General features: G+C 39.1%; 42 protein-coding genes, 4 tRNA genes, 2 rRNA genes and 2 pseudogenes. 26 read left to right on the forward strand and 24 right to left on the reverse strand.

Annotation, left to right across the window (positions count from 1 at the left end):
• Positions 1 to 400, forward strand: a pseudogene (locus tag H7N69_RS06485) (glycosyltransferase family 10 domain-containing protein); the annotation flags it as partial.
• A gap of 18 nt (positions 401 to 418) precedes the next feature.
• On the opposite strand, the gene gdhA reads toward H7N69_RS06485, so the two are convergent.
• The 3 genes from gdhA to H7N69_RS06500 form a co-directional block, all read right to left on the reverse strand.
• On the reverse strand, positions 419 to 1,765 hold the full coding sequence (gene gdhA / locus H7N69_RS06490) for an NADP-specific glutamate dehydrogenase (protein ID WP_187885164.1): 1,347 nt from the start codon (positions 1,763 to 1,765) through the stop codon (positions 419 to 421).
• Between the two features lie 66 nt (positions 1,766 to 1,831).
• Positions 1,832 to 2,662, reverse strand: a complete 831-nt coding sequence (locus H7N69_RS06495; RefSeq protein WP_187885165.1) for a peptide chain release factor N(5)-glutamine methyltransferase — start codon at positions 2,660 to 2,662, stop codon at positions 1,832 to 1,834.
• Positions 2,659 to 3,882 carry a M48 family metallopeptidase gene (locus tag H7N69_RS06500; protein ID WP_187885166.1) on the reverse strand — a complete coding sequence of 408 codons (1,224 nt, stop codon included), beginning with the start codon at positions 3,880 to 3,882 and terminating at the stop codon, positions 2,659 to 2,661. The genes H7N69_RS06495 and H7N69_RS06500 overlap by 4 nt, the downstream gene beginning before the upstream one ends.
• A gap of 178 nt (positions 3,883 to 4,060) precedes the next feature.
• On the opposite strand from H7N69_RS06500, the gene H7N69_RS06505 reads away from it, so the two are divergent.
• Positions 4,061 to 4,585: a hypothetical protein gene (locus H7N69_RS06505; RefSeq protein ID WP_187885167.1), complete on the forward strand. Its 525-nt coding sequence runs from the start codon at positions 4,061 to 4,063 to the stop codon at positions 4,583 to 4,585.
• Positions 4,586 to 4,624: 39 nt separating this feature from the next.
• Here H7N69_RS06505 and H7N69_RS06510 read toward each other — a convergent pair whose 3' ends face one another.
• Complete coding sequence (locus H7N69_RS06510; protein ID WP_001172421.1) at positions 4,625 to 5,371, reverse strand: SPOR domain-containing protein; 747 nt, start codon at positions 5,369 to 5,371, stop codon at positions 4,625 to 4,627.
• A 198-nt stretch (positions 5,372 to 5,569) separates the two neighbouring features.
• On the opposite strand from H7N69_RS06510, the gene H7N69_RS06515 reads away from it, so the two are divergent.
• Genes H7N69_RS06515 through H7N69_RS06525 form a run of 3 tightly spaced genes read left to right on the forward strand, consistent with a single transcriptional unit; the run spans position 5,570 to position 7,890 of the window.
• The gene (locus H7N69_RS06515; protein WP_001191194.1) at positions 5,570 to 5,797 is read left to right on the forward strand and encodes a hypothetical protein; all 228 of its coding nucleotides are present in this window, start codon (positions 5,570 to 5,572) and stop codon (positions 5,795 to 5,797) included.
• 12 nt (positions 5,798 to 5,809) lie between these two features.
• Positions 5,810 to 6,046, forward strand: coding sequence for a hypothetical protein (locus tag H7N69_RS06520; protein ID WP_000051171.1), 237 nt, complete (start codon positions 5,810 to 5,812; stop codon positions 6,044 to 6,046).
• A complete protein-coding gene (locus tag H7N69_RS06525) occupies positions 6,031 to 7,890 on the forward strand; it encodes a primosomal protein N' (RefSeq protein ID WP_187885168.1) in 1,860 nt (619 codons plus the stop codon). Before H7N69_RS06520 ends, H7N69_RS06525 begins: the two co-directional genes overlap by 16 nt.
• Positions 7,891 to 7,923: 33 nt before the next feature.
• On the opposite strand, the gene cmoA is transcribed toward H7N69_RS06525, so the two are convergent.
• Complete coding sequence (gene cmoA / locus H7N69_RS06530) at positions 7,924 to 8,667, reverse strand: carboxy-S-adenosyl-L-methionine synthase CmoA (RefSeq protein WP_033584111.1); 744 nt, start codon at positions 8,665 to 8,667, stop codon at positions 7,924 to 7,926.
• Between the two features lie 51 nt (positions 8,668 to 8,718).
• On the reverse strand, positions 8,719 to 9,360 hold the full coding sequence (gene sodB, locus H7N69_RS06535) for a superoxide dismutase [Fe] (protein ID WP_000494629.1): 642 nt from the start codon (positions 9,358 to 9,360) through the stop codon (positions 8,719 to 8,721).
• 223 nt (positions 9,361 to 9,583) lie between these two features.
• Here sodB and tpx point away from each other — a divergent pair, with 223 nt between their 5' ends.
• Positions 9,584 to 10,084, forward strand: coding sequence for a thiol peroxidase (gene tpx / locus H7N69_RS06540; RefSeq protein WP_001174640.1), 501 nt, complete (start codon positions 9,584 to 9,586; stop codon positions 10,082 to 10,084).
• Positions 10,085 to 10,336: 252 nt separating this feature from the next.
• Here the strand turns inward: tpx and cheW are convergent, their stop codons facing one another.
• The 13 genes from cheW to pheS form a co-directional block, all read right to left on the reverse strand.
• Positions 10,337 to 10,834: a chemotaxis protein CheW gene (gene cheW, locus H7N69_RS06545; protein WP_000070766.1), complete on the reverse strand. Its 498-nt coding sequence runs from the start codon at positions 10,832 to 10,834 to the stop codon at positions 10,337 to 10,339.
• Entirely contained in the window at positions 10,831 to 13,284 is a 2,454-nt protein-coding gene (cheAY2, locus tag H7N69_RS06550; RefSeq protein WP_187885169.1) for a chemotaxis histidine kinase/response regulator CheAY2, read from the reverse strand. Before cheAY2 ends, cheW begins: the two co-directional genes overlap by 4 nt.
• A 57-nt stretch (positions 13,285 to 13,341) precedes the next feature.
• Positions 13,342 to 14,280 carry a chemotaxis protein CheV3 gene (gene cheV3 / locus H7N69_RS06555; RefSeq protein WP_187885170.1) on the reverse strand — a complete coding sequence of 313 codons (939 nt, stop codon included), beginning with the start codon at positions 14,278 to 14,280 and terminating at the stop codon, positions 13,342 to 13,344.
• A gap of 3 nt (positions 14,281 to 14,283) precedes the next feature.
• Positions 14,284 to 15,042 carry a UDP-2,3-diacylglucosamine diphosphatase gene (locus tag H7N69_RS06560; RefSeq protein ID WP_127958566.1) on the reverse strand — a complete coding sequence of 253 codons (759 nt, stop codon included), beginning with the start codon at positions 15,040 to 15,042 and terminating at the stop codon, positions 14,284 to 14,286.
• A 1-nt stretch (position 15,043) separates the two neighbouring features.
• Positions 15,044 to 15,712, reverse strand: coding sequence for a YggS family pyridoxal phosphate-dependent enzyme (locus H7N69_RS06565; RefSeq protein ID WP_187885171.1), 669 nt, complete (start codon positions 15,710 to 15,712; stop codon positions 15,044 to 15,046).
• Positions 15,713 to 15,734: 22 nt separating this feature from the next.
• Entirely contained in the window at positions 15,735 to 17,585 is a 1,851-nt protein-coding gene (locus H7N69_RS06570) for a menaquinone biosynthesis decarboxylase (protein ID WP_187885172.1), read from the reverse strand.
• 9 nt (positions 17,586 to 17,594) lie between these two features.
• Entirely contained in the window at positions 17,595 to 19,169 is a 1,575-nt protein-coding gene (gene serA / locus H7N69_RS06575; RefSeq protein ID WP_187885173.1) for a phosphoglycerate dehydrogenase, read from the reverse strand.
• A gap of 15 nt (positions 19,170 to 19,184) precedes the next feature.
• The gene (locus H7N69_RS06580) at positions 19,185 to 19,706 is read right to left on the reverse strand and encodes a hypothetical protein (protein WP_187885174.1); all 522 of its coding nucleotides are present in this window, start codon (positions 19,704 to 19,706) and stop codon (positions 19,185 to 19,187) included.
• Between the two features lie 28 nt (positions 19,707 to 19,734).
• Positions 19,735 to 21,405 (reverse strand): 30S ribosomal protein S1, encoded by a 1,671-nt coding sequence (locus H7N69_RS06585; protein WP_187885175.1) that lies wholly within the window; start codon positions 21,403 to 21,405, stop codon positions 19,735 to 19,737.
• A 120-nt stretch (positions 21,406 to 21,525) separates the two neighbouring features.
• Entirely contained in the window at positions 21,526 to 22,350 is an 825-nt protein-coding gene (locus H7N69_RS06590) for a 4-hydroxy-3-methylbut-2-enyl diphosphate reductase (protein ID WP_000403575.1), read from the reverse strand.
• Positions 22,340 to 23,629 carry a 3-phosphoshikimate 1-carboxyvinyltransferase gene (gene aroA / locus H7N69_RS06595; RefSeq protein WP_187885176.1) on the reverse strand — a complete coding sequence of 430 codons (1,290 nt, stop codon included), beginning with the start codon at positions 23,627 to 23,629 and terminating at the stop codon, positions 22,340 to 22,342. The genes H7N69_RS06590 and aroA overlap by 11 nt, the downstream gene beginning before the upstream one ends.
• A 14-nt stretch (positions 23,630 to 23,643) precedes the next feature.
• Positions 23,644 to 25,938, reverse strand: coding sequence for a phenylalanine--tRNA ligase subunit beta (gene pheT, locus H7N69_RS06600; protein ID WP_187885177.1), 2,295 nt, complete (start codon positions 25,936 to 25,938; stop codon positions 23,644 to 23,646).
• Positions 25,938 to 26,924 carry a phenylalanine--tRNA ligase subunit alpha gene (gene pheS, locus H7N69_RS06605; RefSeq protein WP_187856225.1) on the reverse strand — a complete coding sequence of 329 codons (987 nt, stop codon included), beginning with the start codon at positions 26,922 to 26,924 and terminating at the stop codon, positions 25,938 to 25,940. Before pheS ends, pheT begins: the two co-directional genes overlap by 1 nt.
• An 80-nt stretch (positions 26,925 to 27,004) precedes the next feature.
• Between pheS and H7N69_RS06610 the strand changes: the two genes are divergently transcribed.
• The 12 genes from H7N69_RS06610 to H7N69_RS06665 all read left to right on the forward strand — a co-directional run bounded on the left by H7N69_RS06610 (position 27,005) and on the right by H7N69_RS06665 (position 37,971).
• Entirely contained in the window at positions 27,005 to 27,319 is a 315-nt protein-coding gene (locus H7N69_RS06610; RefSeq protein WP_021307364.1) for a histidine triad nucleotide-binding protein, read from the forward strand.
• A gap of 18 nt (positions 27,320 to 27,337) precedes the next feature.
• Positions 27,338 to 28,660: an aminotransferase class V-fold PLP-dependent enzyme gene (locus tag H7N69_RS06615; protein ID WP_187885178.1), complete on the forward strand. Its 1,323-nt coding sequence runs from the start codon at positions 27,338 to 27,340 to the stop codon at positions 28,658 to 28,660.
• Positions 28,661 to 28,685: 25 nt separating this feature from the next.
• Positions 28,686 to 29,276 carry a DUF3972 domain-containing protein gene (locus tag H7N69_RS06620; RefSeq protein WP_187885179.1) on the forward strand — a complete coding sequence of 197 codons (591 nt, stop codon included), beginning with the start codon at positions 28,686 to 28,688 and terminating at the stop codon, positions 29,274 to 29,276.
• A gap of 102 nt (positions 29,277 to 29,378) precedes the next feature.
• Complete coding sequence (locus tag H7N69_RS06625) at positions 29,379 to 31,769, forward strand: molybdopterin guanine dinucleotide-containing S/N-oxide reductase (RefSeq protein WP_187885180.1); 2,391 nt, start codon at positions 29,379 to 29,381, stop codon at positions 31,767 to 31,769.
• A gap of 165 nt (positions 31,770 to 31,934) precedes the next feature.
• The gene (locus tag H7N69_RS06630) at positions 31,935 to 32,423 is read left to right on the forward strand and encodes a hypothetical protein (protein WP_001020235.1); all 489 of its coding nucleotides are present in this window, start codon (positions 31,935 to 31,937) and stop codon (positions 32,421 to 32,423) included.
• Between the two features lie 10 nt (positions 32,424 to 32,433).
• Positions 32,434 to 33,960, forward strand: coding sequence for a glutamine-hydrolyzing GMP synthase (gene guaA, locus H7N69_RS06635; protein ID WP_187885181.1), 1,527 nt, complete (start codon positions 32,434 to 32,436; stop codon positions 33,958 to 33,960).
• Positions 33,961 to 34,043: 83 nt separating this feature from the next.
• Positions 34,044 to 34,793, forward strand: a complete 750-nt coding sequence (hpaA2, locus tag H7N69_RS06640) for an HpaA2 protein (protein ID WP_064436731.1) — start codon at positions 34,044 to 34,046, stop codon at positions 34,791 to 34,793.
• A gap of 185 nt (positions 34,794 to 34,978) precedes the next feature.
• A tRNA-Pro gene (locus tag H7N69_RS06645) sits at positions 34,979 to 35,056 on the forward strand.
• Positions 35,057 to 35,122: 66 nt separating this feature from the next.
• Positions 35,123 to 35,199 (forward strand) — tRNA-His (locus H7N69_RS06650).
• 59 nt (positions 35,200 to 35,258) lie between these two features.
• Positions 35,259 to 35,335 (forward strand) — tRNA-Arg (locus H7N69_RS06655).
• A gap of 21 nt (positions 35,336 to 35,356) precedes the next feature.
• Positions 35,357 to 35,433: transfer RNA gene (locus H7N69_RS06660), tRNA-Arg, on the forward strand.
• 666 nt (positions 35,434 to 36,099) lie between these two features.
• Entirely contained in the window at positions 36,100 to 37,971 is a 1,872-nt protein-coding gene (locus H7N69_RS06665; protein ID WP_140463827.1) for a mechanosensitive ion channel family protein, read from the forward strand.
• A gap of 2 nt (positions 37,972 to 37,973) precedes the next feature.
• Here the strand turns inward: H7N69_RS06665 and cfaS are convergent, their stop codons facing one another.
• Positions 37,974 to 39,143 carry a cyclopropane fatty acid synthase gene (gene cfaS, locus H7N69_RS06670; protein WP_000623797.1) on the reverse strand — a complete coding sequence of 390 codons (1,170 nt, stop codon included), beginning with the start codon at positions 39,141 to 39,143 and terminating at the stop codon, positions 37,974 to 37,976.
• Between the two features lie 170 nt (positions 39,144 to 39,313).
• Here cfaS and metG point away from each other — a divergent pair, with 170 nt between their 5' ends.
• The 6 genes from metG to speA are packed head-to-tail and all read left to right on the forward strand — an operon-like array spanning position 39,314 to position 46,542.
• Positions 39,314 to 41,266 (forward strand): methionine--tRNA ligase, encoded by a 1,953-nt coding sequence (gene metG / locus H7N69_RS06675; RefSeq protein WP_078252657.1) that lies wholly within the window; start codon positions 39,314 to 39,316, stop codon positions 41,264 to 41,266.
• Positions 41,267 to 42,274, forward strand: coding sequence for a ferrochelatase (locus tag H7N69_RS06680; RefSeq protein ID WP_187885182.1), 1,008 nt, complete (start codon positions 41,267 to 41,269; stop codon positions 42,272 to 42,274). It begins immediately after the preceding gene.
• A 3-nt stretch (positions 42,275 to 42,277) separates the two neighbouring features.
• Complete coding sequence (gene cmoB, locus H7N69_RS06685; protein WP_187885183.1) at positions 42,278 to 43,063, forward strand: tRNA 5-methoxyuridine(34)/uridine 5-oxyacetic acid(34) synthase CmoB; 786 nt, start codon at positions 42,278 to 42,280, stop codon at positions 43,061 to 43,063.
• A 14-nt stretch (positions 43,064 to 43,077) separates the two neighbouring features.
• Complete coding sequence (locus H7N69_RS06690; RefSeq protein ID WP_001158293.1) at positions 43,078 to 43,506, forward strand: hotdog domain-containing protein; 429 nt, start codon at positions 43,078 to 43,080, stop codon at positions 43,504 to 43,506.
• Positions 43,507 to 43,510: 4 nt separating this feature from the next.
• Positions 43,511 to 44,680, forward strand: coding sequence for a glycosyltransferase family 4 protein (locus tag H7N69_RS06695; RefSeq protein ID WP_187885184.1), 1,170 nt, complete (start codon positions 43,511 to 43,513; stop codon positions 44,678 to 44,680).
• Positions 44,681 to 44,694: 14 nt separating this feature from the next.
• Positions 44,695 to 46,542 carry an arginine decarboxylase gene (gene speA, locus H7N69_RS06700; protein WP_187885185.1) on the forward strand — a complete coding sequence of 616 codons (1,848 nt, stop codon included), beginning with the start codon at positions 44,695 to 44,697 and terminating at the stop codon, positions 46,540 to 46,542.
• A 148-nt stretch (positions 46,543 to 46,690) separates the two neighbouring features.
• On the opposite strand, the gene H7N69_RS06705 is transcribed toward speA, so the two are convergent.
• The 4 genes and pseudogenes from H7N69_RS06705 to H7N69_RS06720 all read right to left on the reverse strand — a co-directional run bounded on the left by H7N69_RS06705 (position 46,691) and on the right by H7N69_RS06720 (position 50,458).
• Positions 46,691 to 47,578 carry a hypothetical protein gene (locus H7N69_RS06705; protein WP_187885186.1) on the reverse strand — a complete coding sequence of 296 codons (888 nt, stop codon included), beginning with the start codon at positions 47,576 to 47,578 and terminating at the stop codon, positions 46,691 to 46,693.
• 150 nt (positions 47,579 to 47,728) lie between these two features.
• The gene (locus H7N69_RS06710; protein WP_187885187.1) at positions 47,729 to 49,516 is read right to left on the reverse strand and encodes a DUF262 domain-containing protein; all 1,788 of its coding nucleotides are present in this window, start codon (positions 49,514 to 49,516) and stop codon (positions 47,729 to 47,731) included.
• Positions 49,516 to 50,004: pseudogene (locus H7N69_RS07940) on the reverse strand (hypothetical protein). Before H7N69_RS07940 ends, H7N69_RS06710 begins: the two are co-directional and overlap by 1 nt.
• A complete protein-coding gene (locus H7N69_RS06720) occupies positions 49,973 to 50,458 on the reverse strand; it encodes a hypothetical protein (RefSeq protein WP_187885189.1) in 486 nt (161 codons plus the stop codon). Before H7N69_RS06720 ends, H7N69_RS07940 begins: the two are co-directional and overlap by 32 nt.
• Positions 50,459 to 51,070: 612 nt before the next feature.
• Here H7N69_RS06720 and H7N69_RS06725 point away from each other — a divergent pair.
• A 23S ribosomal RNA gene (locus tag H7N69_RS06725) occupies positions 51,071 to 53,961 on the forward strand.
• 229 nt (positions 53,962 to 54,190) lie between these two features.
• Positions 54,191 to 54,308 (forward strand): 5S ribosomal RNA (rrf, locus tag H7N69_RS06730).
• Positions 54,309 to 54,422 lie beyond the last annotated feature (114 nt).

The raw sequence follows: 54,422 nt of genomic DNA on the forward strand, positions 1-54,422 counted from the left end.
TTTAGACATGCTCTATGAAAACCCTTTAAACACCCTTGATGGGAAAGCTTACTTTTACCAAAATTTGAGTTTTGAAAAGATTTTAGATTTTTTTAAAACGATTTTAGAAAACGATACGATTTATCATTGCGACAATACCCATTATTCTGCTCTTCATCGTGATTTGAATGAGCCGTTAGTGTCTGTTGATGGGTTGAGAAGAGAACATGATGATTTGAGGGTTAATTATGATAATTTGAGAAGAGAACATGATGATTTGAGGGTTAATTATGACCGGCTTTTACAAAACGCTTCACCTTTATTAGAACTCTCTCAAAACACCACTTTTAAAATCTATCGCAAAGCTTATCAAAAATCCTTACCTTTGTTGCGTGCCATAAGGAGATGGGTTAAAAAATAAGTTTGCAAAACCAATCCATCAAACCCCTTGCGCTATCATCGCCGACGCTACTTTTCTAAAACCAGCGATATTAGCCCCTAAAACAAAATTAGTAGGGTCTTTAAACTCTTTAGCGGTTTGAGAAACATTCTTATAAATCTCTTTCATAATGTGGTGTAATTTCGCATCCACCACTTCAAAACTCCAAGGGTGCATGCTCGCATTTTGCGCCATTTCCAAGCCACTCACGCTCACCCCCCCAGCATTAGCCGCCTTGCCTATGCCATAAGAAATCTTAGCCTGTAAAAACAATTCAATCGCTTCATTGCTTGAGGGCATGTTCGCCCCTTCAGCCACGCATTTGCACCCGTTAGAAAGCAAAGTTTTAGCGTCTAAAACGCTCAATTCATTCTCGGTCGCGCTAGGAAAAGCCGCAAAACAAGGCACATGCCATATAGCATTCCCCCCTTTGGGGTAATTTTCTATAGGCGTGTATTTCGCGCTTGGTTTTTGTAGGGCGTATTCTTTGATCCTCCCACGACGGATTTCTTTAATCTCTTTCAAAAGCTCTAAATCAATGCCGTCTTTATCATAAATCATGCCATTAGAATCGCTCGCCGTTACCGGTTTGGCTCCTATTTGAAGCAATTTTTCAATGGTATAAATAGCGACATTACCGCTCCCAGAAACGCTACAAACCTTACCCTCTAAAGAGCTGTTCCTTTCTTGCAGCATTTCTTCAGCAAAATACACGCACCCATAACCGGTAGCTTCTTTTCTGCACAAGCTCCCCCCATAAGTGAGCCCTTTACCGGTCAATACGCCTTCAAAACGATTGACTAATTTCTTGTATTGCCCAAACAGATAGCCGATCTCTCTTTCGCCCACTCCAATATCTCCGGCTGGCACATCAGTCGTGGCCCCAATATGGCGGTATAATTCATTCATGAACGCCTGGCAAAAACGCATGATCTCATGCTCGCTCTTTCCTTTAGGGTCAAAATCGCTCCCCCCCTTAGCGCCCCCCATAGCCAAAGTAGTGAGCGAATTTTTCAACACTTGCTCAAATCCTAAAAACTTGATCACGCTTTCATTCACGCTAGGGTGGAATCTCAAACCCCCCTTATAAGGGCCAATCGCTGAATTGAATTCAACCCTACACCCCCGATTGACTTGGATTTGGTTGTTATCATCTAGCCAACACACCCTAAAAAAAATCTCTCTTTCAGGCTCAATCAAACGCTCTAAAACGGCATGCTTTTCATAACTTTTATCGCTGTCTAAAAGGGGTTTTAAAGAAGTGATAGCTTCATAGACGGCTTGATGGAACTCTTTTTGATAGGGGTATTTTTTCTGTAAAGATTGGAGGATTTTTTCAATATACATAAGCGGCATCCTTTATAATTTTAAGTGTTTTTATTGTAACACTAAAAGGGTAATTAAATTTTAACTTTATCTTAAAAAACTTTTTAAAACGCCTATAAACCCTCTATCAAAGCCGCTCAAATCCTTGTAAAACTCTGCATCATAACCGCAAAATTCCAAGCATTCTTTCAAGCTTTTTAACTGATCATGCCCCATTTCACAAGCCAAAAAAGGGATTTTTAATGCAGCGGCTAAAAAAACGATTTCTTTTAAGATTTCATCGCCTTTAACCCCCCCAAAAAGGGCTTCATGCGGTTCTTTGAGAACGGATTTTTCCAAAGGATAACCTCTAGCGATATAGGGCGGGTTAGAGATAAGCATTTGTATCGTTGGCATGCGATCCCAAAGATGCGTTTTTTTTAAAAAAACACGCTCTTTTAAATTAAAGCGCTCAATATTTTTGGACGCCACTTCTAAAGCTTTTAATGAAATATCGCTCGCATGAATGGAAATTTTGGGGTTTTCTAAAGCCAAACTGACAGACACGCAAGCGCTCCCTATGCCTATTTCGCCTATTTCTTTTAAATGGTATTGAGAAATAATATCAAGGGCTTTTTTGACCAAAATCTCCGTTTCAGGCCGTGGGATTAAAACATGCTCATTCACAAAAAAAGAGTGCCCATAAAAATCACAGCTTTCCAATAAATACTCTATGGGGCAGTCATTCAAGCGTTTTTCTACCAGTTCAAAAAAGCGCACCTCTTCTTCGTGGCTTAATTCTAAATAGGCATGCGTGTGCAAAAAAACCCTTTCTTTTTGCAAGACAAAGCCTAATAAAATTTCAGACTCTAATCCCCCCCTAAAACCTTTTTGCGATAATTCTTTTTTGGCTTTATTTAGGGCTTGTGAAAGGGTCATTCAATTTCATAATCCAAAGCTTTCAAGCGCTCTAATAAGGGCGGGTGCGTGAAATGCAAGAAAACATAAAAAGGGTGCGAATGGGGGAACGCTTTATTCTCGCTCACAATAGACACTAACGCTTTGGCTAAAACCTCTTTAGAGCTTAAACTCGCTCCAAATTTGTCCGCATTGTATTCATTCTTTCGGCTAAAAAACCCGATCAAAGGCATAGCGTAAAAAGAAAATACCGGCAAAAACAAGAGTAAAATCGCAATCAAACTCGCTGGCGTTTGCGAGACATTAAAGCCTTCAAAAACGATCGGTGGCAAATGAGCGATCAAAGCAAAAACAAGAGCGAGCAAGCCTCCCATAATCCCTAAACTTTTCAGTAAGTCCTTATTTTTAAAATGCCCTAATTCATGCCCTAAAATGGCTAAAAGCCCTTCTGTCCCAACTTTAGAGATCAAAGTGTCAAACAACACCACCCGCTTGTTTTTACCCAAGCCTCCAAAATACGCATTCAAACGCCCGTCCCTCTTGCTAGCGTCCATCACAAAGATGCCTTCGGATTTAAAACCCACCTTATCCATCATGCTTTCAATTTGACTCTCCAAATCCCTATTATTCAAGGGGGTGAATTGGTTGAAAAGCTGGGCGATTTTATGGTAAAAAAGATTAGCCAAGATCATAAAAACAAACACGACAAAAAACGAGCTAATCTCCCAATGTTCCACATGTTCAATGATCATAATAAGAGTGTAGATCAACAACAATCCCACGCTTAAAGTGAGCAATAACCCTTTGAAAAAATCCTTAAAAAACAATGGCAAGCTCACCTTAGAAAAGCCAAATTCCTTATCCAAATGCATGGTGGTGTAGTAACTAATGGGTAAGGACAAAACGCTTTGAATCGCTAAAAACAACAAGGCAAACACCAAGTAACCTAGCGTTTCAGGAAGGTTTAAATAATGCGTCAAATCTTCTAAATGCGTCAAACCAAAAAAGACCCAACCAGCAAAGATCACCCCGTCTAAAATTTGAGAAATAATGGATAATTGCATTTTCCTAATGGCATAATTTCCCGCTTCTTCATAATCCTTTTGTGGGAGTAAAACAGGCTTCTCGCAGAGCTTTTGACGGATAAATTTCAATTGCAAAATATCGCCCACAATGTAAGGAGTCGTAAAAAAGAGCAAATAAAAAATACAAATTATCATATCTATCCATATGTCAAGCATATTCTAAACCCCTTTTTTAATCAATTTGCCAATAAAAGTGTAGGAATTATAACAATTTTTCAAAAATTTACCATAAAATTAAATAAATATGGTAGAAAAAGGGGGCTATTTTTGAGCGTTTTTAATCCAATCGTAAAAAGCTGTGTTATCCAACCCGCTATAAACAAAAAGGTTTGTCATGCCCTATTCTTTTAAAAAGCGTTTTTTAATCATTTATGCCCTTTCTACCTTGCTTTTAGTGGGGGTTTTGTTAGCGTTATTTTTCTTTTATGCGAAAAATAACCTTTTAGAAAACACCCAAATACGCATGCAATACACCGCTGATGCGATCGCTAAAAGCCTTTTAGAATTGGATAATGCCTCTTCTTTAGAGCCTTTAAAAATATTAGAAGAACGATTCAAAAACACCCCCTTTGTTTTGTTGGACGCAGACAACAATGTCAAGTTTTCTAATATTGGGGCGTTTGTGGCCTCTTTTAAAAATGACGCCTTGATCAAAACCCCTTATTTTGCGCTTAAAAAACAGGGCTTTTACCTCACAGACAGCGCCCCAACTAACCGCTTAGGGGTTTCTAAAATCATTATTGCAGAAGAAGAAATTCAAAAAAATTTTATCCCCTTTTATAAAATGATGGGCTATGTGTTTTTGGGCGCGAGTTTGTTTGTCGCGCTAATAGCTAGGTGGCTTTATCAAATCCAATAAAACTATAGATTTATTTTCAAATAAGGATAGTTAAAACGACTACTTCTCTACCAACGCAGGCTTATTTTTAAAGCTTTTAGCCGCATTTTCAAGCTGTTTTAGGGCTTCTTCTTTGGTTTTATAAGGACCAATCAAATAATGCGTGAGGGAGTCTTTTTCCTCCATTTGGTGAGGGAAAGTTTTGAGCGTTTGCAAAAAATCCTTACTGGGCGAATTTAAAAAAGCCCCAATTTGCAAGTAATACCCTTTAGGGATCTTTGCGTCTTTTAAGCTGGGTTTTACTAAGCTTTTTTTATTCTCGTTCTTGGGTGGCTCTTTTGTTAGGGGCTGGGATTGGTTAATAGCGGTCTTTTGCTTATGGGCTTTCTTGATTTTTCTTTTCACCTTTTTGCTTTCTATATAAAAATCATATAAATCATGGATTCTTTGTTTCACATAAGCTTCATAGCAATTCCTATAAATCGGGCTGTTTTCAATAGAAGCCTTAGGGCTTATTAGCATAACCAACGCCACGCATTCTTCATGGGCGACTCCTAGCCATTCCTCTTCGCTTTGTTCTAGGATTTCTTTAATTTTAGGGAACTCATACTGCGTGCTTTTTCCCATATTGTCTAACATTTTGATAAGGTCTTCATAGGCTTGATCGAGCCTTAATTGGATAGGGGGTAAATTTTTAGGCGTATTTTGAACGCTTTTAGGAGCTGCTTTTTTATCGTCTAAACCAACAGCGTTTCTTAAAAAGAGGAAAACCAACAACAGAGTTATTTTGAATATACTTTTTTGCATTTATCATTCCCTGCAAGCTCTCTATCTTGTTGTTTTATGGTAATCAAAAATACCAAATACCGCCATAAGAATTGCTTAAAAATAGGATTTGGTTGCTTGATTTTATGGTAAAAGTCATTACCTTAAGGGGATAGGGGTATTTTGCGATAATTTAATAGCTTTGATATAATAACTTTTAAAAACCATGAAAGGCTTATGATGCAATCTTTAAGTTTATTAAACCAGTTGGGCGCTAAAATTGATGAATTGATTGAAAAAATTCAAAAACAAGAAGAAGAGTTGAACGCTTTACGCCAAGCAAACACCACACTGAATGCGCAAAATGAAGAAAAAGACATTCAAATCGCTATTTTATACGATGAATTGAGCGCTAAAGATAAGGGCATTCAAGGTCTTTATGACAAAATCTCTGATTTATTGTCATAAACCATTAAAAACATGTCTTTAGAAAACGATAGCTTAGAAATCACTTATTTAGGCAAACGCTATAAAATCTCTCTCAACAACACCTTTAGCGATGAGATGAAACGCACCCTAAAGGAGCGTTTCCATAACCAAGAATTAAACGCATTAGAGCTTTTAAAGGACTATTTGCATGAAAGTTGTCAAAACGAGTATTTGCATAATGAACTCAAAAAGCTTTTAGAAAAAATCTCATCATGTTCTATCACTTGATCGCTCCTTTAAAAAATAAAACCCCCCCTTTAACTTACTTTTCTAAAGAGCGACACCAAAAAGGAGCGTTAGTCAATATCCCTTTAAGGAATAAAACGCTTTTGGGCGTCGTTCTTGAAGAAGTTTCAAAACCCTCTTTTGAATGCCTAGAGCTAGAAAAAACCCCTTATTTTTTACTCCCTTTTCAAATGGAGCTCGCTATTTTTATCGCTCAATATTACTCGGCTAATCTTTCTTCAGTCTTAAGCCTTTTTACTCCTTTTAAAGAATGCGATGGAATGGGGTTAGAAAAAATTGAGCCTGTTCTTAATAGATTAAGCCAAACGCAAACCAACGCCTTAAAAGAATTGCAAAAACATTCAGCAAGCTTGCTCTTTGGCGATACGGGTAGCGGGAAAACCGAGATCTATATGCATGCAATCGCTCAAACTTTAGAGCAAAAAAAAAGCGCTTTATTGTTAGTGCCAGAAATCGCCCTCACCCCTCAAATGCAGCAACGCCTTAAAAGGGTTTTTAAAGAGAATTTAGGCTTGTGGCATAGCAAACTCTCTCAAAATCAAAAAAAACAATTTTTAGAAAAGCTTTATTCGCAAGAAATCAAATTAGTGGTAGGCACACGAAGCGCGTTGTTTTTGCCCCTTAAGGAGTTGGGTTTAATCATTGTAGATGAAGAGCATGACTTTTCTTATAAGTCTCATCAAAGCCCTATGTATAACGCTAGGGATTTATGCTTGTATTTATCCCATAAATTCCCTATTCAAGTGGTTTTAGGCTCTGCTACGCCAAGTTTGAGTAGTTATAAACGCTTTAAAGATAAGGCTTTAGTGCGCTTAAAGGGGCGCTACACCCCCACGCAAAAAAACATTATTTTTGAAAAAACCGAGCGTTTTATCACGCCCAAACTCCTAGAAGCACTAAAACAAGTCCTAGACAAAAACGAGCAAGCCATTATTTTTGTGCCTACAAGGGCTAATTTCAAAACCTTGCTGTGCCAAAGTTGTTACAAAAGCGTTCAATGCCCTTTTTGCAGCGTGAATATGAGTTTGCATTTAAAAACCAACAAACTCATGTGCCATTATTGCCATTTTTCAAGCCCTATCCCTAAAATTTGCAACGCATGCCAAAGCGAAGTTTTAGTGGGCAAAAGGATAGGTACCATGCAAGTGTTGAACGAATTAGAAGGCCTTTTGAAAGGCGCTAAAATAGCGATTTTAGATAAAGATCATACCAGCACGCAAAAAAAACTCCACAATATTTTAAACGATTTCAACGCTCAAAAAACGAATATCTTAATCGGCACTCAAATGATAAGTAAGGGGCATGATTACGCTAAAGTGAGTTTAGCGGTTGTTTTAGGCATAGACAATATCATTAAATCCAATAGTTACAGGGCTTTAGAAGAAGGCGTGTCGTTACTTTATCAAATCGCTGGGAGGAGCGCTAGGCAAATTTCTGGCCAAGTGTTCATTCAAAGCACCGAAACCGATCTATTAAAAAATTTCTTAGAAGATTATGAAGATTTTTTACAATACGAATTGCAAGAAAGGTGCGAACTCTATCCGCCTTTTTCAAGGCTGTGTTTGTTAGAGTTTAAGCATAAAAACGAAGAAAAAGCCCAACAATTGAGCCTAAAAGCCTCTCAAACCCTTTCTTCATGTTTAGAAAAGGGTGTAACGCTCTCCAATTTCAAAGCCCCCATTGAAAAAATCGCCTCTTCTTACCGCTACCTGATTTTATTGCGTTCCAAAGACCCTTTAAGCCTAATCAAAAGCGTGCATGCGTTTTTAAAAACCGCCCCCAATATCCCTTGCAGCGTGAACATGGATCCTGTGGATATTTTTTAAAACATTTAAGTTTTATATATTGTTTTAAAAAACTTAAGTTTTTCTGGCAACTAACAGCGTGAAATTCACCCATTTAAACAGCGCTTCTACATGCTTAAACCCCACGCTTTCTAAAAGCGCGATATTTTCTTTTAGACTATAAGGCACAAGCACATTTTCTAACGCTTCCCTTTTGAAAGCGATTTCATTGTGGCTGTAGCCTTGATTTTGTTTATAAAGGTAGTATAGCTCTATCATTTGCTTGTCCAATATCCGATCCTCACTCATGATCTTTTCGCCCACCAATAAAACCCCATTCAACGCAAGGCTGTTATAAATCTTTTTGAGCAACACCTCTCTTTGCATGGGGCGGACAAATTGCAATACAAAAAGCAATGAAAACGCGCTCGCTTCTTTAAACTCAACCTCTAAAAAATCCATGCATTCAAAACGGGCATTGTTAAAATCTTTTAATTTTTCTTGCGCTTTTTTAAGCATGGGCATGGAATTGTCAATCCCTACAAGCTCAATCTCTTGTTGGATTTGCCTGTTAAGCGCGATAAAAAAGTTCCCGGTAGAACAGCCCAAATCATAAATCAAGGGCTTAGGCAAGGGCTTAGGCAAGGACTTAGGATAGACATTTTCTTTTAAATTTTGAGCGATAAAATACGCCCCCAGATTCAACATTTCATGATAATAAGGGATAGAACGCTCCAGCATGTCATCAAAAACATGGGCGACTTTCTCATCAAAACAAAAGCGTTTGTTTAGGGATTGATTGAACAGAGTGTCTTTCATTCAAAAAAGAAGCGTGGTTTAAAAATCTTTAAACCACAATAGTGCTAACGCTTAAGCTTTTTTATGCACCAACTCATTGATGTAGTAATCCACTGAGCCTAAGCCTTCTTTTTTCGCCCACTCATAGCATTGAGAAACAAAATGCCAATTGATATGCCCATAGAATTTTTCCAAATACACAGGGCGCGCGTTTTTGTGGTCAATATAATAAGCATGCTCCCACACATCCACCACTAAAAGCGGCACTTTTTTATCCGTAACCGGGGTTTGAGCGTTGCTCGTTTGAATGATTTCAATTTTTTGAGTGTCTAAATTATACGCTGCCCAATTCCAGCCAGAGCCAAACAAAGTGGTCGCGCTCTTAATGAAGTCTTCTTTAAATTTTTCCAATGAGCCAAAATCTTTTTCCAAAGCCCCTTTTAACTCATCGCTTAAAGCAGTCGCTTTGGGGCTTAAGCAATCCCAATAAAAATCGTGGTTGTAAATTTGAGCGGCGTTATTGAACACGCCTCCGCTAGACTTCGTCAAAATATCAAACAAAGAACTTTTCTCAAAATCCGTGCCTTTGATGAGATTGTTCAAATTATTCACATAAGTTTGATGGTGTTTCCCATGGTGGAAATCAAACGCTACAGGGCTTAAAAAATCTCCCATGCTGTCTTTAGCAAAAGGCAACTCTCGTAATGTAAACATGTTTTCTCCTTGTGATTAGGTGGGACTATTGTAATCATTTTTTAATACTTTTTGGTAAATCTTTTCTTAAAAATTAAATCGTTATGCAAATTTTGTAGATTTTAAGGGGTTTTTTAAAATGAAAACGACTTTTTAAACAAATTCTTTTTAAATTTGTTAAAAGTTAATCTTAATGGGCTACTATTCTAACGCAATATAGCAATTCATTAGAAAGGATTTAACCATGCAAAAAGTTACTTTTAAAGAAGAAACATATCAATTAGAAGGGAAAGCCTTAAAAGTGGGCGATAAAGCCCCTGATGTGAAATTGGTCAATGGCGATTTACAAGAAGTCAATTTATTGAAGCAAGGCGTGCGTTTTCAGGTCGTTAGCGCACTTCCTAGTTTAACCGGATCGGTTTGCTTACTCCAAGCCAAACACTTCAATGAGCAAGCCGGCAAACTGCCTTCTGTGAGTTTTAGCGTTATTTCTATGGACTTGCCTTTTTCTCAAGGGCAAATTTGCGGTGCTGAAGGCATTAAGGACTTAAGAATCTTAAGCGATTTTAGGTATAAGGCTTTTGGGGAAAATTACGGCGTGCTGTTGGGTAAAGGCTCTTTGCAAGGCTTGCTCGCTCGATCGGTGTTTGTTCTTGATGATAAGGGAGTGGTTATCTATAAAGAAATCGTTCAAAACATTTTAGAAGAGCCCAATTATGAAGCGCTTTTAAAAGTGTTGAAATAGGAAATTTAAAAGGAGGGGGCTACGATCTAGTGAATCTCAATGCAAAAAGCCCCACTTGTTAAAAAATGTTGGCAACAAAAACTAAAAAGTTCTTTTTAAACCCGTTTAAAAAATTTTCACGCTATTTTTAAAAGAAAAGATTGAAAAAGACTCTGTTTTTAGTGCATTACAAGAGACGCTTGACTAAAATCAAGCTTTTTAATGGAATAAGCCTTTTTCAAAGCCCCCATAAGGGTTTGATAGAAAAGGTTTTTAAAAGTCTTTTTTTAAGATTTCTTCCACTCTTAAAATGGTTACGAGTCTGTCGTTTTGTTTCCCAATGCCATAGGTTAGATTATTGTTATCGCTCAAAGTTTCTGGCACCGGGTCAATATCGGTTTGCTTGATGCGAATGGCTTCAGTCAAGCGATCAATGAAAAACCCAGCGATCTGATCGTTATGGCGTACCACCAAATAACGAGTGTCTTTGTTTTGCTTTTCGGCTTTCAAGCCAAACTTTAAACGCAAACTGATCAAAGGGAAGACATTGCCCCTTAAATTGAACACGCCAAGCACATAGTTTGGGGTTTCAGGGACTCGTGTGTAGCCAATGGGTTTGACGATCTCTAAAATATTCAAAATGGGAATGGCGTATTCTTCATCGCCAATAATAAAGCCAATGAATTGCAAAATTTCTTCATTGTCTTCTTGTTTAGAGCCTGCACTAGCTTCTTTTTGTCTTTCAAATAAATCTTTTAATTGGTTGCTCACGATTCGCCTCCTTCTAATTTAATGCTGCGCTTCACTACGGTGGTTAAATACTCGCCGCTATAAGGTTTGGTGATGTATTCAGTCATGCCGGATTCAACGCCGCGCATCCTATCGGTTTTAGTTACCCGACTGGTTACTGCAATCAAAGGCAGGTTTTTGAATTTATTGTATTTACGCACTTCAGAAGCGAAAGTGTAGCCGTCCATCTTGGGCATTTCAATATCCACTAAAATAGCGTCCGGAATCTTATCGCCATTTTTAAGCATTTCTAAGCCTTCTAACCCGTTAGTGGCCTCTAAAAGCGTGATGCCTAATGGTTTTAAACATTTGCGGATAATCGCTCTGTCCGTGCTGCTATCATCAATCGCTAAGACAATATAATCGCTAGGAGAATTTTTGCTCTTGGTGTTTTCGGATTCATTCATTAAGGTAGTGATATTGACCTTGATGCTTTTTGCCATATCCATCATCGCTCCCACATCTACAATAAGAGTGATTTTCCCATCGCCTCTCACCGTAGCGCCAGCAATGCCTCTAGTGTTTTTAAGATAGTAACCTAAAGATTTGATGACCACTTCTTCTTGACCGATCAAATAATCCACAATCACGCCAATTTTTTGATCGGCCAAGCCAATGATGACCACATACACATCTGAGTTGGATTCCAAAATAGCATCCACTTTAAAAATATCAGAAAGGCGCACCAAAGAAAGCACCTCATCTCTTAAGCGCAACACGCTTTTGCCATCAACGGTGTAAATTTCATCCTGGCTGATGCGCACGGTTTCTAAAACTGAAGAAAGCGGGATAGCGTAATATTCTTCTTGAACGCCCACGAGTAAAGCTTGAATGATAGCCAGAGTGAGAGGGATTTTAAGTTTTTGAGTCGTGCCTACCCCCACTTCTGAATCGATTTCAATGATCCCATTAAGCTTTTCAATATTGGTTTTCACCACATCCATGCCCACGCCTCTGCCTGAAACGTTAGAAACGACTTTTGCGGTAGAAAAGCCTGGCTTGAAAATGAGGTTAAACGCTTCCCTATCGCTCATGCCTTCAGCGTCTCTTTCGCTAATCACCCCTTTTTCAATCGCTTTTTCTTTAAGCATCACAGGATCTAACCCTTTGCCATCATCAGAGATTTTAATCACAATATGGTTACCCTCATTATACGCGCTCAATTGCACTTTACCGGTTTCAGGCTTGTTAAGCCTTCTTCTTTCTTCTAAAGGCTCAATCCCATGATCGCATGAGTTGCGGATAATGTGGATGAGCGGATCGCCAATCTCTTCTACAATGGATTTGTCTAATTCGGTTTCTTCGCCCTCAATGATTAATTCAATGCTCTTGCCTAATTCCCGGCTCAAATCCCTTACCATGCGAGGGAATTTATTGAACACTTTGCCCACTGGTTGCATCCGGGTTTTCATCACCGCAAGCTGCAAGTCTGTCGTTACCGCTGAAATAGAAGAAACTACCTGGTTTAATTCCTCTAAAAACTTTTCCCCATCATAGCGTTCTTCCACATCGCCATAAATCCTGATCAAGCGATTCTTTCCTAACACAAGCTCACCGATTAAATTCATCAAATGGTCTAATCGGCGCACATCCACCCTAACGGTTTGCTCCACGCCAATAGAGGGGGCTTTATTTTCTTCAGTATCGGCTTTAGCCTTAGCTTTAGTTTCTGTTTTAGGGGCTTTGGGGGTTTCTGTTTTGGGGGGTTCTTTTGTTGGGGTAACTTCTTGTTTAGGTTTGGCTTGTTCTTCTTGTTTAGGCTTGGCTTCTTGTTTTTTTTGGGCCCTTCGTTCTTTATCGGCTTCTTGGCGTTTGTTAAGCAGGCGTTCAATTTCCGCTTCCACTTCTTCAGCGCTCATGTTGGAATAATCCAAATCCGGCTCATCGGCTAGCGGGTTATCGCTTGAGAAGTTTTCTGTAGTAGGGGCTTTTGTTTCTGTCTGATTTTCTTTTTTATTTTCTTTTTTATTTTCTTTTTTATTCTCTTTTTCTGGGGCTTCTTTAGTCCCTGAAGTTTCTTTAGCGCCCTCTAGATTTTGGCTCGTGATAGCTTGAAGCTGTTTGACTGCTTCTTCAATCTCGTTTTCCTTGCCGTTATTAGTATCAGAGCCGGTATCTCTAATCGTTACGAGCAAGGTTTTCATCAAATCAATGGAGCGCAACACGACATCCATAATATCAGGCGTGATCTTGATTTCTCCCTTTCTGGCGCGATTCAAGACATCTTCCATGTTGTGCGTGAGGTGCGTGAGAATGTTAAGATTCAAAAACGAGCTAGAGCCTTTAATGGTGTGGGCCACTCTAAAAATGCGATTGAGCAAGTCCAAATCCTCAGGGTTATGCTCCAATTCCACTAAATCCTGATCCAACTGCTCATTCATTTCAAAGGCTTCAATCAAGAAGTCTTCCATTATTTCTTGCAAATCATCCATTTTAAAACCCCTTTTTAGCGTTTGAGATAAGAGTATTTTACAATTTTATAAAAAGAATTACGCATTCTTGTTTAAAATCTTAGAAATTTCTTCGGTGAATTTCTCTGCGTCAAACTTGACTAAATACGCTACAGCCCCCATTTCTTTAGCTCTTTCAGCGCTATAATTATCGCAAATAGAAGAATTAAAAATCACAGGAATATAAGCAAACCTAGGGTCTTTTTGGAGCTTGAATAAGAAATGATAGCCATCCATTTTAGGCATTTCAACATCTGAAATAATGAATTTCAAATGTTTCCTTAAATCGTCCCCGTATTTTTTGAATAACATTTCTAATTTGTTCAGCCCGTCTTCCCCATCCACAGCTTCCGTGATGCTAAAACCCAATTTGCTCAAATGGTTTTTTAAGGTTTTTCTTGCGGTCTTGCTATCGTCTAAAAACAACACTTCGCCTTCAAAATGCTGTTTGGGGGTGGCTTCCTTAGCACTTTTAGCGTCTTCATTAAGCTTTAAATCATCTAAAATGCTTTCTAAATCTAAAATGAGTAGGGTTTGATCGTTTTCAATGCGCGTGGTGCCGGTGATATTTTCTTTATTGATGCTATTAGAGGCGCTAAAGGATGCAGGCTCCACATCTTTCCAGCTAATGCGCCTGATACGCCTAGCCGAATGGACTAAAAAGCCCATTTTAACGTTGTTAAATTCCGTGATGATGACGATTCTTTCGTTTTCCTTGCTTTTATCCGGGACAATCCCTATCCATTTAGCCAAGTCTATAAGCGGAATGATTATGGAGCGCAAATCAAACACGCCGATGATATAATCTAGATTAGTGGGGTATTCAAAAAGGGTGGGCATGGGGATAATCTCTTGGACTTTAGCCACATTGATGCCATAAATCCCCTCATAAGGGACGCCCTCTTGCATGCCATAAATACGAAAATCCACGAGTTCTATCTCACTCAATTTTAAATCGTTAGCTGTTTTTTCTGCCATGATTTAGGCGTCCTTATCTTGAGATGGTTCTAAAATGCTTGATGATACCTTAAAAAGGCTTTGTTCGTAATAAAAGGAGGGCAGTGGGCAATAAATCGGCGCATTCAAGGGGATTTTTGCGCCGCTTTTGAGATGAAAATGCCCCTCTATAATGCCGTCAATGCTATCAAGGTTAAGATCTTTAATATAATTTTGATAGGCTTTTAGGCGCTTTTCAATAAAAGATTGCAATTCTTTTGGCTCTAATTCCCAAAGGCGGACGGGTTTTTTATAGATGCGTTTTTTCAAAAAAGGGTATAAGGTTTTAAAGCTCGCAAAATTTAAAAAAGTTAAAAAAAATCTCGCCCAAGTGGAAGTGAGCTGCGTGATGTAAAATTCATACGCTTTAGTGATGAATAAATCCCCATGGGCTAGCAAAAAGCGTTTGTTATCATATTGGAATAATACGGGTTGGTTTTGGCGCTCAAAAACTACCACTTTGGAATTGAATACAAAACGCATGGAAAAATCATGGTTGCCTTCAAAATAAAAGACTTGTGAAATTTCGCTTAAAGCGTTGATGAGATCAATGATTTTTTGTTGCTCTTTATCTAGGGGTAAATAGCCCACAAGAACATGGAAAATATCGCCCATGAAAAAGACTTGTGGGGGTTTGGCGCTTAAAAGTTTTTTAAGCGTATGGATTAAATGAGGGTTTTTGGGCAAAAAATGCGCATCAGAGATAAAAACAGCCCCATTTTTAAGCGCATAAGTTTCTAGCATCTTACTCTTTGAACAAAAAAGAGCCAATCCTTAAAAGATTCGCCCCGCAAGCAATCGCTAATTCAAAATCATCACTCATGCCCATTGAAAGAACGCTCGCATTTTTTATTTGGTCAAAAAGCTTTTTGGTGGTGATAAAGGATTTTTCAATTTTCTTTTCATCATCGGTGTGTGCCCCTATACACATCAGCCCCTTAAGCTTGAGGCGCTTGCAAGTTTCACTGATTTGAGAATAAGTTTCTAGCGCTTCTTCAGGCACCACCCCGCTTTTACTTTCCTCATACGCGCTATTAACCTGTAAAAGAGCGTTTAAATTGACGCCCAACATTTCGCAACGCTTTTCTATTTTCAAAGCGAGTTTTAAAGAGTCTAAAGAATGCAAAAGAGCGGGTTTTAAACTCAAAAGCGCATTGATTTTATTTTCTTGTAAAGAGCCTATCATGTGCCATTCAAGGGGTAAATGCTCTAAAGAGTGCATTTTAGTTTTTAAATCTTGAACTTTATTTTCTCCAAAAGCCCTTTGAGAGCAGTTGTAGTAATGTTGGATAGCTTCTGGGGAAGCGTTTTTTGAAACAGCCACGATTTTGACAATGTGGTGCCTTGAATAGGCGGTGCGAGCCTTTTCTATTTTTGCGATGAGGGTATCAATCCTTTGGCTATAATCTAACATAATTCTTCTTTATGGCTCTTCTTTATAGATCTTCTTTATGCGTGCTGAAAGAATGCGTGAGATGGAATTTTTGATTTAAAGTTTCAAAATCTTTTAAAAGCCCTTTCTCTTTCAAATTTTCTATGACTTCCATGGAGCAATTGGTTTCGGTGGGCCATTCTCTAAAATGTTTGTCCATAACGCCCTTATTGGTAGCGTCTATAAAAAAACAATGTTTAGAGGTGAGGATATCGCGCTTGGCATCAATATTATTAACGATTCGCCATAACAGCATGTAAGGGTTGTTTAAATCGTTGCTGGTATGCTCTACAAAGATGACAATGCGTAAATGCTCTTCAAAACCGAGCAAGTTTTTAGCCAGTTCAATGACGCTTTTGTCTTTCTTTTCCACGCTAATGACGCAAATGGGGTTACGGGTGTGCGGGTAGTATTGCTTCAAAAGAACGATATTTTGCATTTTATCTTGTAAAAGCGCTAATAAGGCGTTATCGTTTAAAAGCGTGGGGTAGGGGGTATTGCTTTTAGAAGTCGCATCAATACCGAGTTTCCCTCCCATAGCGTATTCAGGGCTTGCATGATCTAAGGCGTCGCATATGCCTTGAGAGATGAGCGTGTTTTCTTTAGAAAAATTTTCTAATATGTATTCAATGATAGCGTTGGTGTCCCTTAGATTAGGAGCGTCTTCATTGACAAAAATCGCATGTTTGACAAAGCTCATCTGCCCCACGCCCCAAAAAGCATGCATGACCTGTTTGGCATGAGCGTTATAGCGCGTGTGTATTTTGGCTAAAATCAAATTATGAAACACCCCATTTTCTGGCATGTAATAATCTATGAGATTGGGGGCGTTCATTTGAAGCAAGGGCAAGAACAAGCGTTCAGTCAAATACCCCATGTATTTGTCTTCTAAAGGAGGCTTACCCACCACAGTGGCTAAGTAAATGGAATCTTTTTTATAGCTAATGGTTTTGACTTCTAAAACAGGGTAAGGCTCAATGGGGGTATAATAGCCAGTGTGATCCCCAAAAGGCCCTTCAAGCTCTAGCTTTTCGCAATCCACAAACCCTTCTATCACAATGTCGCAGTCGCTTGGCACGCTCAAAGGATTGCTCAAGCATGGCATCACGCACGCTTTTTTTCCTCTCATAAACCCATAGAGCATGAGTTCATAAATCCCATAAGGTAAGGGGGCTGTCGCGCACCATGTGTAGAGCAAATCCCCACCAATAGCGATACTGACAGGCATTTTGACTTTAGCTTTAGCGTATTCGTGGAAAAAGAGCTGGGAGTCTTTATGGATTTGCCAGTGCAAGCCTAAATGGTTTTTATCATAAACTTGCAAACGATACATGCCTAAATTCTTTTTTTTATGATCTAGGCTTTGGGTATAGACTTGCCCCATAGTGATAAAAGCCCCGCCATCTTTTTCCCAAGTTTTTAAAACGGGTAGATCCCACAAATTGACTTCTTTATCTTGCTTGATGATGAGATCTTTAGGGCGAGTGGTTTTTTTAGGGAAAATGTGTCTTAAATCCCATAAATCTTTTAAGACTTTCAAACCCTCAGTAAAATTTTTAGGAGCACTAAAGTGCAAGAAGGCTTGCATGCGTTGTTGTAAATCCTCTATGGGGGTTTTTAACAAAAGATCTAATCGTTTGAAAGAGCCAAAAGCGTTCATCAAAACAGGCATGCCAAAGGTTTTGATCTGGTCATGCTCTTTTCTTATGGGTTGCGTGAATAAAAGGGCTTTGCCTCCATCAGGCTTTTTCGCTTCTATATACGCCAGATGAGCGATTTCTAAATCCACTTCAAGGGGGGTGTCAATGATTTCTAATTCATCATGCTTTTTTAAAAGCTTTAAAAAATCTCGCATCCAACTACCTTAAATAACCACATAATGAACGCTTAAGCACGCAGGAATGTTTTTAAGCTCTTCTAAAACTTCCAAAGAAACTTCTTCATCTACAATAATGAGCGCTAAAGCTTCTTTTTGCGTGTTGCGCCCCAAACGAAAATCAGCGATGTTAATACCATGCCTAGCGAACGCATTCCCCACACTCCCAATAACGCCTGGAATATCCGTATTCCTAAATAGAAGCATTTTACCTTTTGGCTCTATATCAATATGAAACCCATCAATCTCGGTGAGTTTTAAAATATCTTCTTCAAACACCGTGCCGCTCACGCTGATTGAACCATTAGCCGCATTGAGAGTTAAAGAGAGCATGTTCTTATAGGGCGAAGCGCTTTCTTTAAGGCTAACCTTAATCTCAATGCCTCTTTCTTTGGCCACAAAGGGGGCGTTAATGTAATTGATTTTATCCCCTACAACAGGTTTTAACACCCCTACTAGCGTAAAAGCGACAAGGGCGTCTTTGAATTGGTTGATCTCCCCACAAAGACTGAGTTCAATTTTTTGGCACACGCCCTTATGGATTTGACTGGAAAAATAACCCAGTTTTTGCGCTAAATTCAAGTAGGCTTTTGCGCTTGCATCAAAAGCTTGCATGGGTAAATTCAAAGCATGCGGATGGCTTGAACCTCTTAAAGACTCCATAACCCCTTGAGCGGCTTGTTTGGAAATTTCTTCTTGGGATTCTAAAGTGTTCGCGCCAATATGGGGGGTCGCATACACATTAGGCAAGTCTAAAAGCTTGTTGTGAATGCCAGGCTCTTTAGAAAAGACATCAATGCCAAGCCAACGCACTTCTTTGGTTTCTAAAGCTTCATAAAGAGCGTCTTCATTATAAAGCCCCCCTCTAGCGCAATTGATCAAGATAACCCCTTTTTTCATGCGTTCGATCTCTTTAGCGCCTATCATGTTAATGGTTTCTTTATTTTTAGGGGTGTGGATAGTGATCATATCGCATTGCAAAATGTCTTCAAAATTTTTTGTGTAAATGACCCCTAAATCAGTGGCTTTTGAAGAAGGGATATAAGGATCATAGGCTAAAACTTCCATTTCAAAGGCTTTAGCCCTAATGCCCACCCTAGAGCCAATGTTTCCAAAACCAATGATGCCCAGCTTTTTATTTTTCAATTCCGTGCCATACCAATCTTCTCTTTTCCATAACCTTTGGTGTTTGATTTGATCGTTCGCACAAGGGAACGAACGCACTGCATTGATCAAATGCGCCATGGTCAATTCCACGGCGGCAATCGTGTTAGCGGTAGGGATATTCATCACCACAATCCCTTTTTGAGAGCAGCTTTCTAAATCAATATTATCCACTCCCACGCCCGCTCTCACGATGGATTTTAAGTGGGTTAAGGGCTTTAAAAAATCGCTTGTGATAGGGGTCATGCTGCGAGTGATGAGCGCATCCATGGGAGTGAGTTTTTCTAAAAGCTCCTTTTTAGGGCATTTGGAATAATCATGCAAGACAATGTCTTTTTGAGCTTCTAAAATTTGAATGCCTTTAGCATGGATGGGGTCGCAAATGGCTACTTGATACATTTTTATCCTTTGAATTTAAAAAACAGCATGATAGCGTATTTTATAATAGTCTAAATCAGCCAGCAAGCGTTCTTTTTTATTTTCATCTAAATAGATGATGAGGTTGGGTTGGTTTTTGGTGCTATCGTAAGCGTAATCAATTCGTTCTTTTTTAAGGATTTCTTTTAAACACCACCATTGATAGTCCTTTAAATCCTTAATGATAAGCTTTGAATACTCTCTTTTTTTTTCTTCAAAAGGGATTTCAAAATAATGCTCCACAACGGGGTAATTGATAGATTCTTGTGCATCAAGGTTTTGAAAAAGGGTGTTACTATGATCTTCTTCGTTATGGGGGGCTTTTTCATCGTTAGGGGTATTAGGATTATTGGGGATTTCTTCTAGGTTGATGTCATGGCTTTTTGCATCTGTTTGAGAGAGATTTTTATCTGTATGAGAAATGGTGGGCATTTCTTTTTTAACGCTTAAAAACAAATAGGCTAAAACGCCAAGAGCGACAGCTAGGGAAATAAAAGCAACAACACCCTTAAATCTCATGCCATTCTCATGTTTTTAAAATCACTCTTTAGAGTTTTTCTTTAAGAATATCCCCTAAAGTCATTTTATCATCGCTCGTGTTAAAGGCTTGCAATTCTTCTTTTTCTTTTTTGCGCTCTAACCTATGCACAGAAGCGCGCACCTTGTTGTTAGATTTTTCAATCGCAACAACCACACATGTGATTTCTTGCCCTATTTTGATTTCATCTTTTTTCAAGGGGTTCAAATCTTCATTTTTGATCAGCACATCAATGCCATCAGCATTAATGAAAACGCCAAAATCCTTAATACTCACCACTTTGCCTTGAATCACGCTGTCTGTTTTATGCTTTTGAGCGAATTCTTCTGTAGGGGAAGTCACCAAGTGCTTCGTGCTCAAAGAAATCTTTTTATCTTTTTTGTTGATTTTAAGGATTTTCACTTTGATCACATCGCCAATTTTATAGTGGTCTTTGCATTTTTTATCTTTATCCCAAAAAGCGTCGTGATTGTGGAGCAAGCCATCCACCCCACCTAGATTCAAAAACGCCCCAAAGTCCGTTAAAGTCGCCACTTTGCCCTCTACAATATCCCCCACTTGGTGTTTGGATTCAAAAACATCAAAAGGCCTGTTAGTGAGTTGTTTTAAGGAAACCCTTAAGCGGCGGTTTTTAGGATCAATGTCAATGATCTTCACATCAATTTCTTGCCCCACGCTCAAATAATGGCTAGGGTGGCTGACATTTTTATCCCAAGAGATTTCAGAAACATGCAAAAAGCCTTCAATATCATTACCAATATCCACAAACACCCCATAATGCTCAATATTGCTCACCACCACCTTAATGGCGTATCCGGGTTTTAGCTTGTCTTGGATCTCTTCCCATGGGTCTTCTATGGTCGCTTTTATGGAGAGTGAAAGGCGTCTTTTTTCCTCATCATAAGCGATGGCTTTGACATAGACTTCATCGCCTTCTTTGTAGTATTTTTCAGGGTTTACTGGCCCTTTATGGCTGATTTCAGAATAATGGACCAAGCCCTCAATCCCCTTAGCTTCTACAAAAATGCCAAAAGGAGTGATCTGCCTCACAACCCCTAACACCGGCTCTGTAGCTTCTAACAATTCCTTAGAAACCTCAAGTTGTCGTTTGTCATTGACTTCAAAGAATCGTTTGCGAGAAATATTGATAGAATGGTTTTCCTTATCCACACGAATGATGCACGCTTTAATGCGTTTGCCGATATGGTTTGCGTCATTTTTTAAAGAAGAGTGCGAGCGGGAGAGAAAATACTCCACGCCTTGAGACTCCACGATATAACCCCCTTTATTCTTGCCTACAATCTTGCCTTCAATAATAGCGTTTTCATAGTTTTCGCCCAATTCTTCAATTTTAGCCTGAATCTTTTGTTGGGAAATGGCCTTTTTGTAGGAAACGCTAGGGTGTTCACCTTTCTCGGACACATGCACGACAATGGAGTCATTTTTTTGATACAGCAACTGCCCCTTTTCATCGGTGATCTCACTCAAAGCCAAACGGCCTTCTGTCTTACCGCCCACGCTCACCATGGCATAACCATCATTCTCATTGATGGAAACGATTAGCCCTTCTTTGATAGTGCCTTTTTCTAGGGTTTCTTCTTTTTCTAATTCTTTTTTAAAGAGTTTTGCGAAGTTTTCCTCCTCGTCATTAAAGTTCTGATCATCTGCTATCTTGCTCATTGACTGCCTTACTATAAAATAAATATAAAATCCTTGGGGGTATTGTATCCTTTTTTGGCTTACAAAATCGTTTAAAAACTAACAATTAGCGGTTTTTTTAAAGAAAATTTTCAAAATGTGTTAAATCGTGCTGATTTTTTGCTTGACATTTTCTATAATCCAGTCCGGCGTGGAAGCCCCAGCGGTAATCCCGCATAATTTTTTATCCTTAAACCACGCTAACTCCAATTCGTTTTCATCTTCTACCAAGTAGCTGTCTTTGCAATGCTGTTTGGCGATGCTTAGGAGCTGTTTGGTGTTTGAAGAAGTTTTACCGCCCACGACTATCATAATATCCACTTCCTTACTCAAATCCAAAGCGGCTTTTTGGTTGTAAGAAGTAGCGTTGCAAATCGTGTTAAAAATACGCACTTCAGTGCATCTTTCCACCAAATAAGAAGCGATTTGCAAGAGTTTTGGGGTTTGTTTGGTGGTTTGAGAAACTAAAGCCACTTTTCGTTGGAGCTTTTTTTCTTGCAATTCTTCTAAAGAATTGACGACTAAAGCCTGGTTGGTGGCATAGCTGATCACACCCTTGACTTCAGGGTGGTTAATGTCCCCAAAAAGCACGATTTGATACCCTTCTTTACTCATGGATTCCACAATTTGTTGAGGTTTGATCACATACGGGCAAGTCGCATCAGTGATTTTAACCCCCTTATTTTTCAAGTATTCTAAATCCTGTTTAGGAATGCCATGGGTTCTTATGATCACGCTCTTATTTTTAGGGATTTTTTTAGGATCTTCTTCAATTTTCACATTGAAGTTTTTTTCCAAGCGATTGATTTCTTTAGCGTTATGAATGAGCGAGCCAAAAATCAAGCTGTTTTGATTTTTTTCAGCGATTTGTATCGCTCTTTTGACGCCAAAACAAAAACCATAATCCTTAGCCATTTTAATTTCCATTGAGACTCCTTTTTTTGAATTGATTGAGTAAGCGTTTGAATTGCGGGAAAGAAATGTTCGCACATTCTAAATTGTCAATTTCTAAAGGTAAAATTAAAGTTAAAACAGCGAAACTCATCGCAATCCTGTGATCATTGAAACTCTTGATAATAGGGGGTTTAATCTTAGAAAAATGCTGCTTTAATTGGCTTATATCTTCTAATCCCTCTATATAAAACCCGTCTTCAAACTCTTCGCACTCAATCCCTAAAGCTTTGAAATTAGAAACAACCGCTTTAATCCTATCGCTTTCTTTGGCTCGTAAATCTTTAGCGTTTTTAACCATGCTTTTGCCTTTTGCAAAAAGCATAGCGATGCTTAAAGCGGGGATTTCATCAATAAGGCTGGCGATATTCTGATCAATACTGATCGCTTTTAAAGGGGCATGCTCTATGTAAATATCGCCAATAACTTCTAAATCTTTGGATTGGATAACATATTCTATATGAGCGCCCATTTTTTTCAAAACTTCAAAAGCTTCTATGCGAGTGGGGTTGAGCAAGACATTTTTTAAAAGAAGGCGGCTTTTTGGCGTAATCGCGCAAGCGAGGGCGAAAAAAAACGCGCTAGACGGATCATTGGCTATGGTAAAATCAAAGGCTTCTAGGGGTTTTTCTAGGGGTGAAATTTTTAAAACGCCGTCTTGATTGTGAATATCAGCTCCCAAACTTTTAAGCATGATTTCTGTGTGGTTACGGCTAAGCTCACTTTCTTTATAAACGCTTATGCCTTGAGCTTGTAAGGCGCTTAAAATAAAAGCGCTTTTGACTTGAGCTGAAGCGATAGGACTTTCATAATCGCAAGCTTTTAAAGGACTCCCTACAATCACTAAGGGGGCGAAATGGTTATCCTCTCTCCCTAAAATCTTTGCTCCAAAAGCCTTCAAAGGCTCAATGATTCTTTTCATGGGGCGTGCGTTTAAGGAATTGTCCCCGCTTAAAACAAAAAGGCCTTTTTGAGTGCTTAAAAGCCCGCTGTATAAACGCATGCTAGTGCCAGAATTGTTGCAATTTAAAATCTTGTTAGGCTCTTTTATAGCCGTTGGGGGCGTGATTTTAAAAGAATTTTTGGCGGTATTTTCCACTTTAGCCCCTAAATTTTGAGCGATTTCTAAAGAGCTTAAACAATCTTCTCCCATTAAAAAATTCCGCACAAAACAAGGCTTTTGAGCGAGCAGGCTAAAAATAACGGCTCTGTGTGAGAGCGATTTATCGCTAGCGTTAATGTCAAGCTCTATCACAATTATCCTTTATATTATCCCTTAAGGCGGGCGTTAAATTCTTTTTCTAAAATTTCAAGCGCTTTTTGCACGGCTGAATTGACCTCTTCATCATTTAAGGTTTTTTCTAAAGAATGGATCACACAACGCACGCTTAAGGCTATGGTGTTATCGCTTTCTTTAAAAATATCAAGGGGTAGAATCTCGCTTAAATTAGGGATTTGAGCGTCCTTTAGGGCTTTTTTAATCCCACTAAAAGCGGTATTTTCATCAATGATGAGAGTCAAATCCCTCACACTGCTAGGGTAAATGCTAAAGGGTTTTAACAGCATGGCGGGGCGTTTGAGTTTAGAAGCGTCTATCTCAGCGTAATAGCTTTCAAACAAATCTAATTCCTGGATCACTTTAGGGTGGATTTTAGCGATCACGCCTATGATTTTGTGATTTTGAATGATTTTAGCGCTCTGGTAGGGGTGGTTAATGGGGGTTTGAGCGGTTAGTTTTTCCAAGCTGAAATCCCCTATAACTTTTGAAACGCATTCAGCGAAAGAATAAAAATCCCAAGCCTTGCCCTTAGCGTCAGGGTAGCTTTCTTTTTTTTGTAAGCCGCTTACTAAAAAGCCTAGTTTTTGGATCTCTTCTCTTTTAGAGCTATACACGCTCCCCTTTTCATAAAGGGCGATACTTTTGAACCCTAAATTTTTATTCCTTAAGCTAGCGTCTAAAAGCCCGCAAACAAGGCTCGTCCTCAGGGTATTTAACTCCGTTGTGATAGGGTTTTGCAATTCTAGGGGATCTTCTAAAACTTCAAAGCCCAGTTTTTGCTGTTTTTCTTTAGAATAAAATACATAATGGACTACTTCTTTAAAACCGCAAGCGAGAGCCTTGTGTTTAAGGTTTTCAAAAAAGCGGTGCGTGTCATAATGGGGGTTTGAATTTTTGCTACTGACACAATGAAGAGGCTTTGAGACTAGATTATCAATCCCTACAAAGCGCAAGATTTCTTCAGCAATATCTTGGATTGTTTTAATGTCATGCCTGAAATTTGGCGCAATAACCTCTAAAATTTGGGGTTTTGAGTTTGGCTCTTTTACGCTGACTTTAAAGCCTAAATTTTTTAAAATGCTTTGAATTTTTTCTGCCTCTACAACAAGCCCCAAAATTTCGGTGATGTCTTCAAGCTGGAATGTAAGGGCGCGATCTTTTAAAGAATGCTCAGTTTGTTTGCTTTCTAAAATCGTGGCTTTTAACTGAGCGCTTAAAAAATTCAGGCCGTCTGATAGATTAGGGTTGCTCCCTCTAGCGCTTCTATAAATAAGGGCGTTGTCTTTTTGAAGCGTTTTATCTTTTAGAGCGTGTAATTTTAAAGACAAGCTTACAGGATCAATATAACTTGCCTCTAAAAGCAAACACTCGCTCAAATCTTTTTGATCTTGATGCTTTATAGCGATAGTGGAGCGTTTTTGATGGTTGATATAAACGCTTTCAAGGTTATTTTCATCGTTTTTCACGCTCAAATCCATAGGGGTTTTATTCAGGCTATAAGCGTTCATTATTACCCCACTAAAATGCACGCTAAATTCTATGAAATTGTTCAGGTCGTTCTCGCTTAAGGCATTGTTATGAGCGAGCGAAAGTTTAATATTTAAAGGGGTTTTTAAAGAATGGTTGCAAATCAAATAATAAGCTAGATGCGATTCAATATTTTCACCCGCACTAAGCGTGATCAAATCGCTTGTTGGCGTAAAATTTAAAGCTTTAATGGGTTTTAGGGGTGTGTGATAAAAGGCACTAATTTCTCTGGCAATGCCTAAAACGCTCAAGCAATCCCCACGATTAGGAGTCAATGAAATTTCTAAAACATGCGTGTTGAAAGGGGCGTATTCGTTTAATTCTTTCCCCAAAACCAACTCCCCAACGCTCTCATCTAATTCCAAGATGCCATCATTGATTTTAGGAAAACCTAATTCGCTGCTAGAGCAAATCATGCCATGGCTTTCAACCCCCCTAAGCTCCGTTTTAGCGATTGTGGTTGAGCCTATGATCGCTCCTTTGAGGGCGACTGGCACGAATTGGTTTGGCACGACATTTTTAGCCCCGCACACGATCTGCAACACTTCCTTGCCCACATCTACTTGACACACGCTGAGTTTTTCAGCGTTTTTATGAGAGACTTTTTCTAAAACCTTACCCACAACCACATTTTTAGGGGCAACACAAGAAACACAGCTTTCCACTTCTAAACCTAAGCGGCTCAAATCCTCACAGAGTTTGGCTATATCTTTAGGCGTATTGACAAAAACATTCAAATCATTGACGCTCAGTTTCATTAAAAGCTCTCCAACACTCTTAAATCAGTTTCAAAAAAACTGCGCAAATCATTGATCTGGCAAGTCAGCATGGCTAATCTTTCAATCCCCATGCCAAAAGCAAACCCGCTCACGTTCTCATACCCTATGGCTTCAAACACCGCATCATTGACCATGCCACAACCCAACACTTCCAGCCAGCCTGTGTGCGAGCAAACCCTACAGCCTTCTTGCTTGCAAAACACGCAACTAATATCCACTTCAGCGCTTGGCTCTGTGAAAGGGAAAAAGCTAGAGCGCCACCTTAATTTCACGCCGCCAAAGAAATAATGCAAAAAGTCTTCGATCACGCCCTTTAAGTGCGTGAAACGGATATTCCCTTTTTGATCCACGACAAGCCCTTCAATTTGGTGGAACATGGGCGTGTGGGTCAAATCATAATCGCGCCTAAAGGTTTCGCCTAAACAAATCATCTTAATGGGTGGGGTTTGTTCTTGCATGGTGTGGATTTGCACGGGCGAAGTGTGGGTCCTTAAAAGCTTGTGATCTTTAAAATAAAAAGTGTCTTGCATGTCTCTTGCAGGATGGTAAGGGGGCAAGTTTAAAGCGCTGAAATTATGGAAATCATCTTCCACTAAAGAGCCGATTTCAAGCTTGTATCCTAATGGGGTAAAAAATTCAATGATTTTATTTTTAGTATAATTCAAAGGGTGAGAAGAGCTTGTTTTGATAGCGTTAAACAAACTCACATCAATTTTTTCTTTTTTCAAGCGTTCTTCTAATTCAAGCTCCAAAATAGCCTTTTTTTTCCATTCAAAGGCTTTTTCAAACGCTTGTTTATAATGGTGGATTTCTTTAGCAAAGGCGTTTTTTTCTTCGCCGTTTAGATTTTTGAGTTGGTTGAATTTATCCGCAAAAACCCCCTTTTTACCCAAAGCATTCAAACGCACTTCTTCTAACTCTTTGCTATTAGTAACCTTTTCTAATCGCTCTATCAAGGTGTGCAATAACGATCCTTATATTTTATTTTTAAAAAGCTATAATACAACTTTAATAAAAGAAAAACCTTAAAAGGGAGCAAAAAAGCATGAATGTGTTTGAAAAAATAATCCAAGGCAAAATCCCTTGTTCTAAGATTTTAGAAAACGAGCGTTTTTTATCCTTTTATGACATTAACCCTAAAGCTAAAGTGCATGCGTTAGTGATCCCTAAGCAAAGCATTCAGGATTTTAACGGCATCACCCCAGAGCTTATGGCGCAAATGACAAGTTTTATTTTTGAAGTGGTGGAAAAATTAGGCATCAAAGAAAAGGGATACAAGCTTTTAACCAATGTGGGTAAAAACGCAGGGCAAGAGGTAATGCATTTGCATTTTCATATTTTAAGCGGGGATAAACATTAAAAGCGTTGGTGGTAGTTCGTGCAAGCGTTTTTAAACAGGAGTTTCGCTCCCTTGCTCAATCCTAATGAGAGCGTTTTAGAACAGGTTAAATCCAGTATTATTTTAAAAAAAGGGGTGTCTTATTTTGACTGGGGGGCTTCAGGTTTAGCGAGCGCTTTAGTGGAAAAGCGCGTGAAATCCTTACTGCCTTATTACGCGAACGCCCATTCTGTCGCTTCTAAACACGCGATTTTAATGGGCATGCTTTTAAAAGAGTGCCAAGAAAAGTTAAAGCGTTCTTTAAATTTGAGCGCTAATCATTGCGTCTTGAGCGCGGGGTATGGGGCGAGCTCAGCGATTAAGAAATTTCAAGAAATTTTAGGGGTGTGTATCCCTTCAAAAACGAAGAAAAATTTAGAGCCGTATTTGAAAGATATGGCTTTAAAGCGTGTGATTGTAGGGCCTTATGAGCATCATTCTAATGAAGTTAGCTGGCGTGAAGGCTTGTGTGAAGTGGTGTGTATCCCTTTAAATGAACATGGTTTATTGGATTTAGAAATTTTAGAGCAAACTTTAAAAAAATCCCCTAACAGCTTGGTTTCTATAAGCGCGGCTTCTAATGTAACCGGACTGCTTACGCCCTTAAAAGAAGTTTCATCATTGTGCAAGAAATATAAGGCCACTTTAGCTTTGGATTTAGCGAATTTTAGCGCGCATGCTAACCCTAAAGATTGCGAATACCAAACCGGTTTTTATGCACCTCATAAACTTTTAGGGGGCATTGGAGGGTGCGGTCTTTTAGGCATTTCTAAAGATTTGATTGACACGCAGATCGCCCCGAGTTTTAGCGCAGGGGGCGTGATTAAATACGCTAACCGCACACGGCATGAATTTATTGATGAATTGCCTTTAAGAGAAGAGTTTGGCACGCCAGGATTGTTGCAATTTTACAGGAGCGCTCTAGCGTATCAATTGAGAGATGAATGCGGTTTGGATTTTATCCACAAGAAAGAAAACAACCTTTTAAGAGTGCTTGTGCATGGCTTAAAAGACTTGCCCGCTATTAATATTTATGGGAATTTAACAGCGAGTCGTGTGGGGGTAGTGGCTTTTAATATTGGGGGGATTTCGCCTTATGATTTAGCGAGAGTTTTAAGCTATGAATACGCTATTGAGACCCGGGCAGGTTGCTCTTGCGCAGGGCCTTATGGGCATGATTTATTGAATCTTAACGCTCAAAAGTCAAGCGATTTTAACGCTAAACCCGGATGGCTTAGAGTGAGCTTGCACTTCACGCATTCCATAAACGATATTGATTATTTGCTAGACAGCTTGAAAAAAGCGGTTAAAAAATTGCGTTAAGCTAAAACTATTTTTAAGGAAAAATTTGGATATTTTAGATTTGAACAAAGCGCAAGCGACACAACAAAATGAGCAAGAAGTAGAGGATAAAGAAAAAGAGTCTAAAGAGCCGGTCGTTTTGGAAGATTTGAGCGCTTTAGCATGGCTTGAATTAGAAGAGTTCAGCCGCCTTTCAGGACTTCCTAAAGAAAGGATTTTGGAATTAGTGAATATCGGTAAAATCAAAAGCAAAATAAGCCACAACAAGCTCTTAATTGACGCGAGCAGCGGGACAAACGCTTTAATCAAAAAGGTAGAAAATAGTTTGATTTCTATGGATATGAACGGGCGTTCTTTAGAGCCTGTGTTTGTGGAAAAAACCATTAACACGATTTTAAACTTGCATGATAAGGTCATTGGCGCTAAAGATGAAACGATTTCAGCCTTTAAAAATGAAAACATGTTTTTAAAAGACGCTTTAATCTCTATGCAAGAAGTCTATGAAGAAGATAAAAAAACCATTGATCTTTTGCGCGATGAACTCAATCAAGCGAGAGAAGAAATTGAATTCATGAAGAGGAAATACCGCTTGATGTGGGGGAAAGTCGCTGACATGAGCAGCGTGAATAAAAAGTAGTTTTAAATTAACGCCCATGCTTGAGGGCTTATTAGCGGTAATTTTAGGTGAATATGTGTTAGAATTTGGGGTTTTAACAGAATGCAAGCTTGAAGGAGAACCATGTCTATTTCACGCAGAAGTATCCTAACAAAAATCCCACTCGCGCTCGCTAGCGCTAATGTTTTGAAAGCTGTTGGTGTTTTTGAAAAAGTAGAATCCATTCCGCATGCAACGCATTTTGGCCCCTTTATCGCAAAGGTTCAAAATGGAGTGATTAAAGATATTATCCCCCAAAAGAGCGATTATAACCCTACCATGATGTTAAAAGCGATGGCAGATAGGGTGTATTCAGATAGTAGGATGAAGTATCCTTGCGTGCGCAAGAGCTTTTTAGAAAACAAAAAAAACCACAAAGAATTGCGCGGGAGAGAAGAATTTGTGCGCGTGAGCTGGGATGTGGCATTGGATTTAGCGGCTAAAAAGCTTAAAGAAATCCCTAAAGAAAACATCTATAATGCCAGTTATGGTGGTTGGGGGCATGCGGGCAGCTTGCATCGTTGCCATCATTTAGCATGGCGTTTTTTTAATACGACTTTAGGGGGGGCTATTGGCACTGATGGGGAATATGGCAATGGCGCGGCTGCAAGAATAAACCCTATGATTGTAGGGGATATGGAAGTTTATTCGCAACAAACCACGCATGAAGAGATGATTAAAAATTGTAAGGTGTATGTCATGTGGGGGGCGGATTTATTCAAGTGCAACCGCATTGATTATTTTGTGCCAAACCATGTCAATGACAGCTACTACCCTAAGTATAAAAGAGCCGGTATTAAATTCATTAGTATTGATCCCATTTATACCGAAACCGCTCAAGCCTTTAACGCTGAATGGATACCCATTCGCCCTAACACTGATGTAGCGTTAATGCTAGGCATGATGCATTATCTTTATACAAGCAATCAATATGATAAAGCGTTTATCGCTAAATACACTGATGGTTTTGATAAATTTTTACCCTATTTGCTAGGAGAGAGCGATAATGCGCCTAAGACTTTAGAATGGGCGTCTCAAATCACTGGAGTGAGTGCAGAAAAAATCAAAGAATTAGCGGATTTGTTTGTCTCTAATCGCACTTTTTTAGCGGGCAATTGGGCCATGCAAAGAGCTCAGCATGGCGAGCAACCGGATTGGGCGTTAATTGTTTTAGCCAGTATGATTGGTCAAGTGGGCTTATCGGGTGGGGGCTTTGGCTTTTCTATGCATTATGGAGGAAACGCTCAAGCGAGCTCGGGGGCAAGAATTGTTCCTATGATTTCGCAAGGGCATAATTCTGTAAAAAGCGTTATTCCAGCATCTAGAATTTCTGAAGCGATTTTGAATCCGGATAAAGAAATTGATTTTATGGGTAAAAAACTCAAATTACCTAAAATCAAAATGATTTATAATTGTGGGGCGGATTTGTTAGGGCATGAAGCTGATACAAACGAGCTGATTCGCGCTTTAAGGACCTTAGATTGCGTGATCGTGCATGAGCCTTGGTGGACGCCTACGGCGAAATTCGCTGATATTGTCTTTGCTTCCACTAGCACTATGGAAAGAGATGATATTACTTTTGGAGGGAGTTATTCTAAGAATGTGGTTTATGCCATGCGTAAGGTGGTAGAGCCTGTTTATGAATCCAAAGACGATTATGAGATTTTCAGACAGCTTGCTTTACGCATTGGGGGCAATGAAACAGAGCAGCGATTCACTGAATCTAAGAGTTACATGGAATGGATTAAGGGTCTTTATGAAAAAAGCGATGGCCCTACTTTGAAATCGTTTGATCAGTTTTGGAGGGATGGCTTTGTGGAGTTTGAAATCCCTGAAAATGCGAGAAAGTTTGTGCGTCATGCGAAATTCAGGCAAGACCCTATTAATAATAAGCTGGATACAGAGAGCGGGAAAATTCAAATTTTTTCTCAAAAATGCGCGGATTTTAAACTGGCTGATTTTAAAGGGCATCCCACTTGGTTTGAGCCAGCTGAGTGGCTAGGCTCTAAAATGGCTGAGATTTATCCGTTCCATTTAATCTCTCCGCACCCAAAATACCGTGTCAATTCACAGCTTGATAACACTTGGGTTAGGAATGTGTATAAAATTCAAGGCAGAGAGCCTGTAATGATCAACGAACTAGACGCTAATAAATTAGGCATTAGGCATGGTGAAATCGTAGAAGTGTTTAACGCTAGGGGGAGGTTGTTAGCAGGGGCGTTTGTAACTAAGAATATCCGTCAAGGGGTTTTGAGTATCCAAAAAGGGGCGTGGTATGACCCAGAAGATGAGAGGGTTAGAAACCCACGATGCAATGCAGGGCATGTGAATACGCTCACTTCTTTACGCCCCACAAGCAGCATGACGCAAGCCATTTCAGTCAATACGGCCTTAGTCAATATCAGAAGACTTAGAAGGTATGAATTAGTCAAGCCCTATCATTCCATTTCAACACCAAGCATCATTGGGGCTTAAACGGAGTGAAAATACTAGCATGAGAGTGTTTTTACCCAATAAAGACTTAATAACTAAAGACTTGACTACTAGCCAAGCTAAAGCGTAATTCTCAATTTTTATATTATAATACCCAATCAATGCGTTTAATTTCTGTTTTCAATATTGACACTTAAAGGATAAAAGATGAATATTTTTCAAACGAGTTTGAAATGTTGCGTGGGGTTGGTTTTATTTATGGGGGTCTTATTAGGGGATTCTAAAGCTTTTAAGGTTAGGGTGGATAAAAGTTTGACTCCGCCCTTTTTGAATGTGCTTTCATTAGCTTTTAAACAAGACATGAAAAAAGAGATCATTTTTGTGGTTACCAAAAGCAACAAATTGAGTAAAAAAGTGCTTTGTGATTTTGACGCTTTTTTATTGCCTGAGACTCTGATGAGTGGCATGCCTAAAAAAGCGCTATTCCATAAGGAGTTTTTATTCCAATCTAAAGAAAATAAGACGCTCTATGTGTTTTCGCTGATTGATTCTCAATATTGCTCAAAAGGTGGAAATTACAGATACGAACTAGAAAAATTAGAACGCTGGTTTGTGCAAAAAGCACCTGAGTTGGCTGAAAGCTATAGGGTGAATTACAAAAATCAATACAATAAAACACAGATCCCACAAAAATAAAGAATGAGCGATGATTTTAGTATTAGATTTTGGGAGCCAATACACACAGCTGATTGCTAGAAGATTGAGAGAGAGCAGGATTTATACAGAAATAGTCCCTTTTTTTGAAAGCATAGAAAACATTCAAAAAAAAGCCCCTAAAGGTTTGATTTTGAGTGGGGGGCCAGCGAGCGTGTATGCTAAAGACGCTTACAAGCCTAACGAGAAAATCTTTGATTTGAATTTGCCGATTTTAGGGATTTGCTACGGCATGCAGTATTTGGTGGATTTTTTTGGGGGCGTGGTGGCTTGCGCGAATGAGCAAGAATTTGGTAAGGCTGTTTTAGAAATCACCCAAAATTCCGTGATTTTTGAAGGCGTGAAGATTAAAAGCCTTGTGTGGATGAGTCATATGGATAAAGTCATAGAACTGCCTAAAGGCTTTACTACCCTTGCAAAAAGCCCTAATTCCCCACATTGCGCGATTGAAAACGGCAAGATTTTTGGCTTGCAATTCCACCCAGAAGTCATTCAAAGCGAAGAAGGGGGTAAGATTTTAGAAAATTTTGCCCTTTTAGTTTGCGGCTGTGAAAAAACTTGGGGGATGCAGCATTTCGCTCAAAGAGAAATCGCGCGATTGAAAGAAAAAATTGCTAACGCTAAGGTTTTGTGTGCGGTGAGTGGGGGCGTGGATTCTACGGTGGTCGCTACGCTATTGCACAAAGCCATTAAGGATAATTTGATCGTTGTTTTTGTGGATCATGGTTTGTTGCGTAAAAATGAAAAAGAAAGGGTGCAAGCGATGTTTAAAGACTTGCAAATCCCTTTAAACACGATAGATGCTAAAGAAATCTTTTTGTCTAAATTAAAGGGCGTGAGCGAGCCTGAGTTGAAGCGAAAAATCATCGGCGAAACCTTTATTGAAGTGTTTGAAAAAGAAGCCAAAAAGCACCATTTAAAAGGCAAAATTGAATTTTTAGCCCAAGGCACTTTATACCCTGATGTGATTGAATCTGTGAGCGTTAAAGGGCCTTCAAAAGTGATCAAAACCCACCATAATGTGGGCGGACTGCCTGAATGGATGGATTTTAAACTCATAGAGCCTTTAAGGGAATTGTTTAAAGATGAGGTGCGCTTACTGGGTAAAGAATTGGGCGTTAGCCAGGATTTTTTAATGCGCCACCCCTTTCCAGGGCCTGGGCTTGCTGTAAGGATTTTAGGCGAAGTCAGTGAGAGTAAGATCAAACGCTTGCAAGAAGCGGATTTTATTTTTATAGAGGAACTTAAAAAAGCCCATTTGTATGACAAGGTTTGGCAAGCTTTTTGCGTGCTGTTGAATGTCAATTCTGTGGGGGTGATGGGGGATAATCGCACTTATGAAAACGCTATTTGCTTAAGAGCGGTGAATGCGAGCGATGGCATGACAGCGAGCTTTTCTTTTTTAGAGCATTCTTTTTTAGAAAAGGTTTCTAACCGCATCACTAATGAAGTGAATGGCATTAATAGGGTGGTGTATGATATTACCTCTAAGCCGCCAGGAACGATTGAATGGGAATGATTATCTTAAAAATAGTGCTAAAAGTGGGATTTTTTGGGTAAGATTAGGAATTGATTTTAAAGAAAAAGAAAGAAAGGAATTTAATGAAAAAAGGTAGTTTAGCAATCGTTTTAGGATCGTTACTAGCAAGTGGGGCGTTTTATACGGCTCTAGCTGATGGAATGCCTATGAAGCAACAGCACAATAATATGGGCGAGTCTGTGGAGTTGCATTTCCACTATCCTATTAAAGGCAAACAAGAGCCTAAAAATAACCATTTGGTTGTTTTAATCGATCCTAAGATAGAGGCTAATAAGGTTATCCCTGAAAATTATCAAAAAGAATTTGAGAAGTCTTTGTTCCTCCAATTGAGTAATTTTTTAGAGAGAAAGGGCTATAGCGTTTCGCAATTTAAAGATGTTAGCGAAATCCCTCAAGACATCAAAGAAAAAGCGTTGCTCGTTTTACGCATGGATGGGAATGTGGCTATCTTAGAAGATATTGTAGAAGAGAGCGATGCACTCAATGAAGAAAAAGTGATAGACATGTCTTCAGGGTATTTGAATCTGAATTTTGTTGAGCCAAAAAGTGAAGACATTATCCATAGTTTTGGTATTGATGTTTCAAAGATTAAGGCCGTGATTGAAAGGGTGGAATTGCGGCGCACCAATTCTGGAGGTTTTGTCCCCAAAACTTTTGTGCATAGGATCAAGGAAACCGACCATGATCAAGCCATTAAAAAAATCATGAATCAAGCCTATCACAAAGTGATGGCGCATATCACCAAAGAGTTAAGCAAAAAACACATGGAACATTATGAAAAAGTTTCTAGTGAAATGAAAAAGCGAAAGTAGTTTTTTAGAAACGAAAAGCTTAGAATCATTTAGAGCTGTTTTTAAAAAAAGTAGCTTTTTAAAAGGGTGGGGGGAATTGGATTAGGTGTTTTTTGAGCGTTAATTTTAATTTTTAGCGGTATTTTTGAAAAATTACGCTCAAAAATTAGAAAATTCAGTTATAATAACGCTTCATGTGAAAATTTCGGGGCGTAGCGCAGTCTGGTTAGCGCACTTGGTTTGGGACCAAGGGGTCGAAGGTTCGAATCCTTTCGCCCCGACCACTTTTTGCGTAATTTGTTGTTCTGTTTAAAATTCTTTGGTAAAATATCGCTTCCTTTCATTGAATGGTGGGAGTAGCTCAGTCGGTTAGAGCATCAGATTGTGGTCCTGAGGGTCGTGGGTTCGATTCCCATCTTCCACCCCATCTCATAAAATAAGCGTTTTACCGAGTTTATGTTAGTCATTCCTTTATTTGAATTGTAAGCGTTCGTAGCTCAATTGGATAGAGCACCAGACTTCGGATCTGGGGGTTAGGGGTTCGACTCCCTTCGGGCGTACCACCTAACATTAATACCATTAATGCGCTTGTAGCTCAGCTGGATAGAGCAACAGCCTTCTAAGCCGTAGGTCGCAGGTTCGAGTCCTGCCAAGCGCACCACTTTTGACATTTTTTAAAGAGGAATTATGGATTCTTTAGAGTGGGGATTGCTCATTTTCTTAATTCTTGTTTTTCTTATAGGCATAGGATACTATGTTTTTATGGTTTTTTCTTCTAAAGATTGATTATCAAATCCCTTTGTTTTAGCTATATTTGAAGCCTAAAAGGCGTTTTTAAAAAATGATGAGTGGTATCGCAAGCACAAAAGCGAGTTTGGACTACCCTTTTGCCCTATGGCCCAATTACAAAAGATAGGGTTAGAAATCCCTAAAGCATGGATCTCACGCAAGAACATTTAACAAAAGCGATGATAAAATTTAAAGAATAAGAGATATATAAAAATGTGTACATTATCCGTGACTTCATTGCACCGAACAGGGAAAGCTTCTTGACTACGACCTATGCGAAATCCTACTATAAAAATATTAAATAAAGCAAGAGTTTTTGTTAAAAATTTATTTTTTAAAAAAATACTCCAAGCATCGCATCAAGCGATGTAGCGATCTAAAAAGAGACTCACAATTGGGATAAAGCCCGCTTTTTAGGGCTAAATAAAAAGCACTTTCAAATTGCATGGCCAACTTTATGGGGCGAAGCGTTTCTAATTTTTGGTATAATCGCTAGAAATTGTGAGAAAGATTTTATCTTGTTTGAGTGGGGTTTTGCATGCGTTTATTATTGTGGTGGGTATTGGTATTATCGCTCTTTTTAAATCCTTTGAGGGCGGTTGAAGAGCATGAAACAGATGCGGTGGATTTGTTTTTGATTTTCAATCAAATCAACCAGCTCAATCAAGTCATTGAAACTTACAAAAAAAACCCTGAAAGAAGCGCTGAAATTTCTCTGTATAATACCCAAAAGAACGATTTGATTAAAAGTTTGACTTCTAAAGTGTTGAATGAAAGGGATAAGATCGGGATTGATATAAACCAAAATTTAAAAGAGCAGGAAAAAATCAAAAAGCGTTTGTCTAAAAGCATTAAGGGTGATGATTTCTACACTTTCATGAAAGATAGATTGTCTTTAGATATTTTGTTGATAGATGAAATTTTGTATCGTTTTATAGATAAAATCAGGAGCAGTATTGATATTTTTAGCGAACAAAAAGACGTGGAAAGTATCAGCGATGCTTTTCTTTTGCGTTTAGGGCAATTCAAACTCTACACTTTCCCTAAAAATTTAGGCAATGTCAAAATGCATGAATTAGAGCAGATGTTTAGCGATTACGAATTGCGTTTGAACACTTACACTGAAGTTTTGCGTTACATTAAAAACCACCCTAAAGAAGTGCTTCCTAAAAACTTGATCATGGAAGTGAATATGGATTTTGTGTTAAACAAAATCAGTAAGGTCTTGCCTTTCACAGCCCATAGTTTGCAAGTGAGTAAGATCGTGCTGGCTTTGATGATTTTAGCCTTATTGTTAGGTTTAAGGAAATTGATCACTTGGCTTTTAGCCTTATTGTTAGATCGTATTTTTGAAATCATGCAACGCAATAAAAAAATGCATGTCAATGTGCAAAGCAGCATTGTTTCGCCGGTTTCTGTCTTTTTAGCGTTATTTAGTTGCGATGTGGCTTTAGACATTTTCTACTATCCTAATGCATCGCCTCCTAAAGTTTCTATGTGGGTGGGTGCGGTGTATATCATGCTTTTAGCATGGTTAGTGATAGCGCTCTTTAAAGGCTATGGGGAAGCACTAGTTACGAATATGGCTACCAAAAGCACGCACAATTTTAGAAAAGAAGTGATCAACTTGATTTTAAAAGTCGTGTATTTTTTGATTTTTATTGTCGCGCTTTTAGGGGTTTTGAAACAACTAGGGTTTAATGTTTCAGCCATCATTGCTTCTTTAGGGATTGGGGGGTTAGCGGTGGCTTTGGCGGTTAAAGATGTGTTGGCGAATTTTTTTGCTTCTGTCATCTTGTTGTTAGACAATTCGTTTTCTCAAGGGGATTGGATCGTGTGCGGTGAAGTGGAAGGCACGGTGGTGGAAATGGGGTTAAGGCGCACCACGATCAGAGCCTTTGATAACGCTCTTTTGTCTGTGCCTAATTCAGAGTTAGCCGGAAAACCCATCAGGAATTGGAGCCGTCGTAAAGTGGGAAGGCGTATTAAAATGGAAATAGGCTTAACTTATAGCTCCAGTCAAAGCGCCTTACAGCTTTGCGTGAAAGACATTAAAGAAATGCTAGAAAACCACCCCAAAATCGCTAATGGGGCCGATAGTGCTTTGCAAAATGCGAGCGATTACCGCTACATGTTTAAAAAAGATATTGTTTCTATTGATGATTTTTTAGGGTATAAAAACAATCTGTTTGTCTTTTTAGACCAGTTTGCGGACAGCTCTATTAATATTTTAGTGTATTGTTTTTCTAAGACGGTGGTTTGGGAAGAGTGGCTAGAAGTCAAAGAAGACGTGATGCTAAAAATCATGGGGATCGTAGAAAAGCATCATTTGAGTTTTGCTTTCCCATCACAGAGCTTGTATGTGGAGAGTTTGCCAGAAGTTAGCCTGAAAGAAGGGGCTAAAATCTGAAATTATTGGTAGATGTATTCTTTGGTTAAGGGGAAAGTGTTATCCACGCTGTTGGTTAAAAGCAATTGGAATAAATCCGCGCTCCCCACCCTGAAAGCGGAAGCACAAGTCCTTAAATACAGATCCCACATGCGGATAAATCTTTCGTCATAGCCGAGTCTTTTCACTTGGTCTAGATTGTGGTTGAAGTTGTCTCGCCAAATGTCTAAAGTCTTAGCGTAATGGATGCGTAAGCTTTCAGCCATGAGCAAGTGGAAGTCGCATTCGCTCATCACGCTCATCACTTCCCTTAAAGAGGGCAAGTAGCCACCCGGAAAAATGTATTTATCCACCCATGCGTTAGTCTTGCCTTCAAAACAGCATAAAATGGAGTGGAGCAAAAACATCCCGCCTCTCTTTAACACTTCTTTAACTTTTTTGAAATAAAAGGGCAAATTATCCTTACCCACATGCTCAAACATGCCCACGCTCACCACCTTATCAAAGCGGTACAAACGCCCGTCTAAATCCTGGTAATTCAATAACTTGATCGTTACTTTATCCTCTAATCCTAGCTCTTGGACTCGTTTGTTAGCCTGCTTGTATTGTTCGCTAGAAATGGTGATCCCCATCACTTCCGCCCCGTATTCTTGCGCGGCTTTTACAGAGAGATAGCCCCAACCACAGCCTATATCCAGCAGTTTTTCGCCAGGCTTTAGGTGGAGCTTTTTTAAAGTGTGATCTAATTTTTGGAGTTGGGCGGCATGGAGGGTGTCATCGTCTTTTTTGAAATACGCGCATGAATAGCTTAAGGTTTCATCCAGCCAGATAGAATAAAAGTCATTCCCTAAATCGTAATGTTTAGAAATGTTGGAGCTTTCTTTGATGGGCTTTTGGATAGCTTTAGCGTTATCATGCTTGTGCAAATGCTCATAATTGGTTTGCAAATACAAAGAGTGCATCACCTCATCCATAGAGCCTTCAATATCAATCACGCCGTCCATATAAGCTTCAGCGATCGTCAAAGACATGTCTTTTTTAATATCGCTAAATTTTAGGGGGCGATGGATTTTAAGGGTGAATTTAGGCGAATGTTCGCCATTCCTATAAACGCTATTGTCCCAAAAAACGACCTGATAATCGCCGTTTTTCCACTGCTTGAACATGCTTTTGAGCAAAAATTTTGAAATCATCTGTCTATTCCTTGAACTCATTTTTCAATTTTTTGAGCGTTAATTATAATGAATTTTAAGCTAAAAACACCCCACAAATAAGCATAAATTCAACCTCTATTCTCTAAATTTTTAAAAGCATGTTAAAATTAAGAGATTTCAAACAATTTTAAGGTAACACGATTATAAAGATGCAAAAATCACTGATCACAACCCCCATTTATTATGTGAATGATGTCCCTCATATTGGCCATGCTTATACGACTTTGATTGCGGATACTTTAAAGAAGTATTACACGCTTCAAGGCGAAGAAGTCTTTTTTTTAACCGGCACCGATGAGCATGGGCAAAAGATCGAACAAAGCGCGAGATTGAGGAATCAAAGCCCTAAAGCTTACGCCGATAGCATTAGCGCGATTTTTAAAGACCAGTGGGATTTTTTCAATTTAGATTATGATGGTTTTATCCGCACCACAGACAGCGAGCATCAAAAATGCGTGCAAAACGCCTTTGAAATCATGTTTGAAAAAGGGGATATTTATAAAGGTACTTATAGTGGGTATTATTGCGTGAGCTGTGAGAGTTATTGCGCGATTTCTAAAACGGACAACACGAACGATAAAGTCTTATGCCCTGATTGCTTGAGGGAGACTGCGCTTTTAGAAGAAGAGAGTTATTTTTTCAGATTGAGCGCGTATGAGAAGCCTTTATTGGATTTTTACGCTAAAAACCCTGAAGCGATTTTGCCTATTTATCGTAAAAATGAGGTAACTTCTTTTATTGAGCAGGGTTTATTGGATCTGTCTATCACGCGCACGAGCTTTGAATGGGGCATTCCTTTGCCTAAAAAAATGAACGATCCTAAACATGTGGTGTATGTTTGGCTGGACGCTTTATTGAATTATGCGAGCGCGTTAGGGTATTTGAATGGTTTAGACAATAAAATGGTGCATTTTGAACGCGCTAGGCATATTGTGGGTAAGGATATTTTGCGCTTCCATGCCATTTATTGGCCAGCTTTTTTGATGAGTTTGAATCTGCCCTTATTCAAACAGCTTTGCGTGCATGGGTGGTGGACGATAGAGGGCGTGAAAATGAGTAAGAGCTTGGGTAATGTTTTAGACGCTCAAAAAATCGCTATGGAGTATGGGATTGAAGAATTACGCTATTTTTTATTGCGTGAGGTGCCTTTTGGGCAAGATGGGGATTTTTCTAAAAAAGCGTTAATAGAACGGATTAATGCGAATTTGAATAACGATTTGGGGAATTTGTTGAATCGTTTGTTAGGCATGGCTAAAAAATATTTTAACTATTCTTTAAAAAGCACCAAAATCACCGCATATTATTCTAAAGAGCTAGAAAAAGTGCATCAAATCTTAGATAACGCTAATTCTTTTGTGCCTAAAATGCAGTTGCATAAAGCTTTAGAGGAATTGTTTAACGTTTATGATTTTTTGAACAAACTCATCGCTAAAGAAGAGCCGTGGGTTTTGCACAAAAACAACGAATCAGAAAAATTAGAAGCCTTATTGAGCTTGATCGCAAACGCGCTGTTGCAATCAAGTTTCTTGCTCTATGCGTTCATGCCAAAGAGCGCTATGAAATTAGCGAGCGCTTTTCGTGCAGAAATCACGCCCAATAATTACGAACGCTTTTTTAAAGCTAAAAAATTACAAGATATGGTTTTACAAGACACCGAGCCTTTATTTTCCAAAATGGAGAAAATTGAAAGGACTGAAAAAGCGGGAGAAGTCCCACCAGAAAAAAACGAAAAAGAAAAAAAAGATACAAAAGAAAAAGCCCCACCAACACAAGAAAATTATATCAGTATTGAGGATTTCAAGAAAGTAGAGATTAAAGTGGGGCTTATCAAAGAAGCTCAAAGGATTGAAAAATCCAATAAATTACTGCGCTTAAAAGTGGATTTAGGCGAAAATCGTTTGAGGCAGATCATCTCAGGGATCGCTTTGGATTATGAGCCTGAAAGTTTGGTGGGGCAAATGGTGTGCGTGGTGGCCAATTTAAAACCCGCCAAGCTCATGGGCGAAATGAGTGAGGGCATGATTTTAGCGGTGCGAGATAATGATAATCTAGCCTTAATCAGCCCTACCAAAGAAAAAATCGCAGGAAGTTTGATCAGTTAAATGCGATTAGGGGTGAATGAAGCCGTAGAATTGAGTTTGGGCGAATTGCAAAACACGCCCTCAATCAGCTATTTCAATTCCATTGTTTTGTCTTTAAATAAAGTGCAAAAAGGCTCTTTATTTGCCGCTAAAGATCATGCGCTCATTCCTAAAGCCTTAGAGTTAGGGGCTTATGGGATTTTATACACAGGAGAGTATCCTTTAAGCGATAAGGATGTGGCATGGATCAAGCTTAAAGATATAGAGCATTCTTTGAATCATTTGTTTAAATTTTGCTTGTTGAACGAGCGCGTGGTTGGAGCGTTATTAAGCCCCATAGAATTAGAGATCGCTTCTAAAATCATCGTGAGCGATTTTGTGTGGTGCTTGAAAGAGAGCCTTGAAGATTTATTCATTATAGAGGGGTGTAAAATAGCCTTTTTTGATAAATTGGAGTGGTTTCATTTGTTTTATAAGCAAGAGCGCTTGAAAGAAGATTTAAAAGAAAGCCGTTTAATCATTCTCAACCAATCGTTTTTTTGCAGCGCTTTAGTCTATGAAAAACAAGAATACGAATTAAAAATGCCATGCATCTTTTTAGAGCCTTTAAAAAGGGTGATTCAATTGTGCGAGAAATTACAAATTGAGTTTGATTTGAATCTTTTGGGCAAAAAAGAATACCCTTTAGATCATTGCAAGCCCTTTTTTGTGAATAAGAATCTAGAAATAGCCCCTTATGGCACAACGGCAAGGGTGGTTGTTGCTGAGACTTCAAAAGAATTGTTTGAAATGATGCTTCAAAAAGCCTTTGAGACTTTATCGTGGGGGAAAATTGTCGTGTTTTGTCATAAAAACAGCGCGGCTTTCTTTAAAAAAACCAACCCTTATTGTTACACCACCCAAAACAACTTAAAAGAGCAATTAAAAAATTTAGCGTTTAATTTCGCTTTTATTTATGGGATTAGCTCTCATCATTTAGAATCCCTTTTAAACCCCCCCCTTTTTAAAAAAACCCCCACGCTATGGTAAGTCATGCTGATTTGTAACGATAAATTCAATCCAAAAACCCTTTTAGAAGAAATCATGGCGTTAAGGCCATGGCGTAAAGGCCCTTTTGAAATTTCTCAAATCAAGATTGATAGCGAATGGGATAGCTCTATTAAATGGGATCTAGTCAAAAACGCCACTCCTTTAAAAGATAAGGTTGTGGCTGATGTGGGTTGCAATAACGGCTATTACTTGTTTAAGATGCTAGAACATGGGCCTAAAAGTTTGGTGGGGTTTGATCCGGGCGTTTTAGTCAAAAAACAATTTGAATTTTTAGCCCCCTTTTTTGATAAAGAAAAAAAAATCATTTACGAGTCTTTGGGGGTAGAGGATTTGAATGAAAAATACCCTAACGCTTTTGATGTCATTTTTTGCTTAGGGGTGCTATACCATAGAAAAAACCCGCTAGAGGCTTTAAAAGCCTTGTATCATGCTTTAAAAATAAAAGGGGAGTTGGTGTTGGATACGCTTATTATTGATTCGCCCCTAGACATCGCCCTTTGCCCTAAAAAAACTTACGCTAAAATGAAAAATGTTTATTTTATCCCCAGCGTTAGCGCTTTAAAAGGGTGGTGCGAAAGGGTGGGGTTTGAAAATTTTGAGATTCTTAGCGTTTCAAAGACCACGCCTAAAGAACAGCGTAAAACGGATTTTATTTTGGGGCAGAGTTTAGAAGATTTTTTGGATAAAACGGATCCCTCTAAAACTTTAGAGGGGTATGACGCTCCTTTGAGAGGGTATTTTAAAATGCTTAAACCAAGCAAGCTTTAATAAAGGATAAGATAGTGCAAGAATCAGTCGTTCATGTGGATTATGACTCTTTAGAGACTTGTAAGAATTTCAAACCAAGCGTTGGCACTGAATTGGTCGTTTTAGAAAAAGATATAGCCCATGCGCGTTTCAAGGGCAATGAAAGCATGGTGTATGAAGAAAATTTTGTGCATGCCGGGTTTGTGCTTATTGCGTGCAATTATGCGGCCTTGTGCGCGTTGAATAAAAGACACAGCGTAGTAGTTTCTAATAACATCAATTTTTACGCCCCCCTAGAATTGAATCAAGAAGCGCTCATTAAAGCGCAAGTCATTCAAGATGGCGTGAAAAAAGCTGAAATAAAAATAGAGGCGTTTGTGTTAGACATTCAGGTTTTAGAGGGAATGATAGAAATCGTGGTGTTTGATAAAAAGCCTTTTAAATTCAATTTTAAAGAAGAGTAGTTAAATGGTTATTGTTTTAGTCGTGGATAGCTTTAAAGACACCAGTAATGGCACTTCTATGACAGCGTTTCGTTTTTTTGAAGCGCTGAAAAAAAGAGGGCATGTGATGAGAGTGGTCGCCCCTCATGTAGATAATTTAGGGAGTGAAGAAGAGGGGTATTACAACCTTAAAGAGCGCTACATCCCCCTAGTTACAGAAATTTCACACAAACAACACATTCTTTTTGCTAAACCGGATGAAAAAATCTTAAGAAAGGCTTTTAAGGGAGCGGATATGATCCATACTTATTTGCCTTTTTTGCTAGAAAAAACAGCCGTAAAAATCGCGCGAGAAATGCGAGTGCCTTATATTGGCTCTTTCCATTTACAGCCAGAGCATATTTCTTATAACATGAAATTGGGGCAATTTTCTTGGCTAAACACCATGCTTTTTTCGTGGTTTAAATCTTCGCATTACCGCTATATCCACCATATCCATTGCCCATCAAAATTCATTGTAGAAGAATTGGAAAAATACAACTATGGAGGAAAAAAATACGCTATTTCTAACGGCTTTGATCCCATGTTTAAATTTGAACACCCGCAAAAAAGCCTTTTTGACACCACGCCCTTTAAAATCGCTATGGTAGGGCGCTATTCTAATGAAAAAAATCAAAGCGTTTTAATCAAAGCGGTTGCTTTAAGCAAATACAAACAAGACATTGTATTATTACTCAAAGGCAAAGGGCCTGATGAGAAAAAAATCAAACTTCTAGCCCAAAAACTAGGCGTAAAAACGGAGTTTGGGTTTGTCAATTCCAATGAATTGTTAGAGATTTTAAAAACTTGCACCCTTTATGCGCACACGGCCAATGTGGAAAGCGAAGCGATTGCGTGTTTGGAAGCCATTAGCGTGGGGATTGTGCCTGTTATCGCTAATAGCCCTTTAAGCGCGACCAGGCAATTTGCGCTAGATGAACGATCGCTATTTGAGCCCAATAACGCTAAAGATTTGAGCGCTAAAATAGACTGGTGGTTAGAAAATAAGCTTGAAAGAGAAAGGATGCAAAACGAATACGCTAAAAGCGCTTTAAACTACACTTTAGAAAATTCAGTCATTCAAATTGAAAAAGTTTATGAAGAAGCGATCAAAGATTTTAAAAACAACCCCCATCTCTTTAAAACCTTATCGTAACAAAAGGATAAAAAATGCAAGAAGTCCATGATTATGGGATTAATTTTTGGAGCAATAACGAATTTAAGATAGAAAAAGGCTTGGTTAAAGTTTGCCATGGCAAAAACCCCTCGCTTTTAGAAATCGTTCAAAGCGTGCGCGATAAAGGCTATAGAGGGCCTTTGTTGGTGCGATTCCCCCATTTGGTGCAAAAACAAATCAAAAGCCTGTTTGATGCGTTTTCCTTAGCGATTAAAGAGTATCAATACAGCGGGGCTTTTAAGGCGGTTTTCCCTTTAAAAGTCAATCAAATGCCCTCGTTTGTTTTCCCTTTAGTGCAGGGGGCTAAGGGCTTGGATTATGGTTTAGAGGCTGGGAGCAAATCCGAACTCATCATTGCAATGAGTTACACGAACCCTAAAGCCCCTATCACCGTGAATGGCTTTAAAGACAAGGAAATGATTGAGCTTGGCTTTATCGCTAAAAGCATGCAGCATGAGATCACTTTAACGATTGAGGGTTTGAATGAGTTGAAAACCATTATCGCCGTGGCTAAACAAAACGATTTTGTAGCATGCCCTAAAATTGGCATTCGTATTCGTTTGCACAGCGCTGGCACTGGCGTTTGGGCAAAGAGTGGGGGGATCAATTCTAAATTTGGTCTTAGCAGCACTGAAGTTTTAGAAGCGATGCGCCTTTTAGAAGAAAACGACTTGTTAGAGCATTTCCACATGATACATTTCCACATAGGCTCTCAAATCAGCGATATTTCGCCCTTAAAAAAGGCTTTAAGAGAAGCGGGTAACTTGTATGCAGAATTGCGTAAAATGGGCGCTAAAAATCTTAATAGCGTGAATATTGGAGGGGGGTTAGCCGTAGAATACACCCAACACAAACACCACCAAGATAAAAACTACACTTTAGAGGAATTCAGCGCTGATGTGGTGTTTTTATTGAGGGAAATTGTGAAAAATAAGCAGGAAATCGAGCCGGATATTTTCATTGAATCAGGCCGTTATATTTCCGCTAACCATGCCGTTTTAGTGGCCCCGGTGTTAGAATTGTTTTCGCATGAATACAATGAAAAATCCCTAAAAATCAAAGAAAGTAATAACCCCCCCTTGATTGATGAAATGCTAGACTTGCTCGCTAATATCAATGAAAAAAACGCCATTGAATACTTGCATGATAGTTTTGATCACACCGAGTCGTTATTCACGCTTTTTGATTTGGGCTATATTGATTTGATTGACAGGAGCAACACTGAAGTTTTAGCCCATTTGATCGTCAAAAAAGCGGTGCAATTGCTTTATGTTAAGGATCATAACGACATTTTACGCATTCAAGAGCAGGTCCAAGAGCGCTATTTATTGAATTGCTCGTTTTTCCAAAGCTTGCCGGATTATTGGGGCTTGAAGCAGAATTTCCCGGTCATGCCCTTGAATAAATTAGACGAAAAGCCCACCAGGAGCGCGAGCTTGTGGGATATTACTTGCGATAGCGATGGGGAAATCGCTTTTGATTCCACGAAGCCCTTGTTTTTGCATGATATAGACATAGATGAAGAAGAATACTTTTTAGCGTTTTTTTTAGTGGGAGCGTATCAAGAAGTTTTAGGCATGAAACACAATTTATTCACGCACCCTACGGAATTTAGCGTGGTTTTTGATGAAAAAGGCGATTATGAAGTGGAAGATATTCGCGAAGCCCAAACGATTTTAGATGTGCTAGACGATTTAGACTATGACACTAAAGAGATCGAGCGCCTTTTAAAGCAAAAAATTGAGGACAACAACCAACTGGACATGGAAGAAAAGAAAGAAATCATGGGGCGCTTGTATGTCATGCTGAGCGAAAACGGATATTTGCGCACGATTTCTTAAAAGAACGCTATAAATGGATTATAAAAGAGCATTAAAACTAAAATGAGAGCAGTAAAACTAAAACAACGACACAAGAAAAAAGAAAAAGAAATAAAAGAATAAAAGAAAAGATTAAAAAAAAGGAGACCCCCAAAAGAGTTGGGGGCGGTTAGTTTTCTAAATTTTCAGTCTCCGCCTCCGCTTTATCTAAATCCTCATCGCCCTCATCTCGTAGTCCATAGCCCCCAAGATTATCGGCTAATAAGTTAGGGGTTAAGCCCGCACAAGTTAAGTCGTATTTGTTGATACCACCATCGCATAAGAATTGCGCTATGAATTTCGCCTCTTTTTGATTTTTAGGTAAAAATTTCGCCCAATCCTCCAAAGTAACACCAACCTTACCATTGTCCCTTTTTAAGTTTTTAGCGTAAATCTCAATTGCCCTACAAAAAGTGAAAACATCACCCATAAGCATATCATCAAAAGTGTCGTAATAGCACTCTTCAACATTTCTATTTTCAATCATAGCGTTAAATTCGTGGTCGCTATGGTGTTTTAACTCCACCATAAAAGAGAGAGCGTGAATAACGATTAAACTAAATTGAAAGCCTCGTCCCTCATAACTCATTGGAGCGATAAGCAAACCAAGTCTTTTAGAGCGTTTTTCGTTAGCATAAAGCTCCATCATAATAGCAAAGGGAGAAGTTGTTTTGTCATCAAAATCAAAGTCCAACTTAAATTTGCTTTCTTTAGGCTCTTTAGGAGTAGAAGTCCTATCCTTAACACTAGGACCGCTAGTTACCACTTTAACGCCATCTAAAATATCCGCTTTTTTATTTTCAGCGTGAAGTCTCATATGTTCGGTCAATGGAACTTTATTGAACCACTTTAAGAATTTTTCGCTATTGAAAGCGTAGGTGGCTTCGTTGCCTTTTTGGCTCCTTAAGGTTACACGATTAAACCCAATATTAATGACTTTAGCCTCCACCACTTTGTCATTGATTGTGGCTTTGACTGACGCGCCTACTTTTAATTTATTTTCATTTTGAAAACCCATAAAATACTCCTTAATAAAAATTTGTTTTAAATTCCGCTATAATCGGTCGTTCAATGTTTTTTTAATGTTTTTATCTTTTTGGCATGGCTTGTTCCTCCTTGTTGTGGGGTGGGCGTTTTTTAAACGCCCCCTTATTTTTAAGTGATCGCATCATTTGATCTCTTTTAAAAGAGCGTTTTTAAAAGCTTTAATGGCGCTTTCACCCACTAATTCAGCGATACGGTAATGCACGATTAAAAAGTCTAATAATTTTTCGCTCCTTTCTTTGATTTGCGCGACTCCAAAAGAAGCGTTTTTAGCCACTTCTTTTTCGCTATAAGAGCCTTTTAGGTATTCTTTTCTTTTTTCATCAAAAGGTTTGGTGCTTAAAGAGCTGTTAGCGTTTTTAGAAATTAAGAACAAGTTCCCTAAAGCATGCACGATATGGGGATTTTTAGCCCAACTTTTTTCTTTAGCGCTATAGCCTTGATCGGGTTTTTGGGGCAAGATATGCTCAATGCTTTCTAAACTGCTATCAAAATTCAGAGTCGTTTCAGGGTTATGGTGCAACTCGTATTCATAAAGCAAGTAATTCAGCGCATTTTTCCACTCATACCATTTTTTAGCATTATTAAAATTAATATTATTCTCAAGCAGTTTTAAGCCACTATGCTCTCCCTTGAAAAAATCTTTTTCTAGCGTTGGGAGATCTTCAATGGTTATTTTATCTCCCCAAAATCTACACGCTTGAATCGCTTTGAAGGCTAATCTAATCCATTCTTTTTTAGCCGTATCCTTGCCAGCAACCCCATAGACTAAAAACCCGAAACGCTCCAAATATTCTAATAAGCCCTCTAATTCTTGGGTGGTGTAATGCCGTTCACTGCCACTTCTTACAGCAAGCTGTATGGTTAAAAGAGAGAGCAATAAGGGCAGAAAAGCGTTTTCACTCAAAGCGTTTAAACGCCGCATTTTGTCTAACAAGCCGCGCATTTTAGGCGTGATCTCAATCCTAAGCTCTTTATCATCAAGCATGTGCAAGAAATACCAAACCTTAGAAGAATAAGAAAGATGCAATAACAAATCATTTATTTTTTCATATTCGTCATATAGGTCGTCGTATTTTTTATGGGCGTCAAACGCTGTATTCAATAATCTTTCTTTAAAATCCCTTTTCTCGCCGTAGTAATACGCCACGAAATGCTTTAAAAAACTTTCTAAATGATCGTCTTCAAAACGCCTCAAATCGTAATAAATCCTGGTGTAGGTGTCATTGATTTCTTGTTGAAGATTTTCTAAATCTTCTTCATCGCAAATCTTGTGCGCCACAAAATGCAAGCGGTTTTTTAACAATTCTAAAGTGGATAGATCTTTACCACGATTGTTAATCGTTTCAAAAGAGCTGAAGGGATCGATTCGTTTATCATTCAATCCCACCACGCTAAAAAGCATTTTCTTTATAAGGGCATCAAACATTTTTTCAAGCGTTCCAACAGGCGTATCGCTGATTTTTTCTTTAAAAAATGCGTAAGCTTTAATCAAATTTTTAGCGTAAAAAGAAGTTTGAAACCTTTCTAAATCTTTCTCTTCTTCCATGATCGCTCTAAAAGCTTCATTTAAACCATAATACTTATAGGACAGAACGGGTTCAAGGTTGATTGAATAATACTTTGGGTCTTTGTTTTGGGTAATCTTGGCTAAAAGACCCAGTAAAATCAGGCTTGTAGCCAATCGTTGCTGGCCGTCTATGATTTCAAAAGCGCTGCTTTCAAACTCATTTTCAAGCCCTCTTAAGGTCAGGCTGTGCATGTAATGGAATTTATCTCCCAGCTTAGAGACATGCTCTAAATCGTTCCAAAAATCCTTTAATTGCCTTTCCTGCCATGCATACCCCCTTTGATAGCTGGGGATTTCAAACACACCTTTTTCAATCACTCCGTCTAAATTTAACAATTCCATTAAAATCCTTTCTTAAGTTTGTGGGTAAAAGCCCATAACCCTTCATTTTTTCGCTCAATCAATTTCATTGAATTTTTAAGTTGTAGGTAATTTGTAAAACAATATGCGTTTTTATTGACCAATTCTTCGTATTCCTGGCTCCCTTTTTGAGCGCAAACGCCATAAATCCCTAACGATCCCCCATCATCAACTTCAAAGCGATCGATTTTTAGAGCAAAAACGCTCCGTTAGACTATAGCTTCTTTAGTTGATTTCTCATACACAATAGCAACAGCATAATCCGCTTTACGCACCTTTTGAAAATCCTCTTCTTGAGCCACTTTATCCATTCTTGGGCGAAAAAAAGTCAAAGTGCATTCCTCACAAGCTTGTTTGAAAGGCTTGCCTTCTAAATCCGTATTTGTTGGATCGTTGTAATAATCACTTTTGAATAAGCACAACAACAAATTGTATTTTTCATGCGCTTTTAAATCTTCTAACTGAGCCATCATCTTCTCCTTGTATTGAATTTAACTCTGTAAGCCCCATTGGTTTAAAAATGGGGCTTATGGAATCAAATGGTTTAAAAATGTTGTGGCACGGATTAATGAGAGAGGGAATAAAAGGGTTAATGCAAGGGGGAATAATAAAAAGTAGGGGATTTTTAAGCGATCTTTTGTAAAAGTGATAAAAATAGTTATAAAAACATGATAGCGTTGCTTGATTGCTTGATTGCTTGATTGCTTGATTGCTTGATTGCTTGATTGCTTGATAGAATGATAGAATGATAGAATGATAGAATGATTGAATGATTGAATGATTGAATGATTGAATGATTGAATGATTGAATGATTGAATGATTGAATGATTGAATGATTGAATGATTGAATGATTGAATGATTGAATGATTGAATGATTGAATGATTGAATGATTGAATGATTGAATGATTGAATGATTGCCATTTCTACCCCTTTTTTGAAAAAAAAATGACTCGGGGTATTGTATCTAGCGGTATTTAATCAATGGTTGATGATGCGTTTGATTTGATGATGCGTTTAATCTTAAAGCTTTATTTTTTAGCCCCCCATTCCAATTAGTTCCTCAGTTGTTTCCAATAACTCTTATCCATTTATTTCAAACTCTAAATTTTCTTTCAAATTCCAAAAACTTTAAGCAAACTTTAAGCATTGCATGTCTATAATTACATTTCGTTTTTAAAGACAAGCTTTAAAAAGTTCTTTAATTCAAACTCAAGCAAGTTACAAAAGCTAAAGGCTTTAAATATAAAAATATAAAAGCCCACTAGCTGATAAAACTTGAGCGTTAAAAAAGATTAAGGATCAAGCATTTTTAGTCTTCTTTAAGGGTTTAACATTTAAGAGTGATTATAGCGGGTTTTTAAAGAAAAACGAAGTTATTTGATTTAACATTGTTAATAGCCTATGTAAAAGTAAAGTAAAACTACAATAACTCTGTCTTATATTCATTAAGGCAGTGGTAGCGCTGAAGAATATTCGTGCAATTGTCGTTATTCATTATAAAAGGGCGGGTTTTAAAGGATATTTTAAAATTTAAAACAAGCTTTTAAGAGCAGATGGCGGATGCCTTGCCAAAGAGAGGCGATGAAGGACGTACTAGACTGCGATAAGCTATGCGGAGCTGTCAAGGAGCTTTGATGCGTAGATGTCCGAATGGGGCAACCCAACTAATAGAGATATTAGTTACTCTAATTTATAGAGAGCGAACCTAGTGAAGTGAAACATCTCAGTAACTAGAGGAAAAGAAATCAACGAGATTCCCTAAGTAGTGGCGAGCGAACGGGGAAAAGGGCAAACCGAGTGCTTGCATTCGGGGTTGAGGACTGCAACATCCAAGAGAACGCTTTAGCAGAGTTACCTGGAAAGGTAAGCCATAGAAAGTGATAGCCTTGTATGCGACAAGGCGTTTTTAGGTAGCAGTATCCAGAGTAGGCCAGGACACGAGAAATCCAGGTTGAAGCCGGGGAGACCACTCTCCAACCCTAAATACTACTCTTTGAGCGATAGCGAACAAGTACCGTGAGGGAAAGGTGAAAAGAACCGCAGTGAGCGGAGTGAAATAGAACCTGAAACCATCTGCTTACAATCATTCAGAGCCCTATGATTTATCAGGGTGATGGACTGCCTTTTGCATAATGATCCTGCGAGTTGTGGTATCTGGCAAGGTTAAGCGAATGCGAAGCCGTAGCGAAAGCGAGTCTTAATAGGGCGAACAAAGTCAGATGCTGCAGACCCGAAGCTAAGTGATCTATCCATGGCCAAGTTGAAACGCGTGTAATAGCGCGTGGAGGACTGAACTCGTACCCATTGAAACGGGTTGGGATGAGCTGTGGATAGGGGTGAAAGGCCAAACAAACTTAGTGATAGCTGGTTCTCTTCGAAATATATTTAGGTATAGCCTCAAGTGATAATAAAAGGGGGTAGAGCGCTGATTGGGCTAGGGCTGCTCGCCGCGGTACCAAACCCTATCAAACTTCGAATACCTTTTATCGTATCTTGGGAGTCAGGCGGTGGGTGATAAAATCAATCGTCAAAAGGGGAACAACCCAGACTACCAAATAAGGTCCCTAAGTTCTATTCTGAGTGGAAAAAGATGTGTGGCTACTCAAACAACCAGGAGGTTGGCTTAGAAGCAGCCATCCTTTAAAGAAAGCGTAACAGCTCACTGGTCTAGTGGTCATGCGCTGAAAATATAACGGGGCTAAGATAGACACCGAATTTGTAGATTGTGTTTGACACAGTGGTAGAAGAGCGTTCATACCAGCGTTGAAGGTATACCGGTAAGGAGTGCTGGAGCGGTATGAAGTGAGCATGCAGGAATGAGTAACGATAAGATATATGAGAATTGTATCCGCCGTAAATCTAAGGTTTCCTACGCGATGGTCGTCATCGTAGGGTTAGTCGGGTCCTAAGCCGAGTCCGAAAGGGGTAGGTGATGGCAAATTGGTTAATATTCCAATACCGACTTATGGAGCGTGATGGGGGGACGCATAGGGTTAAGCGAGCTAGCTGATGGAAGTGCTAGTCTAAGGGCGTAGATTGGAGGGAAGGCAAATCCACCTCTGTATTTGAAACCCAAACAGGCTCTTTGAGTCCTTTTAGGACAAAGGGAGAATCGCTGATACCGTCGTGCCAAGAAAAGCCTCTAAGCATATCCATAGTCGTCCGTACCGCAAACCGACACAGGTAGATGAGATGAGTATTCTAAGGCGCGTGAAAGAACTCTGGTTAAGGAACTCTGCAAACTAGCACCGTAAGTTCGCGATAAGGTGTGCCACAGCGATGTGGTCTCAGCAAAGAGTCCCTCCCGACTGTTTACCAAAAACACAGCACTTTGCCAACTCGTAAGAGGAAGTATAAGGTGTGACGCCTGCCCGGTGCTCGAAGGTTAAGAGGATGCGTCAGTCGCAAGATGAAGCGTTGAATTGAAGCCCGAGTAAACGGCGGCCGTAACTATAACGGTCCTAAGGTAGCGAAATTCCTTGTCGGTTAAATACCGACCTGCATGAATGGCGTAACGAGATGGGAGCTGTCTCAACCAGAGATTCAGTGAAATTGTAGTGGAGGTGAAAATTCCTCCTACCCGCGGCAAGACGGAAAGACCCCGTGGACCTTTACTACAACTTAGCACTGCTAATGGGAATATCATGCGCAGGATAGGTGGGAGGCTTTGAAGTAAGGGCTTTGGCTCTTATGGAGCCATCCTTGAGATACCACCCTTGATGTTTCTGTTAGCTAACTGGCCTGTGTTATCCACAGGCAGGACAATGCTTGGTGGGTAGTTTGACTGGGGCGGTCGCCTCCTAAAAAGTAACGGAGGCTTGCAAAGGTTGGCTCATTGCGGTTGGAAATCGCAAGTTGAGTGTAATGGCACAAGCCAGCCTGACTGTAAGACATACAAGTCAAGCAGAGACGAAAGTCGGTCATAGTGATCCGGTGGTTCTGTGTGGAAGGGCCATCGCTCAAAGGATAAAAGGTACCCCGGGGATAACAGGCTGATCTCCCCCAAGAGCTCACATCGACGGGGAGGTTTGGCACCTCGATGTCGGCTCATCGCATCCTGGGGCTGGAGCAGGTCCCAAGGGTATGGCTGTTCGCCATTTAAAGCGGTACGCGAGCTGGGTTCAGAACGTCGTGAGACAGTTCGGTCCCTATCTGCCGTGGGCGTAGGAAAGTTGAGGAGAGCTGTCCCTAGTACGAGAGGACCGGGATGGATGTGTCACTGGTGCACCAGTTGTTCTGCCAAGAGCATCGCTGGGTAGCTACACACGGATGTGATAACTGCTGAAAGCATCTAAGCAGGAAGCCAACTCCAAGATGAACTTTCCCTGAAGCTCGCACAAAGACTATGTGCTTGATAGGGTAGATGTGTAAGCGCAGTAATGCGTTTAGCTGACTACTACTAATAGAGCGTTTGGCTTGTTTTTTGCTTTTTGTATAAGATAACGGCAATAAGCATGAATAAGTTACCACTGCCTTACTGAGTGTAAGAGAGTTGGAGTTTTATGAAGACTTTTATAGGATTGAACTTTAAGAGAAATACAATCTATTCTTTTTAAAATGAAAGGCTATTAACTATCTTCTTTGTTAAAAACAGCTCCCTATAAAGAGAAAGGGGAGTTAAGGGTAAATGCATTTTATCTTTAGCTCTCTTTTCCTTGTGCCTTTAGAGAAGAGGAACTACCCAGTTAACCATTCCGAACCTGGAAGTCAAGCTCTTCATCGCTGATAATACTGCTCTTTTCAAGAGTGGGAATGTAGGTCGGTGCAGGGATAGGGAAATGTTTTTTCAATCTTGCTTTTTATCTGATTTCATTATTGATTGCTTGTTTTTGTTTGTTTTAGGGGTTTATTCTTTTATTCTTTATTCTTTATTCTTTTATTCTTT

The organism is Helicobacter pylori (assembly GCF_014497725.1).
Classification (GTDB): Bacteria; Campylobacterota; Campylobacteria; order Campylobacterales; family Helicobacteraceae; genus Helicobacter; species Helicobacter pylori_DE.

Excerpts from the sequence above, each read along its gene's own strand:
- gdhA (WP_187885164.1), bottom strand. The coding sequence starts at position 1,765 with ATGTATATTGAAAAAATCCTCCAATCTTTACAGAAAAAATACCCCTAT.
- H7N69_RS06495 (WP_187885165.1), bottom strand. The coding sequence starts at position 2,662 with ATGACCCTTTCACAAGCCCTAAATAAAGCCAAAAAAGAATTATCGCAA.
- H7N69_RS06500 (WP_187885166.1), bottom strand. The coding sequence starts at position 3,882 with ATGCTTGACATATGGATAGATATGATAATTTGTATTTTTTATTTGCTC.
- H7N69_RS06505 (WP_187885167.1), top strand. The coding sequence starts at position 4,061 with ATGCCCTATTCTTTTAAAAAGCGTTTTTTAATCATTTATGCCCTTTCT.
- H7N69_RS06510 (WP_001172421.1), bottom strand. The coding sequence starts at position 5,371 with ATGCAAAAAAGTATATTCAAAATAACTCTGTTGTTGGTTTTCCTCTTT.
- H7N69_RS06515 (WP_001191194.1), top strand. The coding sequence starts at position 5,570 with ATGCAATCTTTAAGTTTATTAAACCAGTTGGGCGCTAAAATTGATGAA.
- H7N69_RS06520 (WP_000051171.1), top strand. The coding sequence starts at position 5,810 with ATGTCTTTAGAAAACGATAGCTTAGAAATCACTTATTTAGGCAAACGC.
- H7N69_RS06525 (WP_187885168.1), top strand. The coding sequence starts at position 6,031 with ATGTTCTATCACTTGATCGCTCCTTTAAAAAATAAAACCCCCCCTTTA.
- cmoA (WP_033584111.1), bottom strand. The coding sequence starts at position 8,667 with ATGAAAGACACTCTGTTCAATCAATCCCTAAACAAACGCTTTTGTTTT.
- sodB (WP_000494629.1), bottom strand. The coding sequence starts at position 9,360 with ATGTTTACATTACGAGAGTTGCCTTTTGCTAAAGACAGCATGGGAGAT.
- tpx (WP_001174640.1), top strand. The coding sequence starts at position 9,584 with ATGCAAAAAGTTACTTTTAAAGAAGAAACATATCAATTAGAAGGGAAA.
- cheAY2 (WP_187885169.1), bottom strand. The coding sequence starts at position 13,284 with ATGGATGATTTGCAAGAAATAATGGAAGACTTCTTGATTGAAGCCTTT.
- cheV3 (WP_187885170.1), bottom strand. The coding sequence starts at position 14,280 with ATGGCAGAAAAAACAGCTAACGATTTAAAATTGAGTGAGATAGAACTC.
- H7N69_RS06560 (WP_127958566.1), bottom strand. The coding sequence starts at position 15,042 with ATGCTAGAAACTTATGCGCTTAAAAATGGGGCTGTTTTTATCTCTGAT.
- H7N69_RS06565 (WP_187885171.1), bottom strand. The coding sequence starts at position 15,712 with ATGTTAGATTATAGCCAAAGGATTGATACCCTCATCGCAAAAATAGAA.
- H7N69_RS06570 (WP_187885172.1), bottom strand. The coding sequence starts at position 17,585 with ATGCGAGATTTTTTAAAGCTTTTAAAAAAGCATGATGAATTAGAAATC.
- serA (WP_187885173.1), bottom strand. The coding sequence starts at position 19,169 with ATGTATCAAGTAGCCATTTGCGACCCCATCCATGCTAAAGGCATTCAA.
- H7N69_RS06580 (WP_187885174.1), bottom strand. The coding sequence starts at position 19,706 with ATGAGATTTAAGGGTGTTGTTGCTTTTATTTCCCTAGCTGTCGCTCTT.
- H7N69_RS06585 (WP_187885175.1), bottom strand. The coding sequence starts at position 21,405 with ATGAGCAAGATAGCAGATGATCAGAACTTTAATGACGAGGAGGAAAAC.
- H7N69_RS06590 (WP_000403575.1), bottom strand. The coding sequence starts at position 22,350 with ATGGAAATTAAAATGGCTAAGGATTATGGTTTTTGTTTTGGCGTCAAA.
- pheT (WP_187885177.1), bottom strand. The coding sequence starts at position 25,938 with ATGAAACTGAGCGTCAATGATTTGAATGTTTTTGTCAATACGCCTAAA.
- H7N69_RS06610 (WP_021307364.1), top strand. The coding sequence starts at position 27,005 with ATGAATGTGTTTGAAAAAATAATCCAAGGCAAAATCCCTTGTTCTAAG.
- H7N69_RS06625 (WP_187885180.1), top strand. The coding sequence starts at position 29,379 with ATGTCTATTTCACGCAGAAGTATCCTAACAAAAATCCCACTCGCGCTC.
- H7N69_RS06630 (WP_001020235.1), top strand. The coding sequence starts at position 31,935 with ATGAATATTTTTCAAACGAGTTTGAAATGTTGCGTGGGGTTGGTTTTA.
- guaA (WP_187885181.1), top strand. The coding sequence starts at position 32,434 with ATGATTTTAGTATTAGATTTTGGGAGCCAATACACACAGCTGATTGCT.
- hpaA2 (WP_064436731.1), top strand. The coding sequence starts at position 34,044 with ATGAAAAAAGGTAGTTTAGCAATCGTTTTAGGATCGTTACTAGCAAGT.
- H7N69_RS06665 (WP_140463827.1), top strand. The coding sequence starts at position 36,100 with ATGCGTTTATTATTGTGGTGGGTATTGGTATTATCGCTCTTTTTAAAT.
- cfaS (WP_000623797.1), bottom strand. The coding sequence starts at position 39,143 with ATGATTTCAAAATTTTTGCTCAAAAGCATGTTCAAGCAGTGGAAAAAC.
- metG (WP_078252657.1), top strand. The coding sequence starts at position 39,314 with ATGCAAAAATCACTGATCACAACCCCCATTTATTATGTGAATGATGTC.
- H7N69_RS06680 (WP_187885182.1), top strand. The coding sequence starts at position 41,267 with ATGCGATTAGGGGTGAATGAAGCCGTAGAATTGAGTTTGGGCGAATTG.
- cmoB (WP_187885183.1), top strand. The coding sequence starts at position 42,278 with ATGCTGATTTGTAACGATAAATTCAATCCAAAAACCCTTTTAGAAGAA.
- H7N69_RS06695 (WP_187885184.1), top strand. The coding sequence starts at position 43,511 with ATGGTTATTGTTTTAGTCGTGGATAGCTTTAAAGACACCAGTAATGGC.
- speA (WP_187885185.1), top strand. The coding sequence starts at position 44,695 with ATGCAAGAAGTCCATGATTATGGGATTAATTTTTGGAGCAATAACGAA.
- H7N69_RS06705 (WP_187885186.1), bottom strand. The coding sequence starts at position 47,578 with ATGGGTTTTCAAAATGAAAATAAATTAAAAGTAGGCGCGTCAGTCAAA.
- H7N69_RS06710 (WP_187885187.1), bottom strand. The coding sequence starts at position 49,516 with ATGGAATTGTTAAATTTAGACGGAGTGATTGAAAAAGGTGTGTTTGAA.
- H7N69_RS06720 (WP_187885189.1), bottom strand. The coding sequence starts at position 50,458 with ATGGCAATCATTCAATCATTCAATCATTCAATCATTCAATCATTCAAT.